This window comes from Micromonospora arborensis, from assembly GCF_003205615.1.
Taxonomy (GTDB): domain Bacteria; phylum Actinomycetota; class Actinomycetes; order Mycobacteriales; family Micromonosporaceae; genus Micromonospora; species Micromonospora arborensis.
Genome location: NZ_PYBV01000025.1, coordinates 1 through 56,751, shown reverse-complemented (window position 1 = coordinate 56,751; position 56,751 = coordinate 1). Strand labels below are relative to the sequence as shown.

Here is a 56,751-nt window from a genome sequence, read left to right as displayed (position 1 = left end):
GGTGCAGCCGGGCCACGGCCAGCACCAGCAGGACGTACGCGATGAACAGGCCGCCATGGATCGGCCCGAAGATCTGCACGCCCACCTCGTTGCCCGGCGGCCCGTACTTGACCACCATGCCGACCAGTAGGGCCAGCCAGGAGCAGGCCTCGGCGATCGCCGCCGCGACGAACAACCCGGTCACCTTCTCGCGCATCCCCACGCCACCACCTCTCGGACCGCAATGCTATCGGGGCGGGTCGAAGGGCCTAGCAGGGCGGGCAACTGGGTAGGAATGGGCCATCGGGTCTTCCCCCGCCCGCCGATCACATGCGAGGTTAGGGGGACCAGCGGTGACAGGGTGGTGACCATGGGCGAGGACGTCGGCGTACGAACCTTCAGCCGGGAGGATCGGGCCCGCTATCGCGACAAGGTCCGCCGCTGCCTGGACGTCTTCGCCGAGATGCTGCGCGAGTCGCGTTTCGACGTCGACCGGCCGATGACCGGCGTGGAGATCGAGCTGAACCTGGTCGACGAGGCGTCGAACCCGGCCATGCGCAACGCCGACGTGCTGGCGGCCATCGCCGACGAGAGTTTCCAGACCGAGCTGGGCCAGTTCAACATCGAGATCAACGTGCCACCGCGCCGGCTGACCGGCACCGGCACCGCCGACTTCGAGGAGGGCGTCCGGGCCAGCCTCAACGCCGCCGAGGTGAAGGCCCGCGCGATCGGCGCGCACATGGTCATGATCGGCATCCTGCCGACGTTGCGCCCCGAGCACCTGACCGCCGAGACGCTCTCGGCCAACCCCCGCTACCGGCTGCTCAACGAGCAGATCTTCGCCGCCCGCGGTGAGGATCTGCCGATCGCCATCAGTGGCGTGGAACGGTTGGCGGTCACCGCCGACACGATCACCCCGGAGGCGGCCTGCACCAGCACGCAGTTCCACCTGCAGGTCAGCCCGGCCCAGTTCGCCGACTACTGGAACGCCGCCCAGGCGGTCGCCGGCATCCAGGTCGCGGTCGGCGCGAACTCGCCGCTCTTCTTCGGGCGTGAGCTGTGGCGCGAGACCCGCATCCCGCTGTTCCAGCAGGCCACCGACACCCGATCGGAAGAGATCAAAGCCCAGGGGGTACGCCCCAGAGTCTGGTTCGGCGAACGCTGGATCACCAGCGTGTTCGACCTGTTCGAGGAGAACGTGCGGTACTTCCCGGCGCTGTTGCCGGTCTGCGACCCGGAGGACCCGACGCAGGCCCTCGCCGCCGGCGAGGTGCCCAACCTGGCCGAGCTGCGCCTGCACAACGGCACCGTCTACCGGTGGAACCGCCCGGTGTACGACGTGTCGCGCGGCCGACCGCACCTGCGGGTGGAGAATCGGGTGCTGCCCGCCGGCCCGACCGTGTTGGACACCATCGCCAACGGCGCCTTCTACTTCGGGCTGGTCCGCGCCCTGGCCGAGTCGGACCGACCACTGTGGTCGCAGATGTCGTTCAGCGCCGCCGAGGAGAACTTCACCAACTGCGCCCGGCACGGCATCGACGCGCAGGTCTTCTGGCCCGGCCTCGGCTACCTGCCGGTCACCGAGTTGGTGCTGCGCCGGCTGCTCCCGCTGGCGCACCACGGCCTGGACCGGTGGGGGCTCGACCCGGGCGAACGCGACCGACTGCTCGGCGTGATCGAGCAGCGCTGCCTGACCGGCCGCAACGGCGCGACCTGGCAGGTGGAGACGCTGCACCGGCTGGAGTCCGCCGACCACCTGGACCGGCCTGCGGCGCTGCGCGAGGTGGTCCGCCACTATGTGGACCTCATGCACAGCAACCGGCCGGTGCACGAGTGGCCCATCCCGTGAGCACCCCGGGGCTCAGCCTCGTGGGGTCGGAACGCCGAAGAGATCGGTGATGCCGCCGGGAAGCTGGGCGAGCAGGTCGTGTCGCTCGTCGTCATCGAGCGCCTCGGCGACGGTACGCAACACCGCCTGGGCGTGTTGACGCACCTGGTCGGCGTTCGCGACCTGCTCGCGGTCCCCGACGTTCTTCAGGAACTCGCCGACGTCCCAGCGGCGGCCCTCCGGATTGCGGGTGACGGACCCGTTCAACCGTTCCGGTAGCTGTGCCGCCAGGTGGTCGGCCTCCTGTCCGGCGAGCCGTTCACCGAGCACCGACAGGACGGCCTGGACGGACCGTACGGCCTCGTTCTCACCGAGACCCGCGCGCTGTCGTACCGTGGCGATCATCTGCTCGTACTCCATGCTCCGCTCCTTCGGTCTCCTCGACATGCCGTCGGGCCTGCCTGCGGACGAACGGGCCGAGTTCCCACGCTCCCTGGCGACAAACGGGGTCGCGCGCGGACCCGGACTTTCCCGCCGTCGGCGGGCGGGGCACCACAAGCCGCCGTGAACCGGGCACGCCACTCGGGCTGCCTGCTGAGCCAGGTCACGCCGTGCGGGAAGTCCGCCCGTTGCCACCGATGTCCTTTGTGGACCCCGCGTGGCATTCATGTTTGTCGTAGGCTGTGGCGGCTCGTAGATCGTCTGATCACGATGAGGGGACGCCCGTGGCCACTTCTGGAACAGACCCAGCCTCGACCCAGGGGTCCGCGCGGGTGCCCCTGTCCCGTCGGCACATGCTGCGGATGGGAGCGGCGGCTGCCGGCGGCGCGGTGCTCGTCGGCACTGCCGAGGCGGCGTCCGCGCAGGCTGCGCCGAGTGGCGCGAGACGCGCGCTGCGGGCTCCGGCGTTGGCACCCGGGGACCGGGTCCGGGTCGTGTCGCCCGGCAGCACCCCTGACCCCACGAACATGGCCCGTGGCATCGAGATCCTGCGGAGCTGGGGCCTGCAGGTCGAGCTGGGCACGCACGTCTTCGCCAAGTACGGCTACCTGGCCGGCACCGACGCGCAGCGGCTGGCCGACCTGAACGCCGCGCTCAACGATCCGGGGATCCGCGCGGTCTTCGCCGCCCGCGGCGGTTACGGCACCCAGCGGATCGTCGATCGCATCGACGTTTCCGGTGTTCGCCGGGATCCCCGGGTGGTGGTCGGCTTCAGCGACATCACCAGCATCCACGGCAAGCTCTGGCGCGAGACGGGCCTGGTCACCTTCTACGGCCCCATGGTCAACTGGTCCGACGATCGCACCGGCCCCGACTCGGCCGAGGCGCTTCGCCGGGCGGTGATGACCACCGCACCGGTGACGATCACCCGGGACCCGGCCGAGACGGCGGCCCCCGTGCTGGTGCCGGGGCGCGCATCGGGCCCCCTGCTCGGCGGCTGCCTCACCCTGCTCTCCACCTCCCTGGGCGCGGGTGACATCCCCAAGTTCGACGACGCCATTCTCTTCTTCGAGGATGTCGACGAGGCTCCGTACAGCTACGACATGATGCTGACCGAGCTGCGCCGGGTGGGCGTGCTGTCGAGGGTTGCCGGGGTGGTCATCGGCCAGATCACCAACAGCGTCGGTGAGCCGGGCGAGTGGGACGCGGCGGCGGTGCTGAAGGACCGCCTGTACGACCTTGGCGTGCCGGTGCTGGGCGGGCTACGGCTGGGGCATGGCAACGGGCAGCTCACCGTTCCGCTCGGCGCGCGGGCCACGATCGATGCCGCCGCGGGGACCCTGACGGTGGAGCCGGGAGTCCGCCCGCGCTAGGGCCTGTCAAAGCCCCTGGCCGGCCTGCGGCGGGCCCAGACGACGACCGGCCGCGTTGGAAATTCGTCTGGGTACAACACCGGTATCCAGACGGATTTCCGCCTTGCCGGACCGCCACCTGGACTCCGCCTCGGCTCGACCGATGGCTTTGACGCAGGCCCTAGCCTCCCGTCGCCGCAGCCCAGGGGGACGGGTCGTCGCGCAGCCGACTGTAGAGGTATCCGTCGCGCCACTGACCAGCCCGAAACTCGCTGGCCCGCACGATCCCCTCGAGCTGGAAGCCGGCCTTCTCCAGCGCCCGTTGCTCGGCCACGTTCTCTGGGTGGGTGCCGGCCTGGATGCGCTGCGCCGGGGTGTGGTGGAACAGGTAGTCGCAGAGCAGCGCCTGCGCGCGCCAGCCAATGCCCCTCCCCCGCCACGGCGGCAACAGGACGATCCCGATCTCCCAGTACGACGCCCGCCCGGCGTAGCGCCCGGACGTGTAGCTGACGAGACCGGCGGCGGCACCTTCCTGTTCCACCTCGACGATGAGCCGCCCGTCGTCCTCGCCGAGATAGCCGTCGACCGCGAACCGCCGAGCCGGCGCCTCAGCGTCGCGGAAGCCGGCCCAGTCCAGCCCGATCAGCTCCGGCTCGACGCAGAGCCGGCGGAACATCGCCAGGTCGGGCTCGGTGACCGGCCGCAGCGCAACGGTGAGATCTGCCGTCCCGGGCATCGATGTGTCACCACCATGCATGGCGACACGTTAGCCGGCAACCAACAGGAGGCGCGGCCGGAGGTCGCGGAGCGCGTCGCCGGCCGGAGGCTGAGGTCCGAGGCTGAGGTTCGAGATCAACGCAGGGTCGGCGACGTGGCGGTAACCCGTCGAGCGGATACCGCCAGGTCGCCGATCTGGAGTCGATCATCGCCGCCGTCCCGGCAGGTGGGAGACGCTGACCGAATGTTGGCGGGTCGGCCCGGTCAGACGGTGAGCAACACCTTCGTACAGTCGTCCTGCTTCTTCTGGAAGATCTTGTAGCCCTTCGGGGCGTCGCGCAGCGGCATCCGGTGGCTGACGACGAAGCTCGGGTCGATCTCGCCGCGTTGGATCCGTTCCAGCAGCGGCCGGGTGTAGCGCTGGACGTGGCACTGGCCGGTCCGCATGATCAGCGACCGGTTCATGAACGCGCCCATCGGGAACTTGTCGACGAAACCGCCGTACGCCCCGACGACCGAGATCACCCCTCCCGAGCGGCAGGCGAGGATCGCCTGGCGCAGCGCGAACGGCCGTTCCGTCTCGACCCGGGTGGCCTGCTTGGCCCGGTCGTACGCGTACATGGCGGCGTTGCCGTGGTGTCCCTCCAGGCCGACCGCGTCGATGCACGCGTCGGGCCCCCGGCCGGCGGTCATCTCGTTGAGCGTGTCCAGCACGTCAGCCTGTTCATAGTTGATCGTCTCGGCACCGAGGTGTTCCTCGGCCAGCCGCAGCCGGTACGGGAACCGGTCGATGACGATCACCCGCTCCGCGCCGAGCAGGCGGGCGCTGGCCGCGGCGAACAGTCCGACCGGTCCGGCGCCCCAGACGGCGATCACCTGCCCGGGTTTGATGTCGCACATCTCGGCGCCCATGTAGCCGGTCGGGAACACGTCGGCGAGCATGACCGCCTGGTCGTCGCGGACCTCGTCGGGCACCTTGACCGGGCCGACGTCGGCGAACGGCACCCGGGCGTACTCGGCCTGACCGCCCGCGTACCCGCCGAGCAGGTGGGAGTAGCCGAAGATGCCGGCCGGCGAGTGGCCCATGATCTTCTCGGCGATGCCGGCGTTGGGGTTGGAGTTCTCGCAGACCGAGTAGAGGCCGCGCTGGCAGGACGAGCAGTGCCCGCAGGAGATCGGGAAGGGCACCACCACCCGGTCACCGGGCTTGAGGTTGCGCACCTGCGGGCCCACCTCCACCACCTCGCCCATGAACTCGTGGCCGAGGATGTCGCCCTTGCGCATCGCGGGGATGTAGCCGTGGTAGAGGTGCAGGTCGGAGCCGCAGATCGCGGTGGTGCAGATCCGGACGATCGCGTCCCGGGCGTTCATGATCTTCGGATCGGGTACGTCGATCACCTTGACGGTGTCGGTGCCCATCCAGGCGGTGGCCTTCATTGTCGGTCCCTTTCGGAGCGGGGGCGGTCAGCGGCGGGACGCCGGCAGCGGCTGGGCGGGACGCTGCATGGCCTGCTGGCGTACGGAGATGCCGTTGGGGCTGCCCTCGGACCGGACCACCTCGCCGGTCTCCAGCACCTGCTTGAACCGGCGCAGGTCGTCACGGACCTGTTGCTCGGGTTCCTCGCCGAAGAGCTTCGCCACCGCCCGGCCGAGCGTGCCGGCGGGCGGGGCGTAACGCAGTTCCACCCGGACCTCGGTGCCCCGGTCACCGGGGGCGGGCACGAACTGGACGCGCCCGACGTTGGGCACCCGGGTCCCCGGCAGCGAACGCCAGGTGATCGACTTGTTCGGCTGGTCATCGATGATCTCGGCGTCCCACTCGACGCGGTGCCCGGCTGGGCCACGGGCGATCCAGTGCGAGCGGCGCAGGTCGTCGGCGCGTACGGACTCCAGGTGCGCCATGAACCGGGGCAGGTTCTCGACGTCCCGCCAGAACCGGTACGCCTCGGCGGGTGACCGGTTCACGGTCACCCCGACGTCCATCCGGATCATCCGCGCCCGGGCCCGTTGGGCTCGCCGGATCCGTACGGCGGCGAGCACGTCGACGGCGGCGATGCCGGCGATCGCGGCGGTGGTCAGTGCCAGCCGGCGGCGTCGTTCACCGCCGCGGTCCGCGAGGGCTCGGCCGAGCAGGGTCAGGTCCATGGCGTCGCCGGCCACCCGGCTCCACGCCCAGCCGGCCGGGCGTCGGCCGCTGAGCAGGCCGACGGCACTGCCCAACTCGCGCAGGCCGACGGCCGGGATCACCCCGCGCGCGGCCGCGGAGTCGTCCACCCCGGTCAGTCGCGCGAGGCGACCGGGCGCGACCAGGGCGCCGACACCCAGGGCCAGGCTCAGCAGGCCCAGCGTGCTCGGCAGCGTCGCCGGCACCGGCCCGTCCAACTCGGGCAGGAGCACACTGTCGACACGGTCCATGTCCGGTCCCTTCGGGTGGGCGTGACGGGCGGCGCCGCCGCCACCGTGACGCTATGCGGTGCGCCCACCCAATGCGCCCGGTTCGCTGCGAAAGGTCCGATGCGCCTACCGCGCCCAATGGATCACGGTGACCAGGCCGACAACGGCCAGAGCCACCGCGATCAGCCCGATCACCGCCCCCACCAGGCAGGGCCCGTAGCTCAAGGTCATCGGGGTACGCGGCGTTCAGACCTGCCCGGCCCGTTGGTGGGTGTCATGGAGAGTCTGCGCGTACCTGGAGAATGTAGGTCGCCGTGAGCGCGACCGCACGGTCGTCGTCCTGTGCGAGGTCGACGAGGGCACGCGCGGCCGTGCGTCCCGGAATGTCCGCCAACGCCTGCGCCAGCCGACGCCGGACGGACGACCCGACGGGCCCGTGGGCGAGGCGTTCGACGAGCGTGGTCGCGATCTGCTCCGCCAACGCGGGATCACTCGCCAGCGCGCTCAACGCGTCGGCGGCGTCGACGTCATTCGCCTCCTCGACGACCATGTCGACGAGCGTCGGGACCGCCTCGGCCACGCCCCGTGGCCCGAGCGTCAGGGCCGCACACCTGCGGACCGCGATGTCGGGGTTCGCGAGGGCGTCCTGCAGCAGCGCTGTCCCGTTCGCGGTCGGGATCTCGGCGATGGCCCGAACGGCACGTTCCCGTACCTCGGCCACCGGTGCGCCGAGGCCGTCCGCCAGCAGCGCCAACCCGTCGTCGCCCGACTGCGCCAGAGCCCAGCGAAGGGCCCCGGCGACGTTCGGATCCGTCTCGTTGAGCGCCGCCTCGACCAGCGCCCCCACCGGCACCGGGGCCTCGTCGACCGAGGACAGGGCCGCGCGCAGGCGCCTCCCCGCGCTCGCCGACCCCAACGCCCGCAGGAGTGCGACGATCTGGAGGACGTCCGCCCAGTCGGCGGGTTCCGCCGCACCGATCCGACGGAGTCGCGTGAGCAACTCCAGCTCACCCGCGATCCGTCGTCGCGTCTGGCTGATCAGGTCAGCGACGAGCCCCGAGGGGGTGAAGGCGGGATCATCGAGCGCGCGCTGGACGTCGCGCAGCGACAGCCCCAGTGACCGCAGGCTCTCGACCTGGAAGATCAGCCGGAGGTCCTCGCTGGAATACTCCCGGTAGCCGGCGCCGGTACGGCCGGTTGGCCGCACCAGGCCGAGCGATTCGTAGTGCCGGAGCATGCGCGCGCTGACCCCGGACTGTCGTGCCACCTCACCGATCAGCACTGCCCATCACCCGTCCGCACTGATTCCGCCGAGAGCCACGACGCGCTTCGCCTCCTCGATCGCGAACTCGAAGCCGGCGTCCGGGTCGACCAGCAGCCGTTGCGTGGCGAGCGCGTGCGCGCGTACGCGCGGGTCGAGATCCGTCGTCGCCGCGCGCAGGATCGGCACGATCACCTCGCCGAGCGCGATCAGCGCCCGGCTGAGGCTCAACTGCGTCGCACGCTCACCCCGCCCGAACTGTGTCGACAACACGTCGGCCAGGGTGGCCTCCGCGCCTTCCGGAACGAGGACGACCGCCGCCCGCCAGGCGCTGCGTGCCACCTCGTCGTCGGGGTCGGTCAGATGCGCCCGGGTGATCGCCGGCCACGCCTCCCGATCCCCGATCTTGGACAACGTGTGCAATGCCTGGCTCCGCGCCTGCGTACGCCCCGACCGGAGCTCGGCGACGAGCTTCGGAACCGTCAGTGACTTTGGGTGGCGCAGGAGTGCCCAGGTCAGCATTTCGCGCACCGAGAATTCTGGCTCGATCGCGCATCGCTCGACGAGCGTGTCGATCAACAGCGGATCAGGGGTCGTGCCGACCGCCAGCGCTGCTCGCAGCCGCACCGACGAGTCGGCGTTCTCCAGCCCCTGGAGAGCCCGCATCGTGTTCGTGCCGTTTCTCGGCATGGTCATCGGAACCACCTCATCGCCCCACTGAAGACCTTGCCACTGTGTCAAGGTCAAGCGAGCGTGAGGTGGTAGATCGACAGGACGCCGAGGAAGACGATCGCGGCGAGGGAGACCGCGGTGTGGTGCAGGCGACCGGGCAGGGTCCACCAACCCCGACGCCAGGCCGCCACCGTCCCGGTGATGGTGGCCGCCGCGGTGACCAGCGCCGTGGTCGACAACGCCAGGACGGTGATCACCAGTGGCGACCTGCCGAGCACGATGCTCTCCAGCAGCCGATTGCCGTCGGAGAACACCACAGCGAGGCCGGTGGTGAACGCCGCGGCGAGGGCGGCGGTGACCCACGCCGCGAGCCGCGCGGTGGTGCTCCATCGGGTGCCGGCCGATGGGCTGCCGCGGCGTAGCCGGCGGACCAGCGCGGCGATCGGGTAGTAGAGCAGCGTGAGGAGCAGGACCGTCAGCGCGCCGACCAGGAGCAGTTGGTGCAGGGTGGGTGACTGCCACCAGGCCAGTCGTTGGTAGGCGATGGTCGGGTTGGTGGTGTCGAAGAGCGCGATGACCTGCCCATCGCCGTCGACGCGGAAGCCCAGTTGGTCCTGGCCGCCGCGTTCCTGGAACAACCGTGGCCCGATCGGCGTCCAGTGCTGGGTGGCCTTGTCCGGGTCCGCCGAGAGCGGCCCTCGGGTGGTGAGGGTGTTGTCGGGGCCGACCTCGACCGACACCGAGGACATCAGCGCCGCCGCCTTGGTGAGATCCTCCGCGGTACGGGTCACCCGGTAGGCACCCTCGTACTGGTCGAGGTCGCCGGCGATTTCCGGGTTCCGGCCGGCGGCGCCCCCCGCGGTGCCACTGCCGGGAAAGAACGTGTCCACGAACTCGTCGACGACCTCCTTGTTGGCCCAGGAGGCGGTGCCGTCCACGCCGTCACCGTTGGTGACGACGAAGATGCCGATGCCCTTGTCGGGCAGCAGTGCCGCGTTGCTGTGGAAGCCCGGAACATCGCCATCCTTGTCGAGGACGTGCTGCCCGTCGCGGGGGTGTTCCTGCCAGCCGAAGGCCATGCCGGGGAACTGCGGATCGTGGCTGAACTGTCGCGTCTGCATCTGGCGGAGCGCGGCCGGACCGAGCAGGTGTGACCGGCTCGCGGAGGCACTCGTACGGAGTTGGTCGCTGAGGAAGCGACCCATGTCGGTGGCGGTGGAGACCACACCGGCGCCGGTCGGCACCATCGGCCCGTGCTGGCCCTGCACTCGTACCTGCCTGTCGTCCTGCGGCCGGTAGCCACGCGCGAGGGTGGCCTGGACGGCGGCGGCGGGTGGTTGACTGGCGGTCGAGCCGGACATACCGAGCGGTTGCAGGATGTGCGTGGCCACGTACTCGTCGAACGGCTCCCCGGAGACGACCTGCACGAGGTAGCCGGCGAGGGTGAACCCGTAGTTGTCGTACGAGGCGAGCGTGCCGGGGCGCCGGACCCGTTCGGGCTGATGCTCGGCCAGGTATTCGGCCAGCGGCGGCGCGTCGGCCGGGTCGCGGACGGCCACCCCCACGATCTCGTCGACGAACCCGGACGTGTGGGTGAGCAGGTGCGCGATGGTCACCGGCTGACCCGGATAGGTGTCGCGAACCCTGAAGGCGGTGAGGTAGTTGTTCACGTCCGTGTTCAGGTCCAGCTTGCCCTGCTCCACCAGTTGCAGCACCGCGGTCGTGGTCCACAGCTTCGCGTTCGAGGCGATGAAGAAGCCGGTCCTGTCCGGCGACACCGGTACGCGGGCGTCCACGTCCGCCAGGCCGTATCCCCGGGCGAACAGTGGGTGCTGGCCGTCGACGACGACGACCGCGGCACCGGGAATCCGGTACTTCGCCAACTGCGCGGGCACCAGGTCGTCGAAGAACGCCTCGTAACCCGTGGCCGGCACTGCCGCCTGGGCAGTGGTCGGCACTGCCGCGACGGCGACCAGGGCCACCATCGACGCCAGCAGTGTGCGCGTCATGCGGATGGCCACGTCGTACTCCCTGCTCGGATTTTCGGCTGTCGGGCCCGCCCGACGTGATCCGACGTTATGGCGGACCAGAGAGGCTTTCGAGCCGGTCCACCCCCGACCGGACGTCGGGTTAGCCCTACCGGCGGCGCGTGCGCGGATGGCTCCGGCCGCTGCTCAGTAGGGTGCAGGCATGGTTGATCGGCGCCAGGTGATGAACTTCCGCGTCCGTGCCCAGCAGCTCGACCGGGACCAGGGCACGCTCGCCGACACCGCCGTCCTGGACATCGGGGTGCAGAACACCGGACCGGACGGTGCCCGGTGGGCGCTGGCGGTACGCGGGGTCGACGTGACCGCGTTGTCCGCCAAGGATCTGATCCTGCTCTGGACCATCCGCGGTGCCCCCCACCTCTATCGTCGAGCCGACGTCGGGAAGGTGGTGGCGGCGGTCGAGCCCTTCTCCGACGCCGACGCGGGCAAGCGCATCTACGACGCCTCCAAGCCGTTGAAGGCGGCGGGGATCGAGAACCTCGCCGCCCTCGACGAGGTGGCCGCTCACCTGCGGGCCATCGTCACCAAGCCGACGGTCAAGGGAGACGTCTCGGGCCGCCTGGCCGAGGTGATGCCCGAGCCGTACCTGCGGTTCTGCCGGCCGTGCGACGCCACCCACGTCTACGAGATGCCGTTCCGGTTGGCCACAACGCGGGCCGGGCTGGAGTTGCAGCTCGACACCTCGCCTCCGGTCCTGCAGCGCATCACCGGGTTCAGGAGGGCGGCCGCCCCGGGCGACCGGTTCGACCTCATCCGCGCGTACCTTCGCCTGTTCGGCCCGGCCACCCCGAAACAGGTGGCCGACTATCTCGACGCACCGGTCAAGGACGTGAAGGCGCTCTGGCCCGACGATGTGCTCGAGGTGACCGTCGACGGGGAAGTGCGCTCGCTGCTGGCCGCCGACGAGGAGGCGTTGGAGTCGGCCGACGGTAGGTCGACCCGCCTCCTCGGCCCGTTCGACCTGTTCCTCCAGGCCAAGGACCGGGCAACTCTGGTGCCGGATGCCGCCCACGCCAAGGATTTGTGGCCGGCGCTGGGTCGCCCCGGCGGCGTCCTGGTCGACGGCGAGTTGGTCGGCACCTGGCGCCCCCGCAAGTCCGGCACCACCTTCACGGTCGCCGTTCAGCCCTGGCGCAAGCTGCCCGGCCCCACGCGCACGGCCATCACCGACCAAGCCGAACGCCTCGCCGCGTACCGCGCCGTCTCGCTCACCGGCGTCGACTTCGCCTGATTGCGTTGCTCCGCCGACGCGGGCACGCGCATCCACGACGCCGCCAGGCCGTTGAAGGCGGCGGGCATCGGCAACTCGGGGGACTCTCCATTTTGAACCGGAGTGCAGATGCTTGCGTCGTACAGCCGGGGCGTCGGAGTCGAACGCCCACCTGCCGGCAGGGCTGCCACCTGTGGCCTTGGGCCGGTGTTACGCGGTGCATTCAACAGAGAGGTTGGATCATGGGTATCAGCCAGGCAATCAAGAGGACGGCGACAGGAGTTGCCGCGGCGGGCATGCTCACGGCGGCGACGCTGGCCGTATCGACCGGGCCGGCCGCTGCGGCGATGGGCAAGGGGCGTGTGCAGCTCTGCTCCCAGGGCAACTACGGTTCCTACCTCGAATTCTGGGGCAACGGAGCGTCCACCGTTCTCGTTCCACCGGGCACCTGCCTCAAGACCAACATCCCTTCTGGCACGCAGCACATTGAGGTGCTTGGCGCCTTCAACAGCTCTGGTATCGCGTTCTACCTCGGAACCTTCACGGCAAGCGCTTCGGACGACCCGGGGTGGAAGGTCTTCACGACGGGAACCACAGCAAACGCAGGTGCCGGTGCGGGTTGGTACGCCACCAGGAACTGATCCATCGCATCTCCTGTGCGGCCAACCCCCTGGCCGTAACAGGTGATTGGACCCTCCACCTCGCCCCAGGTCATCTCCGGGGCAGGACGAAACGCGGTGCACCCCCGACGCCGCCAGTCCAGGTTGGAGAGGGTCCATCGTCCGCCGGCGCTGCCTTCGGCGGCGCCGGCGGACACCATGATCCTGGACACGCGCGGCTCTGCTTCCTGGGAGATCCGCCAGCGCCTGTGCCAGCCGACGGCGGGCCGACGATTCGACCGGCCCGCCGGCGAGGCGGTCGACGATCCTGGTCACGGCAAAACACGATCACAGTACGGTCACCGACGGCATCGACTGGTAGAAATTAGGCAACCCCCTCACCCCCGGGAGATCTCCGTGGCACGTGCCCAACTGTCCCGCCGTTCACTGCTGACCGCCGGTAGTGCCGCCGCCGTCGCAATTGGAGCGACCGCGGCAAGCCCGTCCGCCGCCGCCGTTGCCAAGCCGACCGACGACACGGTCGGTACGCCGGCCGAGGCGCTGCGTCGGCTGCAAGCTGGCAACCTGCGGTTCACCTCCGGCCACGGCCGGCACCCGCACCAGGGTCTGGACGACCTGCACCGGCTCGCCGCCGGCCAGCACCCGTTCGCGGTCACCGTCGGCTGCGCGGATTCCCGGGTTGCCCCGGAGGTGCTCTTCGACCAGGGGCTCGGGGACCTGTTCGACAACCGCGTGGCCGGCAACATCGTCGACGACCTGCTGCTGGGCAGCGTCGAGTTCGCCGTGGAGGAGTTCGGTTGCCTGCTGATCGTCGTCCTCGGCCACGAGCGCTGCGGTGCGATCACCGCCACCATCGACGCCATCCAGAGCGGCGGCACCGCGCCGGGGCACATCGGCACCATCGTGGACAGCCTGCGCCCGGTGGTCGAGCCGCTGCTGAACCAACCCGGCGACCTGGTGGAGAACGCGGTGTGCGCCAACATCGCCGCGCAGGTGCGGGCGCTCAGTACGCGCAGCACGATCATCGCGGAGAAGGTGCACCAGGGCGCGTTGCGCGTCGTCGGCGCCCGCTACGACCTGGACACTGGGCGAGTTTCGCTGGTGGCCTGACGGCCGTCGCGACGACCCACAGCACCTGACAGAGGTCAGGTCAGCACGGCAGACGGGTGCGGCGGTAGTAGGACCAACCGGCCAGCGGCAGCGCGATCGTCCAGGCCAGAAGGAGCGGAAGGCCGATCAGGACACCCGTCGGGGTGAAGATGTCCTGTGGGCTGGACTCCGCGAGGTCGGCTGCGAACTGCCAGGGCAGGGTCGCCGAATAGCCGATCATCAGGGCGGATCCCAACACCGTTGGTGTCAACGGCAACCACGGTGGCACTCGGCGTCCGCGCAGCCACGGCACCCACCGGGGGAAGGTCACTCCCCAATCACCGATGAGCCCAAGCGCCAATACCCCACCGAGCGCGGCGAGGACACACAGGAGGCTCAGATAGAACGCGCCGGCCGGCATGCCCAGGACACCGTCGACCGGATGATCGCCGACACCGGGCCCGCGACCGTGGTACCACTCGTCGAACGGCCCGGCGTTGGCGAACATCGGAATACCGAGGATCCATGGAATGTGCAGCGGGATGAACCCCAGCACGGGGGCAAGCCACGCCACGTGACCGGCTCGGCGTGCCCATGGCGGTGGTGGGGGCGTACGAGGTGTCATCGATGCTGTGGCGGGCCGGGTCTGCGCATGTGGTGGTCGAGTCACGGGTGGCTTCTCCGTATCGGCGGCGAGCGTCGGAATGTCCGAGATCACTCTGACCGAGCGGCACGACCGGCGAATCCCCGAGCGGAGGGAGTCGCCCACCCGTACGCGGGAAGGGCCGTTTCCGCCGTCCTCGCCGGGCTCGTCTTTTCGTCATAACCCGAGTCAGGCCTGCTCGTCCTGCGGGATGCGTACGGTGAAGGTGGTGCCCTCACCCGGCACCGAGCTCACCTCGGCCGTGCCACCGTGCGCCTCGGCGATCGCCGCGACGATGGCAAGGCCGATACCGGAGCCCTCCCGCTGCCGGCTGCGCGAGGTCGCGCTGCGGTAGAAGCGTTCGAAGACCCGTCCGCTGTCCTCCTCGGTCAGGCCCGGGCCGTTGTCGGCCACCTCGATCACCGCGGCGCCGTTCGAGGTAAAGATCCGGACCTCGGCGGCGGTCCCCGGCGGAGTGTGCCGACGTACGTTGGACAACAAGTTGGCCAGCAACTGCCGCAGACGCAACTCGTCGCCGGAGACCACGAGCGAGGCCGGCGCCTGCACGCTCAGCGGGCGGTCGGGCGCGATGGCCCGGGCGTCCGCCGCCGCTTCGGTGGCCAGATGGGTCAAATCCACCTGGTCCCGGTCCAACGGGCGGCCCTCGTCCAGCTTCACCAGCACCAACAGTTCGTTGACCAGTTGGCCCATCCGGGTCGCCTCGGACTCGATGCGCCGCATCGCGACCTCAAGGTCGGCCGGACGGGCACCGGCACCGTGCCGGAACAGCTCGGCATACCCGCGGATGGTCGCCACCGGGGTGTTGAGCTCGTGCGACGCGTCGGCGACGAACCGGCGCAGCCGCTCCTCCGAAATCTGCCGTTCCTTGAAGGCGGTCTGGATCTGCACCAGCATCGCGTTGAGCGCCGCGCTGAGCCGCCCGATCTCGGTGTTCGGCCGGGCCGGGCGCACCCGGCGGTCCAGGTGCCCGGCGCCGATGTCCGCGGCCACCTCGGCGATCCGGTCCAACGGGCGGGTGCCCAGGCCGATCAGCCACCAGGCGATCAGCAGCATGGCGGCCAGGATGACCGCCGAGGCAGCCGCCTGGGTACGGATGAGCTGGCGGTTCGCCACGTCGTAGTGGGTGAGCGGGAGGCCGACCTGCAGGATCGTCTGCCTGTCGGGCAGCCAGCCGGATCGCACCCGCCACTGCTCCGGCTGCCGATCCGTCAGCGTGACGGTCGCGTACACCGCGCCGTCCGGTCTGCTCGTGCTGGGATCCTTCGGCCGCAGCCGGATCGCGGATGCCTGCCCGCCCGGATCTTGCAGGTCCAGCATCGGGGTGCCGTCCGCGGACAGGATCCGCAGGAGCACGAACGGCTGACCGCCCGCGCTGGCCAGCCGGCCGCTGCCGGCGCCGGGCGGGCTCAGCCCGTCGCCGTTGTTCGTCTGCGCCACGAACGCCGTGCTCAGCTGATCGAGTTGGGTGTCGGTGCGGGTGACCAGGAAATACCGCAGCGCGGCCAGGGTGGCCAGCGCGGCCACGCTCATCCCGGCCGCCAGCAGCACCGCGACCAGGACGATGAGCCGGCCCCGCAGGCTCATCCCGCTCACTCGGCCGGCAGGCGCAGCGTGTAGCCGACCCGGGGGACGGTCTGGATCAGCGGCGGATCGAACTGGTCGATCTTGCGGCGCAGATAGCTGATGTACGTCGAAACCACGCCGTGGTTGCCACCGAAGTCGTACTCCCACACCTGGTCGACTATCTGCTGCTTGGACATCACTCGGCCGGCGTTCTGCACCAGATAGCGCAGCAGGTTGAACTCGGTGGGGCTCAGGTCGATCACCACGTTCTGCCGGCGCACCACGTGTGCCTCCTGGTCGATCACCAGGTCGGCGTAGCGCAACCCGCCGGTCTCCCCCGGCGGGGGCGCGGGCGCGGCCAACTGCGACCGGCGCAGGATCGCCCGGGCCCGGGCGACCAGCTCGTCCAGGCTGAACGGCTTGGTCAGGTAGTCGTCGCCGCCGACGCTCAGCCCCTCGATCTTGTCGGCGACCGTCCGCCGCGCGGTCAGGAAGATCACCGGGGCGAGGACGCCGTTCTCCCGTAGCCGCCGGCACAGGTCGATGCCGGAGCCGTCCGGCAGCAGCACGTCCAGGATGATCAGATCGGGCCGTTCCCGCGCCACGGTGGCCTCCGCCTCCGCGCAGTCCCCGGCCGTGGTCGAGGCGAAACCCGCGTAGCGCAGCGCGGAAGCGACCAGGTCCGCCAGGAAGAGTTCGTCATCGACGACCAGGACCCGTGGTGCGGGGTCGGTGGACGCGGAGCCGTCGACCGTCCGATCCGGCGTTATCACAACTCGTCCCCCTGAGCGGTTCATTCGCGCAGCGCTGGCACGACCCCATTCTGCCCGCGTCGTGCGTCGCCGAGACCCTGCGCCGTTGTGAGTTCGTTGGGAAAACCTTGTGAATCCACCAAGGATGACGTGCGCGTACCCGGATCGCCGGCTGATCCGCCGCGCGAGCCGCACCCGAACTCGCACAGAACCTGAAAGGCCATCACACGGCCGCTTCAACTCCGCGTGATCGGCTGAAGCACGCACCGGCAGACGAGGTGGTGGCCGGCCGAGTGGTGGAGAAGGACGAGACTGATGTACGCAACGTTGGCACGAGGTGTGGTCCGTCATCCATGGTGGACGATCAGTGCCTGGCTGGCCGTCGCGGCCATCGTAGGGTTTTTCGGACCGGGTCTGTCCGCCAGCGGTGATCAGGCCGACTTCCTGCCCTCCCACTACGAGTCCGTCCAGGCCGGCAAGGTGCAGGAGACCGCCTTCGCGGAGAGCGGGGGCGGCAGCGCCGCGACGTTCGTGGTGCGCCGCCGCGACGGCGCCGCGCTGACCGGCGCCGACCAGCAGCTCGTCGAGCAGGTCGCCGGACAGCTTCGGGACAAGGCGATCCCGCACGTCAGCGAGGTGCAGGCGAGCAAGGCGACGGTGTCGGAGAACGGCCTCGTCCAGCTCCTCCAGGTCACCGTCGACCGTCCGCAGAGCGATCCCGGCACCGAGGAGGCCGGCCGGGCGTTGCGGGCCGCCGCCGGGCTGTTGTTCGAGAACACCGATCTGACAGCGGGCATGACCGGCGACGTCGGCATCGTGATCGACGCGCAGGACGCCTTCGCCTCGGCCGAGCAGGTCATCGCCCTGGCGACGGTCGTCCTGATCATCGTGCTACAGCTGCTGATCTTCCGGAGCCCGGTTGCCGCACTGCTTCCCATGGTGACCATCGGTGTCCTGGTCTTCGTCTCGGTGAAGCTGATCGGCATCGCCCAGCGGATCTTCGACCTGACCGCGGAGCAGTCGGTCACGGTGTGGGTGACCGTCGTACTGTTCGGCGTCGGCACCGACTACATCCTCTTCTTGCTCTTCCGATACCGGGAACAGTTGCGCACCGGCGAGGACCCGCGTACAGCGCTGATCCACGCGACCGCCCGGGTGGCCAAGGTGATCACCTCAGCCGGCGCGGCGATCGTGATCGCGTTCAGCACCCTGGCGTTCTCCTCGTTCGGCTCGTTCAAGGCGCAGGGTCCGGCACTGGCCATCGCGGTCGCCGCCACGGTGGTCACCGCGCTCACCCTGATCCCGGCGATCGTCTCGCTGCTCGGGCCGAAGGTGTTCTGGCCGTCCACAAGCTGGCAGCGGCAGCCCCGGGCGCGGGCGTCGGCCAAGCTCAGTGACCTGATCGTGAACCGTGCCGGCGTGCTGGCCGCCGCCGCGGTCGTCGTCCTCGCGCTGCTCTCCCTGGGCGCGCTGCGCTTCCAGGCCAGCTACGACTACAACGCCGGTCTCCCGCAGGACACCGAGTCGGCGATCGCCCTGCGGGACCTGCAGCGCGGCTTCCCGGTCGGCGCCCTCAACCCGACCTCCGTGCTGCTGGTCAGCGACACCGGGCAGCCGCTCGACGAGGCAGGCGTCGACAGCTTCCGGTCGCAGTTGTCCGGCGTCGACGGGGTCGGCCAGGCCGGCCCCGCGTCGTACAGCCCGGACCGCACCATCGCCAAGATCAGCATGTTGCTCGACCACGACTCCGGCAGCCCCGAGGCGGTGGACACGGTCGCCGACACGCTGCGGCCGACCGCGCACAACGCGGCTCCGGCCGGCACCCACGCCCTGGTGGGCGGCCCGACCGCGACCTTCGCCGACATCCGCAGCGCGGTCAACCAGGACTACTCGCTGGTCTTCCCGCTCGCCGCCGGGCTCACCGCGCTCGTTCTGCTCGCCCTGCTGCGCAGCATCGTCGCCGCGGTGCTGCTGATGGTCCTGGTCGGGCTCAGCTATCTGGCCACGCTCGGCGCATCGGTGTTCGTGATGCAGGACGGGCTGGGCAAGGACGGCATCATCTTCAACGTCCCCATCTTCATGTACCTGTTCGTGGTCGCCATCGGCACCGACTACAACATCCTGATGGTGGACCGGCTGCGCGAGGAGACGCGCGCGGGCCACGCCCCCGCCGGGGCCGCGCGCCTGGCCATCCGGCACACCGGCCCGACGGCGGTGGCCGCGGCCGTCATCCTGGCCGGCACGTTCTCGTCGCTCACGCTCGCCGGTGTCGCCCTGCTCGCCGAGATGGGCTTCGCGGTCGCCGCCGGCATCCTGATCTCCGCACTGCTGGTGTCGTCGCTTCTGGTGCCGACGCTTACGGTGCTGATGGGCCGTGGGTTCTGGTGGCCCGCCCGGCTCACCCCGGCCGGACGTCCGCAGCCGATGGCGGGCTCTGACCCGGACGGCCCGCCCGAGCCGGCCGCCGACCGGCCGGGAGACGAGTCCACGGTGGGCTCCGGGGACGCCCGGGACCGCCGATGATCCAGCTCTCGCACCTGACGAAACGGTACGGCGACCGGATCGTGGTGGACGACCTCAGCTTCTCCGCGCAGCCCGGCACCGTCCAGCCGATGGTGAGAGAGCGCCCCCGAGCGCTGGAGCCTACGTGCCCGCGTCGCAGTGATTCGGCATCTGCCAGCGGCCGCCGGGAACACCCGATCTCCCGGTGCGGCCGAGTACGGCATGGAAGACTGCGAAGTGCCCCCGGCCGTCGACACCGGCCAGCGAGCCCCCTCTCACATTCGGATGCGGGAGGAGCCGGCCGCCCAGCGTGCGGAAGGGGCGGGATGCAACCAACCTGGCTCTTGGCGCTGTCGTGGGCGTCGCTCGCGGTCGGAGTCGTCAGCTTCGCGATCGTCGTTGCCGACACCTATCTTCGCGGACACCGTCAGCCGGTCCGGGTCATGGAGATCGTCTGGCTGGTCACCGTCCTCTACATCGGCCCGGCAGCCGTCCGCCTCTACTGGAACTGGGGTAGGCCCGAGGCATTCTCTCGACGGCGGCAGGAGGGCCAGCCCCGACGACCCCGGCGGGGCATCGTCGTCACCCACGTCTCCCGCTGCGGCGCCCACTGCGCCCTCGGCTTCGTCGTCGCCGAGGTCGCCCTGTACGTGGTCAGATCAGACCCGGCCCAGGAGTCACTGTGGGTCGACTACGCCGGCGACTATCTGACGGCGGTGACGATAGCTGTTCTCTTTCGGTACTTCGGCGCACCTGGTCGCAGCGTGACGAAGGTCTGGCACGCGCTGTCGACCGTCGTCAGGGTCGAACTGCTGACCATCACCGCCTTCGAGGTCGCGCTGTTCGTGTGGCTGACGCTCGCGCATCGCGTGGTCCTTCCGGAACCACCCTTGCGACCCGACAGCCCGACGTTCTGGTTCGCGGGTCAGCTGGGCCTGATAACTGGCTTCCTCGCGGCGTGGCCCACCGCCTCCTGGCAGCTCGGTCGAGGGCTGAGACTCGAACCGCGCCGACTCCCCTACGACTGAACGGTCGCATTGTGGAGACCGGAATCGGCGTCAGGGCGGGCGGTAGCCTGGTAGGCCTGCCAGCAACCCCAGCCGAGGCGACAGGCAAGGTCCCAGCACGGGCCCCGGCGCCCGTCCGCGCTTCTACGGCGCGGCGAGGTTGTCGTACGTCGTCTGGTGGCGGCGGATCTCGGCGTGGTGGTCGGCGGATCAGGCCGCCAGGGGCGAGGACGGTGGAGAGCAGTGACGTGTCAGCGGCTGAGGCGCGTCAACGGCCGGCGTTGTCCACCCCTTCCACGGCGTGGTCCACTCCACTTCGCCGACATGGCGGTATCCGAGCCGCCTCGAAACCCCAACCTCGCCGACATGGTGTGGATCATGCGGAAAGGGTGCGGCGTTGCCCCGAATCGTGGCGACGCTGAGTCTGGCGACGTGCACAGGACTACTCTCCCGACCGAGACGACCACCTCACCGGGAGTAGGGCATGGGACTCATCCACATCGAACTGTTCGCGACCCTCGACCTCGTCGCGCAGGCGCCCGGCGGCCCCGACGAGGACCCGGCGGGGTTCTCGTTCGGCGGCTGGCAGGCGCCCCTGCTGGACGAGGTCGCCGGGTCGCAGGTTCTCGCCGCGTACGAGGGCACCGACGCCCTCCTGCTCGGCCGCCGCACGTACGACATCTTCGCCGCGCACTGGCCGCACCAGGAGGGTGGTGAGGACAACGAGATCGCCACGCTCTTCAACCGCATCCCGAAGTACGTGGCCTCCCACGGCAACCCCGACCTCTCGTGGGCCGGGTCCACCCAGCTCGGCCCGGACCTGGCCGGCGCGGTGCGCGAGATCCGGGACCGACACGAGCACATCAAGGTCGTCGGCAGCCTCAACCTGGTGCAGACCCTCCTGCGCGAGAAGCTCTTCGACCGCCTCGACCTGTGGCTGCATCCGATCGTGCTCGGCGTCGGCAAGAAGGTGTTCGACGGTGGCGAGGTGCCCACGAACCTCACCCTCCTCGAACCGCCGGTGGCCAGCTCGAAGGGCACCGTCTACCTGCGCTACGGGCTCGCCGACGGCACCCCCGCGACAGGCGACATGACCGCACCCGATCGCGGTGCCGGGCACGACGACTGAAGCTGGCCCGCGAGGCTCATCGGGGCGGTGTGAGCCCGCTTTCATAGGCGGTCACGATCGCGTCCAGGAGGCGGGGAAAGCGGGTTTCAAGGTCTTCGCCACGCAACGCGGTCCACCGGCGGTTGCCGTCCTCGCGTTGGCGGATGACTCCGGCCTCGCGGAGAACCCGGAAGTGGTGGGTGAGCGTGGAGGGCGCGACGTCCACGGGGAAGGTGCCGCAGGCGCGTTCGGGTGCGGCGCGCAATGTCTGCACGATCGTCATCCGGGTTGGGTCGGACAGTGCGTGCAGGATGTCCAGCACGTCGAACTCGTTCGGCTCCGGATGGACGAGCGTCGGGCGGCGGCGCTGTGATCTTGGCATCTCACACCTCTCATTCGACAGTCATCGTACAACAAGGTACGGTTTTCGTCGTACGACGAACTTCGAAGGAGTTGCCATGCACGCGTTGATGATGGTCGGGCCGTCGCAAGGGGTGGACCGCACGGAGGTGCGCGAGGTCGAGGAACCTCGGCCGGGGCCGGGTGAGGTGACGATCGACGTGGCGTACGCCGGGATCAACTTCCTCGACGTGATGGCCCGCCGCGGTGACGCCGGCTATGTCGGTGCCTGGCCGTACGCGCCGGGCCTGGAGGTGTCCGGAGCGGTCCGGGAGATCGGCCCCGATGTCACGGGCCTGGCCGTGGGCCAGCGGGTGGCCGCGTTCACCGCGGGCGGCGGCCTCGGCGACGTGGTGCGGGTGCGGGCCGAGTTCGTGGTGCCGGTGCCCGACAAGGTCCCGTCACCGGTCGCGGCGGCGGCCCCGCTCATGCTCACGACCGCGCTGCTCCTCCTGGAGGACGCCGCCCGGTTCCGTCCGGGCGAAACCGTGCTGATGCATTCGGCCAGCGGAGGCGTCGGAAGCGCCGTCGCCCAGCTGGTGCCGGCGCTCGGCGGAGGGCTGCGCATCGGCACCGTGGGCCGCCCCGACAAGGTCGCCTCGGCGCTCAAGAGCGGGTATGACGTGGCGGTGCCGCGCAGTGAGGACCTGACCGAGGCGGTGCGGGCAGCGACCGGTGGCGCCGGGGTGGACATCGTGCTCGATCCGTTGGGTACCACCATGCTCGAGACTGATCTGGGAGTCACCGCTCCCGGCGGCCGGATCGTCCTGTTCGGCAACGCGGGCGGTGGGGACCAGGCCGCGCTGCCACCGGCAGGACGGCTGATCGGCGGCAATCTCGCCATCAGCGGCTTCAGCATCAGCCGCCTGTGGGCCACAGCGCCGCACCGCGCCGCCGCCGGCCTGCGCAGGGTCCTTGATCTGATCGCCGAAGGTCGACTGGACATCGCGATCACCGAAGTCGGCTCGCTCGCGGACGTGCCCGCGGTCCACCAGTTGCTCGCCGAAGGCCGCGGCGACGGCAAGTACGTCGCTCACCTCCAGGGATGACGGTCACCTCGTCGCCGGCCGTCGATCAGGAATTCCAGCGGTTGGAGAAGGCGTTCCAGGGTGACGCTCAATCCCCCACGCTCTTGCCGAGGGAGAAGCCGGCGGCGGCGTAGCCGTGCCGACTGTAGAAGCGCACCGCATCGACGTTGCGGTGGTGGATGCCGGCAGACAGGTACCGGATCCCGCGGCTGGTCGCCCACCGTTCGGCCGCCCGCAACAACGCTGCTCCCACCCCAAGTCCCCTGGCGTCGGGCAGCACCACTGTGTGCACCTGGGCCGAAGGCCCAGGTGCACACAGGATCTGATGCTCCGGCGGATCGGGGTGCCGTAACACCTCAATCATCCCGACCACCCGGCCGCCATCGCTCTCTGCGACGAGAACGCCGTCGCGACCCGCGTCCTCGGCCAGCATGGCCGCGAAGTGGCGGATCACCGCCTCGCGCTGCGGAACGCGGTAGATGTCGGCATCAAGAGCGATGTGCGCCTCGGCATTGGCCAGCCGCAACTCCACCAAGGAAGGGACATCCGCCAAACTCGCTGGCCGAACCGTCAGCCGTGCCTCCTGCATCGTCCCGATCCTAAGGTCCTGGGGGCACGGACGTTGCCCGCCGGTGGCATCATCGCCTCATGAACGTTCGTCGATTGGCTGCCGTCGACATGTACGGCACCCAGGGAACCCGCCGTCGACGGCTCATCATTCTGGCCGAGTTCCTCGTCGGCGTGGTTGCCATGGTGACGTTGGGCAGCTGGCTGCTGGCGTCATCGGACGGCCTCGGCGGCCGAGCAATCGGCCTGTGGTTCATCGGCGCGGGTCTCAACTACGCTCCGCTGTCCGGCTACGCGATCAAGCTGATGCGCCCCGGCGCCCTCGACGCCGAGTTGGCCGGCGTCGACGTTGGCCGGGAACTGGGCCGCTACACCGTGCTTCAGCTGTGGGTCTTCGTGCCGCTCTCGCTTGTCGTCTTCGACCTTCGCGACGCGCTCAGCCGACGTCGGGCGCGGACGACACCTCGTTGACCACCGCTCCTACTCGGCTCGCCGACTCGGAGCGCGCGAGCCGTACGCCGGGCCGAACACCACCAGTAGCGCCAGGTCCTCGGTCACCTCGACGAACCGGTGTTCCTCGCCGGCCGGCACGAAGATCACCGAACCCGGGCCCACCTCGGCCGCGCCGTCCGGGGTCACGATCCGGGCCCGCCCCGCGGTGACCACGTAGATCTCATCCTCGGTGTGCGGGCTCTGCTCGTCGAGACCACCCGCCGGGATGCAGTACGTGCCCACCGACAGGTCCGGCACTCTCAACTGCTCGACCCAGTCGTTGGCATCCCCGGCGGGTGCCGTCCACCGGCCCGCGCCTTCGATGATCTGCATGGCGGAAGCCTAGATGTTCTGCCCGACGAGGTCGGGGACACGGCAGGCGGGTGCGGTCGCTCTGGGCCGAAGATTTCGGAGGGCGTCGCGCCGCCGATGTTAGGTTCGCTGCCATGACTGCGCAGATCACGGCCGCGCAGTTCCACGCGGCCGACGGTGTCGAGGACTGGCGCTCCCTCTACCACCTGGTCTCGACCCATTTCCCGACCGGCTCGCTGACCAAGGGCATCGCGCTCGTCGATGAGATCGGCCGGCTCACCGACGAGACCCAGGAGCAGTACCTCACCGTCGACCTGCGCGGCACCGGCGTCACGGTGAGCCTGAGTCGGCGCGACATCTCGTTGGCCCGACGCATCTCGGCCGCCGCCAAGGACCTGGGCATCCCCGCCGACCCGACCGCCGTACAACTCATCAACGTCACCCTCGACGCACTCGCCGGCGCGGACGTACTGCCGTTCTGGCAGGCGCTGCTCGGCTATCGGCAGATCGGCGACGACTACCTGTTCGACCCGTCGCGCCGCGGCCCCGGCTTCGGTTTGCAGCCGATGGACGAGTCGCGCCCACAGCGCAACCGCATGCACCTCGACATAGCTGTCCCACACGATCAGGCAGAGGCTCGCATCGCCACCGCCCTGGCCGCCGGCGGCACCCTGGTCTCCGACGCGCACGCGCCCAGGTGGTGGGTCCTGGCCGACGCCGAAGGCAATGAGGCGTGCGTCGCCACCTGGCTGGGCCGCGAATGACAGACCCCGCAGGAGACCACCGCCGTACGACGCGAGTGTCAGCCGGGCGGGGGCGGACACTCCAGGACCGCGATCGAGTTTCCGGCGAACAGCCCCAGGTGCGGGTGCCCGGAGAAGATCTGAACCGCCTCGTCGTGCGAGTCCGCTTCCACGATGGTGTATGCGGTCAGGGCGTCGGTGAAGTCCTCGACACCCCGCGCCGTGACCAGCTTCTTCGCGTTCAGCGGAGCGCCGGGGTCGACGATGGCCTTCTCGTTGGCCTGCGCCCATGCTGCCCACGCCTTGAGAAACTCGGTCTGCCGCTGTTCGGTGAGTTCGGCCTTGCCGACCTCGTCAGCCGCGCCGTTGAAGAGCGCAAGGAACCTGCTCATCCCGGCATCGTAGCGGCGGCCTGCTCAGGCCGCCGCGATCCCCAACAGGCCACCGCCCGGGAGATCCTGGCCCGGCTGGGCACCTGATCTGCTCTGGTCCTGAAGTTCTTCAGCCCTTGGCCCGGCTGCGACGGACCCGCCGACGGGGGGTGTCGTCGCCGCCGGCAAGCCGGGTGAAGGTGAGCATGTTCGCCAGCGCCACGACGACGATCGCGACGCCGACCTGGATCGCGAGCACGACCCAGTCCCAGCGCAGCACCCACACCTCCACGCTGGCCCCGTCGTCGATGTCAAGCGCCCTGGCGACCACTGTGCCCAGCACCGCCGAGCCGACCCCGATGACGAACGTGGCGAAGAAGCCGATCCGTTGCCTCCCCGGCAGGATGAGTCGGCCGAGCAGGCCGACGAGAGCACCGATGAGCACCGCGCCGAGATAACCGGTTACCAGCATTGCCGCCTCTCCCCTCCAGCAGTGCCGAAATACATGCCCGAATCTCACGTTCCCGGAAACCCCGCCCCGGCCATCCGCCGGCTCATCGCCCAATCCGGCAACCCTGAGAGCGCGTGATCACGTTCTGTGCGATGAGCAGTCCCACCGTTCGGGCCAGCGACTGGGGGCGTACGCGCTGATCGGCCCCGCCGCGGGTCTGATCTGGTTGATCAAACCCGGGCGGGGCCGGATGTGCGGTGCTTCTGGCGGCTGCCGCCAGGCTCCCGCTATCTGTGGTTGGGGTCAGCCGAAGCAGTTGGGAACGGGTTGGTCGCTGCCGGTGCAGTTGGTGGGTCGGTTCTTGATGATGAGTGAGTTCTGATCCACCGTGACCAGGTTGTTGGTGGTGAAGATCCCGCCGGGCGGCAGGGTGGAATCGTTCTGGACGACCTTGGATTCCGTGAGGCTGAGCGTGCCGCGGTTGTAGATTCCACCGCCCTGCGAGTTCGGGCCTACGGCCTTGTTCCGTTCGACCTGGCTCCGCAGCAGCACGACAGTGCCGGTGCCAACATAGATGCCGCCGCCGTGCTCGTATCGGACGATGTTCTCGCTGATTTTGCTGTCCTCGATGACGATCTGGCCAATCTGGTTGTAGATGCCGCCGCCGCGTTGGAAGACCGAGTTGCGGTCAACCTTGCTGTGCTTGAGGTGGAATTCGCCGTCGCTGAAGATGCCGCCACCCTCGTTGCTGGCCGTGTTGTCGCTGATATCAGCGTTCGTGACCTTGGTGGTGGAGTTGAGTCCACCTACGACACCGCCACCGCGGAAGTCCGCGAGGTTGTGGTCGAGGCGCACATCGTTGAGCACGGCGACGCGGCTGTTCGACACCCCGCCGCCGTTACCGGTGATCCCAATGCCGCCGGAGTTGCGTACGACGTTGTAGCTCAGTCGGGTGTTTTCCATGGTGAGGTAGCCGTTGTTGTGGATGCCTCCGCCACTGATCACGCCGGCGTTGTTGCTGATCGTGGTCTCGTTGCCTTCGTACTCGCCCTTGCCCTTGTCGTCCCAGTTCTTACCCGTGCCGGCGTTCTCCGCAGACGGCTCCGCCGCACCGCCCTGACCATCCGGCGCCTGCGCCGCCGGCCCGTTGCTGGGCGCCTCGGCGTTCGGCGCCTGGGCGTTGGGCGCCTCGGCGTTCGGCGCACCGTTCTTGGGGGGGCCACTCGTGGCCGAGTCCTTGCCGTGCTCGGTCTTGCCGCTGATCTTGGTGATGCCGTAGTTGGCGATCCCACCACCGGCGCCGGCGGCCCGGTTGTTGACCACGTTGATGTGCTCGAGGGTGGCCTCGCCACCGGTGCTGACCCGGATCCCGCCACCACCGGAAACGGTCGCTGAACCGCCCTTGATGGTGACATCGCGGAGCCTCAGGTTTCCGCCGACCCCGACCTCCAGGATCCGGAACGGTTCGGCGTTCGCCGCCCGGACGATGGTGGCGCCTTCGCCCTTGATGGTGATGGGTTTGGTGATGACCGGAAGGCCGTTGGGGCCGCTGGTCCCGGGCGGTGTGACGATCGGAGCGAACGCGGTGAGGGTGTACGTGCATCGCTCGGCGAGTTTGAGGGTCGCCCCGTTTCCGGCGTTGGCGTGCACGAGCGCGGCGATCAGCTCATCGGGATCACAGGGCACCGCCCGCTCGTCGCCCTTGTGATCCGTGCCGTTGTCACCGCCCGGGGCCTGTCCGCCGGGGTCCTGTCCGCCGTTGTCGTCGCCGGTTACTCGACCGCGTTCGACGATGAACTGCTGCGCGGCCTTTTCGAGGCGGTCGTTGACGCCGGCAAACGCGGACGCTCCGGTGACGCCGACGGCGCCGCTGACGGCGGCCAGTCCGGTCACTCCGGTCAGCCCGACCACAAGCCAGCGTGCCCGCCGGCGCCGTCCCGGCGGCCCTGGTTGAGCTGCTGCTTGGCTGACAGTTCGGTGTTGCGGTAGATGATCGGACATTAGCGGAACCTCACCCTTCTCCGTGCACAACAGGTCCGCACCGCCGTTGCGGTGCCGATAGCGATCAAATGGGGACATAGCTATCAGAACGGAACGTAGCAGAGGTTTCCTCACATCGGACACAGACGCGAGAAACAGACATGTTCGGGGCCAACGGACATCAAGGCCGATGAGCGACCTCACCACCCAAGCCCGCTGACGATCTCCCAAAAGGCCCGCCAACCTCATGACCACGGGGGTGCGGCAGGCGGCGGGAGTCGTCCACGCTGCGCGGCGGGGCTGCCGCGGTGCTGCGCGGCCTCCATCACCACGAGCACGATCTTAAGAAAATTAAGATCAACCTCTTGAAAGTTAAAGATCCTTGAGTTATAAATTAGGTATGACAGATCAGGCGATGGACTGGCAGGAACTCACCAGCCTGACGCGAGGGCAGCCGTTCATCGTCGAGCGGGTACGCCTGGCGAGCAACGGCGTCGCGATCGAGGGCGAGTTCGAGCCACCGCAACTGGCGCAGCTCAACGTCGAGGATCAGGTCTTCGTTACGGCGTTCGTGCGCTGCCACGGTTCGATCAAGGAGATGGAACGCATCTTCGGGGTGAGCTACCCGACGATCAAGTCACGACTCAACCGGATCACGCAGATGCTCGACTTCGTCGAGACCGACCCGGCGCCGTCGCGAGCCGACATCATCGACCGGTTACGCCGCGGTGAGATCACCGCACAGCAGGCGTTGGCCGAGCTGGACGGCCGGACGTGATGCCGCAGTTGGTGACCGTCAAGGTCAACCGCCCGGACCACCGGCCCATCCGCGTCTGGGTTCCGGTGCTCCCCGTGGTGCTCGTGCTCTTCCCGGTCGTGGTCCTGGTCGTGCTGGCGGCGATCGTGGCCTGCGTCGTGTTCCGCATCGGTGTGGTGCGGGCACTCGGCTCCGCTTGGCGCGTCATCTCCGCGCTGCCCGGCGCCCACTTCGACATCGAGCAGGGCCGCACGGCCGTGCTCGTGGCTATCCGATAGGAGAGGTTCGAATGACCGAACAACGCAAGGACATCCTCGACATGCTTGCCGCCGGCAAGATCACCGCCGAGGAGGCGGAGCAGCTCATCGCCGCACTCGAACGGGACCAGGCACCGGCGACGGCGAGTCACGACTCCCGACCGAAGGGCAAGGTGAAGTACCTGCGGGTGGTGGTGGACGCCACCGACAACGGCGAGCCGTCGCGGGTCAACGTGCGGGTGCCACTGCAACTGCTGCGCGCTGGCGTACGGCTGGCGGCGCTGGTCCCGCCGCAGGCCCTGGTCAAGGCCAATGCCTCACTCAGCGACTCGGGTGTGCCGATCGACCTGACGCAGCTCAAGCCCGAGCAGTTGGAGGCGCTCGTGGAGCACCTCGACGAGGTGACCGTGGAGGTGGACTCACCCGATGCCACCGTGCGGGTCTTCTGCGAGTAGGCGCCGTCCAAGAGGACGGCCCCTCGAGAGGGTGCGGGAACACCCTCCCGAGGCTGCGCTCGTCGCATCGGAGCACAGGTGAACTGCCAACCTGAAGTTTAGCCACTCACCAGCACGCCGCCGGAGGGACCACTCGCACGGGTGGTCCCTCCGCGCCGTCCCGCCGCCTGCACCAGACCTCAGCTGGCGCGACACGGTCCGCGTCCACCACGGCGGCGGACGCCGATCGCCCAGAGCCGTACCTGCCGTACTGACGCACCGGCGGACGAGACGGTCCCGCCGCGTTGGGGCACGGTACATCGATGCCTGCCCGAATTCCCCTAAGATCGGCGGCGACAGATGTCGTCTGTGGACACACGGGGGTTTCGATGAGGATTCGACCAGGCATAGCCGAGGTGATGGCTCTGGCGTCGGTGGTGGCCGGCGTGACCGCTCTGCCGTCGGCCGCCTCGGCGACGGGCGTGGCGCAGGCGGCCACGCGGACGGCCGAGGTGGGGCCGCCCTGCGTCCGTGAGGACCTGCGGCTGCCCGCCGGGGCGTGGCAGCGAATCACTGTCAGCCACGCCGACCCCAGCGGTCGGTTCCAGATCGCGTACGGGACGGACACCTCGTGGCGCGACCACGTCATCCGGTGGGACAAGGGTGTGCCGACCAACCTCGGCTCGCCGGCTGGCATGCTGGAGGAGGTCAACGAGCAGGGCGACTTCGTTGGCAACACCTTCTCCAAGGACGGGCTCTACCGCAGCATCGCGTGGCGATACTCTGCCGGCCAGGTGACCACGTTGCCGGGCCTACCAGGCAGCGTGCAGACCAGCGCGAGCGCCATCGCCGCGGACGGCACCGTGGCCGGGTGGGTGCGGTCCGCCGACGGGCAGTCGACGGCGGTGACCTGGGCGGCGGACAACACCGTTCGTGCCCTGCCCGGTTCCGGCGACAGCCGGGCGATCGACGTCGACGCCGACGGCACCGTCATCGGTTACCTGGCCGAGAAGCCGGTGCGTTGGGCGCCCAACGCCCAGCCAGAGTTGCTGCCCGGCTACGCGGCCGGTCCGGACACCGTCTGGGAGTTGACCGGGATCAGCGCGGGAGTGGTGGTGGGCCAGGAACACACCGGGTCCAGCCAGTTCGTCCTCTCGTGGGTGCCCGGAGCGGCCCCGACCCTGCTGACTGAGGGGGCGGTGGCGCACGCGGTCAACGCGCGTGGCTCGGTCGCCTACGAGCAGACGTACGAGAACCAGCAGTGGCTCCGGCAGGACGGCATCGACCGGGCGCTGCCGTTCGGTCCGTCTCCGTACTCGATCGCCGACATCACCGGGCTGACCGACGGCGACATCGCGTACGGCAACCACTACTCGACCCCGGTCCGGTGGATCTGCGGCTGACCCGGTCGGCACTCGTCACAGCGGTGGCCCAGGTCGGACGTCCGGCCTGGGCCACCGTCGCGCACGACCCGATCCCGCGCGGCCTCGATCGACGCTCACGAGGCGCGCCCACAGCGCAACCGCATGCACCTCGACATAGCTGTCCCGCACGATCAGGCAGAGGCGCGCATCGCCGCCGCCCTGGCCGCCGGCGGCACCCTGGTCTCCGACGCGCACGCACCCAGGTGGTGGGTCCTGGCCGACGCCGAGGGCAACGAGGCGTGCGTCGCCACCTGCGTCGGCCGCGAATAGCAGGACGGCGAGCCTTCACCTGGTGAGGCCGACCAGCGTCGCCAGTCGCGCCACGCCGGCCGGCGCCGGCTGCGCGCGGGCGACATCGGCGATCACGGTACGCGCCAACGGCCGGCACCGAACCTCCGCCGGCGCGGCGCTGTCCGCGTCCACAAGCGCGAGATCTCGCCCCCAGCGTGGCCCCCGACCGCTGGGTGGCTCCGTCGCGGTCCTCCAGCCTGACGGCCGAATGATCGAGTCTGAACGTTCTTGAACGTCTAGGTCCGTTTGCTGGCATCTCTAGATCCGGATGGCATAAATATGATTCGATGCGATCGGACGGTGACGTGCCACCTCTGGACACCGCAGGTCGGCGAGCCCGAGGCGTCGCCTGCCACACCTTGACCGGTTGACTGGAGATCTCATGACCAGCCCTCGATCCGCTCCGCCTCGGCAGACTCCGGGAGTAGCCCGCCCGCGCCGTGCCCGCGTCAGGCCCACCGCGCTGAGCATGCTGTCGGTCGCAGCGCTTGCCCTGGCGTACGTGGTAGCCATGCCGGTCGCATCCACGCCAGTGGGCCTGACCATGGAAGTAGCCGCCACCTACGTCAAACTGGGCAACCGGACCACCGGCAAGTTCATCGACGGCATGGGCCGGACCACCAACGGCGCCGCAGTCGGCCAGTACTCCTCGTCGTCCAGCGACAACCAGCAGTGGACGATCGATGCCGTCGGCGACTACGTCCGGATCAGGAATCGGGCCACCGGCCTGTACCTGGACGGGATGGGCCGCACGACGGGCGGATCCATCTGCGGCCAGTGGAGTGACAGCGGCAGCACCAACCAGCAGTGGACCCGGGAGGACTCCGGCGGGTACGCCAAGTTCAGGAACCGGGCCAACGGGCTGTACCTGGATGGCGGGGGCAGCACGTCCGACGGCGCCAACCTCGTCCAGTACGCGAACAGCGGCAGCACCAACCAGCAGTGGATCGTCACTGACGTGTCGACTCCGGGATCGGGCACGATCACGGTGGACGGCAACAACATCCGCGCCGGCAACGTCAACGGCCTGACGTTCAAGGGCTTCGGTGCGCTCAGCGCCAACAGCACCAGCGAGTTGCTGATGGATTACAAGGCCCAGAGCCCGACCGCGTACGCGCAGCTGCTGCGGGTCCTCTTCGGTGGGGAGAGTCCAGTCTTCACCAACGTGAAGATCGAGATGGGCAACGACCGCAACAACTCCACCGGACCGGACCCCTCGACCATGCGTTGGGAGTCCGAGACCCCCAACGTCAAGCGTGCGCAGGGCTTCCAACTCGCGGCCGACGCGAAGAAGGTCAACCCCAACGTCAAGGTGTCCCTGCTGCGCTGGAACTCGCCCGGCTGGGTGAACAGCAACGACAAGGTCTACACCTGGTTCAAGAAGACCATCCTGAGCGCGTACCGGACCTACGGGTTCATGGTCGACTACGTCAACCCGGGCCTCAACGAGCGCGGGGCGGACCTGAACTGGACCAAGACCTATGCCAACCGGGTCAGGACCGACAGTGCCGACTTCGCCAACTCGACAGAGCAATCCCGGTACAACCAGCTCAAGGTCGTCATCTCCGACGAGGTCGGTGTCGGGTCGTTCGGCGGCAGCATGATCAGCGACGCTGGCCTGCGCGACGTGGTGGCGGCGGCCGGCTACCACTACAGCCCCGACGACGACAGCGCCGGCAACTTCAAGCGCCTGGCGATGGACTACGACAAGGAGATCTGGAACAGCGAAGCACAGGCGACCTTCGGCAACTCCGCCTTGCGCCCCAACAACAACATGCGGTCCCCGTCGGTGCTCGGAACCGGCATCGGCGGCACCAACAGCGCCCTGGAGATGGGAAACACCATCATCAAGGGATTCGTCAACTCGCGCCGGACCAACTTCATCTACCAACCGGCCATCGGGTCCTTCTACGAGGGTGGGCAGTACTCCTACAAGGAGGTCGTCAGCGCCCGTGATCCCTGGTCGGGCTGGCTGCACTACGACGCCGCCATCGACGTGCTGCGGCACTTCAGCTGGTTCGCCAAGACCGGCTGGGAGAACTCCAGCAACACGGCCGGTATCTGGCGCGCCGTCCCCGAATCCAGCTATACCGGAGCGACCGGGACGAACCCGGTGGTCGGCCGCAACGGCACGCCCAGCTATCTCACGCTCGCCGCGCCCGACAGGCGCAACTTCTCCACGGTCTTCATGAACGACAGCGAGTACACCCAGTCGTACCGCCTCCAGCCGGTGAACATGGCCTACTCCGGCACTCCGGCCCTACAGCTGTGGGAAACCCGCGCGGCCGACCCCGGCCAGGCGTTCAACGCCAACTACCTGAAGCACCTCGGCAGCGTCCCGGCCGGTGACGGCGGGGTGTACACCGTGACGGTCCGGCCGAACTCGGTCGTCACCGTGACGACGCTGGCCAACCACACCAAGCCCGAGTACCTGGAACCCCTGCCGGTGGAGGGCCAGCGCACCGTGCTGGACACCGACATCTCCGGCGACGTGCAGAGCACCAGCGACAACATCCTCTACGCCGACGGCTTCGACTACACCGGCAAGACGGTCCCGGTGATCGGCAGTGGCGGCACCATCACGGGCACGGAGGACTTCATCACGTCGCGTGGCGGCACCAGGAGCGTCATCCCGCGCTACGCCAGCGACCGCAACGGCGCCTTCGAGGCGTACCAGCCGGACGGATCGACCAATTACGTGCTGCGCCAGCAGCTGGACGGCCCGAGCCAGGGCCTGGGCGGTGCGTGGAACGGGGGCGACGCGGTCACCAGGATCGGTGACAGCCGGTGGCTCAACTACAAGGCCAGTGTCGACGTCTCCTTCGAGAACAGCAGCACCCAGAACGGCGCCAACCACGCCCGGCTGGGCATCCGCGAGCAGCACGGTGACAACGGTGCGCCGTACTCGGTGAGGTTCACCTTCGACGGGGGTTGGCAGTTGCTGGTCAACAACAGCGCGGTAGCCAGCGGCAACGTGGTCAGCGGCGCCGGCGGCGTGCGGATCGGTGGGTTCAACACCGCGCACAACGCGTGGCACAACATCGCGCTGAAGGGCGCCGGAAGCACGGTGACCGCCTACCTCGACGGCGTCACACTGGCCACCTACACCGACCCGAATCCCAAGCTGTCCGGCCGGATCACGCTGGGCAGCGGCTACTACTTCACCCGGTTTGACAACCTCAAGGTGGAGACGGTCGACGGAAGCCCGCCGTACTACTCCGAGGTGCTGGACAACCTGGAGATGTCCGACCTGGCCAACCCGCCCGCCCGGAAGCTGGTGTACGGCGGGTCCTGGGCGCACGAAAACGGTAAGGGCATGTACAACGTTCAGCGGAGCCTGTCTACCAGCCAGGGAAGCGGCTCGACGCTGACCTACACGTTCGCCGGCACCGGACTGGACATCATCGGGCCGAACAACGGCTCGGCCGTCCTGCAGGTCACGGTGGACGGCACGGTGGTCAACTCCGCAGCGAGCACGCTCGCCTCTCCCGAGTTCTCCCAGACGTACGCCCTGCGCAACCTCGGCGCCGGCACGCACACCGTGCAGATCATGGTGCGCAGCGGCAGTCTCGTCGTGGATGCCGTCGGGGCCGTCCGGCCGTGATGCCGGTCGCGCCCGACGACCAATAGGACCTGCATCGTCCCGTCCCCGTCCCCCAACAGAAAGGACGACGCATATGCGACCTGCCATGTTCAGCCGCCCCCTGTCGCGAATGGCCAGGCTCGTGGCCACCAGTGCGGTGATGGCGACCACGGCTGCCGCGGCGGCAATCGCCATCACCGCTACCGCCGGCCCAGCCGCTGCCGCCACCAGCCAGTTCAGAGGCATGAACTGGGCTCAGCTGGGTGACAACTTCAGCACCAGCCCGCTCGTCGTGCAGGGCCTGAGCCAATCCGACAGCTACGCGACAGTGCAGGCCAAGGCCAACGCCCTCTACGACGACATGGCCTCCACCATGGGGATCAACACCGTCCGGCTGCCCATCAACACTCAGACAGTGGCCAACACCACCTGGTGGAACGCCTACCGGGGCGCCATTGACGCCGCTACCGCCCGCGGATTCAAGGTCATCCTCACCTTTTGGACGGACCATAACTCCGGCGCGAGGATCGCGAACCTCGCCGCGTGGAACACGATGTGGTCCAGCGTGACCAGCGCCTACGGCTCGAACACCAACGTGTACTTCGAGCCAATGAACGAGCCGGGCGGTTACAGCTCGGCACAGTGGCGCGACATCGCAGCCACCTGGCTCAGCACCCACTACTCGGCCGTGCCCAGCCGGGTGCTCATCGGCGGCACTGGCGCAAGCCAGGACCTGCGCGACATCTGCAACGACAGCCGCTTCAACGGCACGCTGCTGTCCTTCCACCACTACGCATTCTTCTACGGCTCGATGACCTACGACGCCTGGCGAAGTCACATACAGACGCGTCTGGGCAACTGTGCCTCCCGGGCGGTCGCGACCGAGTTCGGCGGGCCCATGGACAACGGCCTCAACTACGCCGACGCGAACAGCACCGACAACTTCGTGCGCCACATCCGCGCCATGGCTCAGGTCATGCGTGACAACCAGATGGGCGGCACCTACTGGCCCGCCCTCGGCGGCAAGAACTCCGGCTCCGGTCACGACTGGTATTCGATGTTCGCCCTCAGTGGCAGCGGCACCAATCTCAACTTGACCATCCGCAACACTTCTGGCGCCGACCGGATCCGCTATGCCTATGGCGACAATATCGGCGGCGGCTCCACGACGCCCCCGCCCTCGGGAACCCATTACCGGATCAACAACGTCAACAGCGGCAAGGTGATGGACGTGATCGGGCAGTCCACGGCCGACAGCGCCGAGATCAAGCAATGGAGCTACGTGGGCGGCAGCAACCAGAAATGGCGCTTCGAGGACGCCGGTAGCGGCTACTTCCGCATTGTGAACCAGAACAGCGGCAAGTGCCTCGACGTCGCCTCGGCCTCCACCGCAGACGGCGCGAACATCGTCCAGTGGACGTGCGGCAACGGCCAAAACCAGCAGTGGCAATGGCAATCCCAGGGTAGCAACTTCCGGCTCGTGGCCCGGCACAGCGGCAAGTGTCTGGACGTGTACCAGTCAGGAACCGCAGACGGCGTGGACATCCAGCAGTGGACCTGCGGAAGCGCCAACAACCAGCGCTGGACAAGAACCGCGGTCTGACCGGGGCTCACCGAGGCGGGGTGGCAGACCGTGCGGCGCACGGTCTGCCACCCCGATTGTTTACTCCAACGTCACTTGGCTGCGGCGTTTGGCGTGGCGTGGGCATGAAGACCGGTGGCGGGTCGTCCTGGACGAGGCGGTGACGCGTGGCGTTCGCTGTGAGTCGAAACGACGGGCTGACGACGACTCGTCACGGGTCCCGTTGGACGAGGTCCGGTCAACGGGTGAGGCCGACAGGCGTCGCCAGTCGCGCCACGCCGGCCGGCGCCGGCTGCGCGCGGGCAACCTCGGCGATCACGGTACGCGCCAACGGCCGGCACCGAACCTCAGCCGGCGCGACACTGTCCGCCTCCACCAGCGCCCGTGCCGCACCGCGCAGGTCACCCACCTGGAGGTACGCCCGCGCGACGTCAACGAGGTGCGCGCCCCGATACTCGACCGGCAACCGCCGCCACCCCTCCCGCCGCACCGCGAGCACCTGCGGTCGGACCGTCCGAGACAGCTCAATGACCCGACCGGACTCGCCCTGCTCGGCCGCAATGGACATCTCCCACAGCCCGACATTGGTTGGTCCGAACCCACAGCCGTTGAAGCCCGCGCCGGCGGCCGGATCCCCGAGTGTCGCCGCCTCGGGAGCCGCCTCGACAAGGTGATCGCGAGCTACGTCGAAACGACCGCTGACTGTCGACGTCAACGCGGCCGAGAGATGGAGCTGTCCGAGCATCTGTCGCACCCGCTCGTCGGCGGCATCAGCTTGCAACTCGGTCAGCGATCGGTCGGCGGCACGCGCTGCGACCGATGCGGACTCGATCGGCAGGCTTCGCGCACAGGCGAAACGGGAGGCTGCAATCCACGCCGAGTCGCGACAGCGGCCACCCCGGCGGACCCCCGTTCAGAGCACTAGAAAGGGGGGTTGTCGTAGGTGCCCTGCTGCGGCTCGTAGGCCAGCTCCGCGGACTCCGTCCGAGGAAGGTCGTGCTCACCCCAGTAACGCAGGTTGAGCACCGCGGTTTCGGTGTGACGCCAGTGCGGGTCGGCGGCGATGGCGGCTCGGACGCGGGCGGACAGGACCGCGCGGTGCGGGGTGAGTTCGGGTGCGGAGGCCAGGTTCACGGCGGCGATGAGGGCGGCGTCGCGCACGTTCTCGTCGGGATCGTCGAGGCAGGCGGTGACCACGGCGTAGAGTCGCGGGCGGAGCGGGCCGCCGATGTTCTCGCCGCCGGCGGCGTCATCGCCGAACCACTCCCGCCACTGGACACCCATCGCGTATCCGAGCCGGGACAGCCAGACCAGCAGTGCGGCACGCAGCGGTCCGTCACCGTATTCGCGGGTGGGGCCGGGCTCTGCCCGGACCCGCGGGTCGGCCAGCGCCACGGCGACGAACCGGGCCGCCGCGGGTGTCGCATCGTAGATGGTGCCCTGGTGAAACAACTCCTCCCACAGATGGGAGAGAGCCCGCCGCGCGTCGTCACGGTCACCGGTCAGTAACCCCGTCAGGAGTCGCGGCGTCTCCGGCCAGGCTGGCCCGTGGCTGTGTGCCAGTGCCCGCCAGTCGGTCTGTTCGAGAACGCACATCGTCGCTATGGTCGGTGTCGTGGAGACACTGGGCCGACTTGCCGGAGTCACGGTCGACTGCCGGGATCCGCAGCGACTGGCTGACTTCTGGTCCGTGGTGCTCGGAGGACGCGTGACGGAGTCTCTTCCCGGCTGGCGGCGCGTCACTGTCGCCGGGGGCGGCCCGGTGCTGACATTCCAGCCGGTCCCGGAGCCCAAGGCCGGCAAGACGCGACTACACCTCGACATCGCCGTTACCGACGTTGACGAAGCGGTCGATCGGATCGGGATGTTGGGCGGGCGGTGGACAGGTGAACGGCATGACTACCAAGAGGGCGCAGTCCTCGTCATGACCGACCCGGAGGACAACGAGTTCTGCGTCGTGCAGTACTACCGGGTGTGATCTGGTTAGACTTTCGACCGAGCATCCGAGACCTGCTGATGGCGTCGTACGCACCGTCGTCGTTGCACACTGATCACAAGCGGCCGCGAGAGCGTGGAGCCGTCGACACACTCTTCTGCCGCGAGGCGCGCTACGCAGTGTCCCGCCGAGCTGGCCTGAGTGCCGTCCGGACGTGCCGATGACCGGACGTTGCGGTTTTGCGTAGGGCCACCATGGTCGTCACAACGAGGTACGGTCGCAGCGACCAGTTTCAGGGTGCGTACCCAGTCGCTCAGTCCAGGCAACGAAGGACGACTCTATGTCCACTTTGTATGAGTTCGCCGGCGGCGACGAGTCGCTGCATCGTCTGGAGGAACTGTTCTATACCAAGGTGCTGGACGACCCCGTGCTGCGCAGCGTGTTCCCCGCTCGCCAACCGAGCCATGTCGAACACCTCACGTGGTTCACCGCCGAGTCCTTCGGCGGCCCCGACAGGTTCACCACCGGACTGGGATTTCAGTACATCATTGACGTCCATCGCCATCTGAAGATCACCGACGAGCAGCGGGAGCGGTTCGTCGCCCTTTACCTCGAAGCGATCGATGAAGCCGGCCTACCGAACGATGACGCTTTCCGCGCGGCCGTGCGCGAACACCTCGAGTTCGGCGCCCGCGTGGCACAGCAGAACTCGCATGCCGAGAGCGACGACCAACTGCATCCGATCCGTGAGGTTCCCGCTTGGACGTGGCCGCGACAGTCTGAAAACTGACGGGAATCCGCGAACCCTGACGTCCGCAAGGCTCCCTCCGGCCGGCTGCCACGGACGTCCGCACATGCCGCGATCCGCTCCCTACACAGCGTCATGGCCAGGAGTTGGCCGGCGTGCTGTCAAGCGCCGGCGAGTGCCGCTCGATGTTGCCGACTTGGCCTATCCTCGTGTGCGTGGTTGAGCGCATGTGGCACCAGAGCCCCGATGTTTCCCTGGTCATCCGTACCGACTTTGCTCATTCGCGGGAATGGATAGAGATTCAGGAAGCGATCGTTGAACCACAGACAGACGGCGGGTTCACTGCGTTCGTAACGTTCGTCGATGACCATGCGTACGACGGAATTACGCCGGCGCAACTGCTGGAGACGGTGCCCGCAGACGTTCACCATGCCGTTGCCTTCCTCGTCGATGCGAAGGCGCTAACGCACCCTGACCGGCCGATTCTCGCAGTCAACCTCTATGACTACGTGGAAGATCTGGAGGATCCGGGCAAGGGGCCCCAGTACGGTGCCACGTTCCGAGTCGTGCCATCCGAGATGTGGTCGGTTCAGAATAACCTCACGATCTCGAACATGGACTGGGAAGAGTTCGCCGGCAATGTGGATGCCGACGGTGTCTTCCGCGGCTTCGAGTAGCGCGTATCCCGGCGTACGGATTTGCCGCGATCCGGTCGCTACGCAGCATCACGGTGTGCAGCGACGCCCCCGGCTCACGGACATGCCGAGAAGAGGGCATCCGCATCCAACCACTCAGAGCCCGGTTGTGACGGTTTCGGCCGTCCGGCGCCGGACGGTGTGACCCCGATATGCGGACCCGTGTTTCCCGCTCGCGATCGTGATTAGACGAGCCCGCAGACGATGTTGGCTACCTGGTCAGGCATCGACAGGAACGGCGAGTGTGATGCGTCGAGTCCTAGCACGTGCGTTGGGTTGCCGGGGAAGGCCGCATCGGCGTCGGCGATGAACCGTTCCTGCACGGCGGGAGGGATCACTACGTCCCTGTCGGTCTTGATGTAGGTGCGCGGGACTGAGCCCCAGCCGTGTGCGGTGAGCATGGTCGAGCCCAGGGCGATGCCGATTGGGGCATCGGGACTCAGTAGCGAGATCGCCGCGTCGACCAGCATCGGGGCGACGTCGCCGTAGAAGATGTCGCGCAACGCCTGGCGGTAGTCGGGATCGGGCGAGCCGACGTCGAGGCGCAGTGCCCCGACTGCCGCCGGATCGGCCCGCAGCGCTTGAGACAGTTCCGGGGTATGCGCGTGCGCGAGCGCCGGGGTGCCAGACGCCGGCATGAAGGCGGCCAGGTATACCGCGTGGGAGACGAGTTCCGGCGCCTGTTGTGCCGCTCGGGTGAGCACCGTTCCTCCCATGCTGTGCGCGACCACGGTGACCGGACGCCCGCCGCCCAGGTGCTTCATCTGCTCCACCAGGAAGTCGCTGGCCTCGTCGAGGTCGATGCCGGCGACGGGGGACGACGCGTTGACCAGCGCCTGCGAGTCGAAGGGTCGGGCGGTCGCTGCGGCTGGGCGGCGGGCGCGCAGGCCGTGGCCGGGTAGGTCGATGGCGGACCCGACGCGTCCGGCACGGGCCACGTGGGCGAGGACCTCAGTCCAGCACCACGCGGCGTGCCAGAAGCCGTGCACGAACAGGATGGGGGTGGCGGTCATAGGAACTCCTTGTAGCGACGGAAACACCTCCAATCTGACACCTACAGTTGTACCTGTCAAGCTGGAGGTGTCAGACTGGCGGCATGTCGTTGCGCCATGCCCTGCTCGGATTGCTGGACGACGGTCCCGCCAGCGGCTACGACCTGACCGCACGCTTCGAGAAGTCGCTGCACAAATACGTCTGGACCGCCCGGCAAAGCCACGTCTACCCGGAATTGAACCGAATGGCCGACGACGACCTCATCGCCGTCGGCGAGCAGGGCGCCCGTGGTCGCCGGACCTATACGATCACCGATCTGGGCCGGGCGGAACTCCGCGCCTGGCTGCTGGCCCCCGCCTCCGCCCGCGCCGTGCGCGACGAGCAAGTGCTGCGCATGTCGCTGCTGTCCACTCTCACCACCGACGAGGCACGCCAGCTCGTTCGCGGCTACCTCGCCGACGCCGAGACAGGGCACGCCGAACTCATCGACATCGCCGCCGCGGCCGACGCCGAAGCGCACCCACGCGGACGGCTTCGCTTCGGCCGACTGGCCATCGAATACGGCATCCGTAGCTACCAAACACAGCAGGAATGGGCCCGCTGGGCCCTAGAGCAACTGGAAGCATCCGCCACAGGCGACTAAGCGCACCGGCTGTACCCATGTCGGTCTTGCCGCTGATATGGCACACCGACCGTTCGGGCTGTCACGTACCGTGGCCGACTCCCGCCGCGGTTCAGCGTCCGGAACTAGCCGATGAGAGCATGCCGGTCGGCGGGTTTGGCGGATCTTTTCCGAACCCTGGTGGGATCTTGGCCCGTGAGAAGGACCTAACCGACGACAGGCGTAAGGACCGTGGCGTCTGTCGCCTCGGTATTGCTGAGAACCACGATGCGGCGACGTGATTCCAGGATGTTCGCGGCGAACGCGATGAAGCCCGCGTTGTGGCCATCGTGGTGCCACCACTGCCGGCCCTGGACCTGTCCGACGAAGACGCCGTAGCCGTAACCGCTCGTTTCCGGCCCCCTGCCGGTGCGCACCTGTTCGGTCAACATCAGCGTCCGATACGGCTCACTCAGCAGGCGGCCGTCCTGAAGGACATCGAGCCGGACGAGCAGGTCACTCGCCGTCGACCAGACATCGCCCGCGCCCATCCCGACCGCCTCCAGTTCCCAGGTTGGCAGCGGCTCACCCGCAGCGTCGTGGCCCCGCGCCACATCTAGCCGTCCGCCAGGTGCGCCAGCGAACGTCTTGTCCAAGCCGAGGGGATCGAAGATTCGGTCGGCGAGGAATGTGTGGTACGGCGTTCCGGCCGCCCGTTCTACGGCCTGAGCCAACAGCACGTACGCCGGGCTGCTGTAGCTCCAGCCTGCGCCAGGTGGGTGCCGGAGCGGCACACGGTGGAAGGTCTCCCGGAGTTGGTCCGGCTTGACCCACTCAGCCAGGTTGATCATCGGGTAGTCCCGCCAGTGGCCGAGGCCCGACGTGTGAGTGAGCAAATGGTGCAGCGTTATGCCCTGCCACTCGTTCGGGCAGTCATCAATCCAACGGCCGACGGGGTCGTCGAGGCCCAGCGTGCCGTCCTCGACCAGCAGCAAGACGGCGGCGGGGGTGAACTGTTTGCTCACAGACGCAAGCTGATACCGGGTCTGCGTTGTCGCATCCACGATGAGAGCATCATCTTGCCGCACCAGGATCTCTGCGCGCACCATGGCATCGACCCTAGAGACCCTCGTGGGGTCACGGCTAGGCTGAGTCGACCAACATCCGGATCTGCCGCCGAGCGGGCGCCCGTTCCGTGCCGTCGGGGGGTGGGGCGGACGCCCGGCCGATGAGCGTATGTTGGGAGCAGCGAAGGGCGGATCGCCGTGATCCCGACACTGATCATGTTCGGCCTTATATTCGGACGCTGGTGGCGGTTGTCGCTCATCGCCGCCGCTCTGGGGTGGCCAGTCCTGCTCGCCGCCGACGACGTGATGAGTGTCGGGCCGGGGTTGCTCGGCGCGTCTGGGCTCGCCATAGCCAACACCGGCGTCGGCGTGTTGATTCATCAGGGCATCCTGCGAATGATGCGCGTGCTGAGAACCGAGCAGGACCGTTAACGAGGCAGTCCGGTCGGTGATGCGGCTGTCTGGGCCGCCAGAGGTCAGCCGGTCGGTGCGGCACCGGTCCGGTCCGGTCCCGCAGAACGCCTCCACGGGCAACGACCCCGAGAACGCACGCCTCTGCCGCAATCCGCGTGCCACCGCCACTGAACGACGCCCGTCACGAGCGGCTCGGCCTGGCCGCCCGGCTGCTCGGCGCATCCCTCGGCGCCGCACCCCCGTCACCCGGTCCACCGTGACGCCCCGGCGTGACCCTTCGCCGTCGCCGTGCGCCGGAGCAGTCGGCCAGTCACCGAGTAAGGCCGACAAGCGTCGCCAGTCGCGCCACGCCGGCCGGCGCCGGCTGCGCGCGCGCAACATCGGCGATCACGGTACGCGCCAACGGCCGACACCGAACCTCAGCCGGCGCAACACTGTCCGCCTCCACCAGCGCGCGGGCAGCGCCACGCAGGTCCCCCACCTGGAGGTACGCCCGCGCGACGTCCACCAGGTACGCGCCCCGACACTCGACCGGCAACCGCCGCCACCCCTCCCGCCGAATCACTGTCGAGTGCCTGTGCAGCGCCTCGTCTGCGTCACCCCATTGCGCCACCACCACCCGAGCCAGGTCGACGGCGATCGACCCGAAGCTGGTGCGGTGCGTGTCGTCGTACCCCCGAAGGTGTGCGGCAACGCCCGCGGCCCGGTCAATCAACTCGTCGGCCCGCCGGTGCTCCCCACACCCGCCGGCGGCGAGCGCGGCCTGCACCAACAAAGCCCCACCCACCGCCCTCCCCCGGCCCTCTCCCCCGTGATCAAGAGGTTTGCGGGCGGTTTGATCTCCGAAACTGACGCAAACCTCTTGATCACCGGAGCGGGTTGCGGGTGGAAGGACACGGTTGGCGGCGGGGAGCAGGGCGGCCAGGGCCAGGCGGTCGCGGTCCTGGGCGCGCAGCGCCCAGGACCGCGATGGTGGCCGTTGCCGACAGGATCTGGTTGTCTCCGGCGGTGGTCATCGCGCGGTCGGCGGCCAGCCAGGCCAGGTCGGCCTCGCCGAGCTTTACCAGCAGCGACGAGGTGATCCGGTAGGCCTGCACCAGCAACTCCGGTGACTGCGCGGCCTGGGCGGCGTCGAGCAGACCCGGCAACAGCCGCACCAACTGCCCGTAGTGCGCGTGCTGGTAGGTCAACCAGGCGTACCCGACCTCCCGTCGCAGCTCCTCTGGCGGCTGGACCGCGGCATGCGGGGTGTCGTAGCGGGCGAGAGCGGCCCGGATGTCGTCCACCCCTGCTGGCGCGCCGGCCGGGGTGCTCGGCTGCTGGCCGAGCAGCACCTCCGGGTCGATTCGCAGGACGTGGGCCAGCTCCTGGATCACGGAGTACCGGTCCAGGGTGCGCACGCCCCGCTCCACCTTGTCCACCCAGCTCTTCGACCTACGCAGCCGGTCGGCAAGCATCTGCTGCGTCATAGACCGCCGCACCCGCCACCGGGCCACCCGGCGGCCGATCGGGACGTCATCGCTGGTCACGCCGCCACCGCCGGTCCGGGACCGCGCGGGTCGTGTCGTCCACGGGTACGCGCTCCGCCTCGGCCTGAGCGAGGAGGCGCTGCTTGGCAGCCTCCCGCTCGGCCGCCTCACCCTTGTTATCCGGAGCGTTGTCGTCCTGCCCGCTCATCCCCGCCTCCTCTGTCAGAGGCCCAGGAGGCTCGCTATCAACCGCCGCCGTCCCAGGCCGTCAGGACGTGCTCACGTCCCAAACCGGACAGTAGGGCGAATTGGTGACGCGGTGATTACCGCCAGTTATGCGGCCAGGGTGATGCCGATGCGGCTGGCGAGCAGGCGCAGCTCGTCGGGGATGGCTCGGCGCTGGGCGCGCTGGGCCAGGGTCAACACGGCGTCGCGGGCGAGAGGGTTGATGGAGAACGGGATCGGCGCAGCCCGCTCGGCCTGCACGAATGCCGCGAGGGCCTCAACGTCTCGGCGGCCCCCGTCGGCCAAGGCGCGACCGAGGTCGAGCCAGTAGGACTGCTGGCGGATCGATGCTGCGAGCACCTGCGGCCGGACCGTCCGAGACAGCTCGAGGACCCGGCCGGACTCGCCCTGCTCGGCGGCGATGGACATCTCCCACAGTCCGACGTTGGTTGGTCCGAACCCACAGCCGTTGAATCCAGCCCCGTCGGCCGGATCCCCGAGGGTGGCAGCCTCCCGTGCAGCCGCCGCAAGGTGATCGCGGCTGACGTCCAGGCGACCGCTTACGGCCGAGGTCAGCGCGGCAGAGAGGTGGAGTTGGCCGAGCATCTGCCGGACCCGCTCGTCGGCGGCGCCGGTCTGCAACTCGGCCAGCGACCGATCGGCGGCACGGGCCGCGACCGATGCGGACTCGATCGGCAGGCTTTGCGCGTATGCGAAGCGGGACGCCCCGATCCAAGCTGGGTCTTCGGTGTCCTTCGCGACCGACACAGCGAGACGGGCGGCATTGAGAGCCAGGTGGCGGTATCCGAGGTTCCGCAGGCAGGTGGAGGCTTGGTAGGCGACCTGGACGAGCACGTTGCCTCCCACGGCAGCGGCTTCGAGCAGGAGGCTGGGCAGCATGCGAGCCATCGCCGGGAAGTTGCACGAGGTACGGAGCTGCTCGGCGCGGGCAATCTCGGTCGTCAGCCGTTCCGTTGTGTAGGTCGACGGGCGGCGCTGGCCGTCCTCGATCTCGATCAGGGCCGACCAGATCACCGGCACGCACTCGGCGGCGGTCTCGCGGGCCGGATCACCAGACTCGGTGCCCTGGCCGAGCAGGTCGGCCACCGTGACCTGGAGCGCGGCAGCAAGCGCGACCAGAGTGGAGCGACGGTCGATGGTCTTCCGACCCGACTCGACCTGCGACACGTACGACTGGGTGACGCCGGCGAACCCGGCGAGGACGGCTTGCGTCATGCCGCCCCGGCGCATCCGCCAGTACCGGATCCTGGCGCCGATGGTGTCCGGCCTATGCAACCTGCCTCCGTCCGGTCAGGTAGAGGACGGGATAGCGGCCTGGACCGCTACACCCACTCGATTGGACGGTACACCGGCAAAGTGTCCGATCGCGACGGTGAGCCCCTGCCGCAACGTCGCCCTGCCCTACCTAGCACCGCGTGCCGATGCGCAAAATCCATCTACCGTCGCACGCGCGGCATTGACCGCTCTGCCACGTGGTGAGCCAGCCTTGTCACTCTTGGCGCACTGCCGCATGGATGCTTGCGCAGGGTCTTGACTCCCGAGACAATCCGTGTCGTGAGCCGGACTATAGGCACGTTGTTACGTGGACCGCAGACCGCAGACCGCAGAGTGCGTGATCATGAACCAACGGGTGCGGGCGCGCAAGCTGTCCCGGTCCTGGCGCCGGCAGGCGTGAGCTCCGACCTTGACGCTCTTCACGCGGAGGCCTTGGCACTCCTTATCGATTTCACCCACAACACTTTGCAACGTAAGAGGAGCCGATGCGTCGTGATTTGATGTTCACATTCCAAGGTGCTCTGACCGTTCTAGGAAAACACGACCGAAGTGGACTTGACCGCCTCGACACACTGCTGGGAGGCGCAATCATGGCGAGTGGTCTCGCCGTGGGCGGCGCTGCCTTGGCGCTGGTCGATCCAAAGAATGAGGCAATCAAGCTTCTCGGGCGACTACTTGACCGGATCGACCAGAAGATCGTTGGCACGACTGGGCATACTCGACACGAGTTGATCATCGCCGCACACACAATACTTGCCGTCTCCTCATTCTTTGACGCGCTACGATATGAGCTCGGCGAAGATTATCCTCCCCTAGAACTGACAGCCGGAGAGATGGAAGATCTCACCATCCCGAAACCAAAAGGGCTTGGGCTACAGCATCTTTCGCTGGTTGAGCAATTGATTGACGGGCAGGTCGAATCACCATCCGCCGTCCTGGGCTTCAAAGAGAATTCCGAGCGCAACGTCAGACCGTATCTAGCCCATCTCAGCAGGCGCACCATACGCTTTCTTGAGGGCCTGGCTGCATGGCAATCAGCTCGACAAAGATTAGGAGATCTCGACCGCCGATTAGCAGGCCAAGCGCTAGGCCGATACCAAGACGGCTACCTTCGCCTGGCCGCCGAGGTACCTGAGTTTTATATGTGGGCAACGGTGGGTGAACATGCCGCCACTCGTTTCGAGGTGCGTGGCCTCCGTGATGATCTGCGTGCCATCGCCATGAACCACTCGCAGGCCCTCAGCGCGGTCAGTGGCCTCTTACGGATAATAAATACCAATGACCCCCCGCCGGCCACTGGCCAGATATTTAAACTCGCTCGCAGCACAAAGAAGGTGTTGGAACGCCCGCTGTTCACCTCCGACCACAGCCTGTCGTACGCACCGCTGAGATTTCCCCGTGTGGTGGACGGATTTGTAACGCCACGCTTCCGCCTCGCCGTGTACACAGAGGGCGCACAGCCCGCGGTCGAGGGGTGGTGGGCACGTCACCCAGTCCGCACTGACCTAGATGCATTTTTGTCAGCACAACTGGCCAGCCCGACAAGCACGGAACGACCAATGCTAGTCCTCGGCCACCCAGGATCAGGAAAATCTCTCCTGACGGAAGTCTTGGCCGCGCGACTTCCGCCAAACGCATATACAACGCTTCGAGTGCCGCTGCGAGATGTATCGTCTGACGCCCCCATTCACCTGCAGATCGAGGAAGCGGTCGGCCGAATTATCCACGAGCGAGTGGAGTGGTCCTCCCTGTCTCGCGGCGCGCCGGGCACCACACCGGTAGTATTGCTTGATGGATTTGATGAACTGATCCAGGCGACCGGAGCCTCTCGGTCGGACTATCTGCTTCAACTTGCCGATTTTCAGCGACGTCAAATCGAATGGGATCAGCCCGTTGCTATCCTGGTGACGACTCGAACATTAGTGTCAGACCGTGCAGAAATCCCACCCGGCAGCCTCTTAGTCAAACTTGAGGATTTCGATGAAGATCAAATCGATATTTGGTTGAATGCGTGGAACGCAGCTAATGCTTCGACGCCAGAATATCGCAGCTTAGACAGATCGACACTCGCACGACATGCTGATCTAGCACGGCAGCCACTACTGCTCACGATGCTCGCCCTGTACGTCGCGGACCCTGACGCATTAGACCTCTCGGATAAATGCCTGTCGCAAGCTCAACTCTATCAGCGACTACTTGACGTTTTCGTTCGCCGGGAAGTTCGCAAGTTGAGCTCCGGGAAATTCTCAAGCCACAATGAGGATCTCGCTTCACGCCGTCGAAACCTCGCCATCACCGCCTTCGCCATGTTCAACCGCGGTCAATTGCACGTGACAGGGCAGCAACTTGAAGCTGACTTCGTGGCTCTATTAGATTCAGACGCTGAGGCGTTTCGCCCAACGGCCTATCATCGCGCCGAATCATTAGTCGGCCAGTTCTTTTTCGTTCACACCTCAACCGCTGACGAACATGAAAGAACGCGCAGGCGTCGAACTTACGAATTCCTGCACGCCACGTTTGGCGAATACCTGATCGCGGAGCACCTCCTCATCCTCATGTCCGAAGTATCATCTGATCATGCAAGATCCCTTCAGGCCCTGCTGTCCAAGGACGCTTTAGCCAAGCGGGGACCAATCCTCGAGTTCGCTCGTGACCTTTTTTCCACGACCACTCAGACTGGCCGAGAGAATGCCTTAGGCCAACTGGCCTCACTAATACGAGAGTCGCGCAAGCCGAGCCAACTGGGAATCCGTCACGAGAGCTACATACCTGCTCGGAGAGACTTACTTGGTCAACTCGCGGCACTGATGGCAAACCTGATCGTACTACGCGTTGCTTTAGACCCCGCCCCCGTCCCATTGCTTAGTCTAACCCCATCGGGCGAAGAGGCCTTGCCTTGGTGGCGGTCGACGGTCCGCCTCTGGCATGCCGGCCTAGATGTGGAGGGATGGCAGTCAACAGTCCGATTCATATCTATCACACCCGAGCACCAACTCATTCGACGAGGCGCATTTTCTCCGGTCGCGTCGAATTACCGCCAGCCGGGCGGCATTAATGTCGACCCTTATATCGCGGAAGCAGAGCTGGTGGTCGAGCCAGAACTCGAATCATGGCTGCGGACCGGCAAGCTAGCCACGGATACAGGGCGGCGGCGTCCATAAATTCGTCGCACTTGACGTCAGCCGGCGCGAACGTTGCTGTCTTGCGTGTCGAACCGCCGCCGATTTGCAAGACGTCGGGAGGGCCTTCGCCATCACGAGGCGACTGCTTTCACGGGATAAACATGCCGAGGACTATGGGGGTCTACGACTCATAACGCCACTATCGCCGCCGTCTCCGCCGGCAACTGGATCCGGTCCCGCATAACGGTGACCCCCTCCCCCGTAGCCAGCAACACCCGCCGAGCCACCCCAGGCAGGCTCACCCCCTGCCCCCGCCCAGCCAGGTTCGCGACAACCAGCGTCTCCCCCCGCCGCATCACCAAAAACTGGTCCCCATGCTGCACAGAAACAGCGTGCAACCGAGGATCAGACAGGTCCGGCAGAGACCGCCGCAGCCCAATCAACCGCTGGTAGAACGCCAACATCTCCCGATGCTCAGGCTTGTCCAGCTCCGCCCAGTCCAACCGCGACCGCACGAACGTCTCCGGGTCCTGCGGATCAGGCACGTCGCCCTCAGCCCACCCGTGCGAAGCAAACTCCCGCCGCCGCCCCAGCGCCACCGCCGTAGCCAGCTCCGGCTCCGGGTGCGAGGTGAAGAACTGCCAAGGCGTAGAAGCCGCCCACTCCTCCCCCATGAACAACATGGGCGTGAACGGCGCGGTCAACAGCAACGTGGCACCAACCCGCAGCAGCGAAGGCGACAAAGAAGCCGAGATCCGATCCCCAGTAGCCCGGTTCCCAATCTGATCATGGTTCTGCAAGTACGCCACGAACCGGTGCCCCGGCACCCGAGGATCAACAGGCCGCCCATGGTGCCGGTTCCGGAAGCTCGACCAGGTCCCCGCGTGGAAGAACCCCCCAGTCAGCACGTCAGACAGCGTCTCCAGTGACCCGAAGTCCCCGTAGTACCCCTGCCGCTCGCCGGTAAGGAGCGTATGCAGCGCGTGGTGCGCATCGTCGTTCCACTGCGCGTGCAGCCCGAACCCACCAGCCTCGCGCGGCGTGATCAACCGTGGATCGTTGAGGTCAGATTCGGCGATGAGCGACAACGGCCGCCCCAGGTGCGTCGACAACGACTCGACGGAAACAGCCAGCTCTTCCAAAAGCGGAACAGCGCGGGTGTCGGGCAGCGCGTGCACCGCATCCAAACGCAGCCCGTCGACGTGGTAGTCGCGCAGCCACATGAGCACGCTGTCGGTGATGTAGCGGCGTACCTCGTCGGATTGCGGCCCGTCCAAGTTGACCGAGCGGCCCCAGGTGTTGCTCTGCTCGGCAAGGTAGGGGCCGAACCGCGGCGCGTAGGCCCCGGAGGGCCCGAAATGGTTGTAGACGACGTCGAGGATCACCCCCAGGCCGCGAGCGTGGGCGGCGTCGACGAACCGTTTCAGGCCGTCGGGGCCGCCGTAGGGCTGGTGCGGTGCGTACCAGCAGACGCCGTCGTACCCCCAGTTGTGGTCGCCGTTGAAGGCGTTGACCGGGAGCAGTTCGATCAGGTCGACGCCCAGCGACACCAGGTGGTCGAGGCGGTCGATGGCCGCGTCGAAGGTGCCTTCCGGGGTGAAGGTGCCGATGTGCAGCTCGTAGAGGATGCTGCCGGGCAGTTGCCGGCCGGTCCACGAACTGTCGGACCACGCGAAGGCGGCGTGGTCGTAGCGGCGGCTCGGCCCGTGCACTCCCGCAGGCTGCCACGGTGACCGGGGGTCGGGCAGTGGGGTTTCGTCGTCGTTCAGCAGAAAGGAGTAGTCGAGGCCGGCGTCGGGTACGTCGACCCGCCACCAGCCGTCGGCGGCGGCGCGCATCTCGTGGTCGGCGTCGCCGGTCAGGCGCAGCCGGACGCGGGTGGCGTCCGGTGCCCACACGGAGAATTCGGTCATGAAGCAGCCTCCACGGAAGCGGTGGGAGGAGCCAGCAGTGCCACGGGGTAGTCGGCCAGGAGGTCGTCCAGAGGCGTCTCCCCGCCACTGTAGACCCGGCCAGTGAACAGGTCCTTCACCTCGTTAACGGGAAGCGACAGGTTTGTGTCACACCACCCACCAGCGCGGGTCAGACCGAGCGGCAGGCGGGTCGCCACGGTGATCGCGCCGCCCCGGTCGAACGCCACCACGTGTCGGCCCACCGGCCCGTGTGCGGGCACCGGCCGGTAGCCGGTGAACAGTTCCGGGTGTGACCGCCGCAACCGCAGGGTCCGCGACACGACGAGCAGCTTCGCCGCGCCGTCTGTGTCGATCGGGGGACGCCAGCCGCCGTCGAGCCGTGCCAGCATCTCTCGGCGTACGTCGAAGTCGACCGGGCGGCGGTTGTCCGGGTCGACGAGGCTGTTGTCCCACAGCTCAGTGCCCTGGTAGGTGTCCGGCACACCGGGCATGGTGAGCTGCACGAGCTTCTGCCCGAGCGAGTTGGACCAGCCGGCCGGGGCGATCGCCGCGGCGAATTCGGTCAGTTCGTCGTGCAGGCTCGGGTCGTCGTACATGAGGTCGATCACGGCGTGCATCGCCTGCTCGAAGGCCTGGTCGGGGTCGGACCAACTGGTCGAGGCCGCGGCCTCCCGCGCGGCCTTCTCGGCGTACGCGTGCAGCCGCTCCCGCTCGATCGGCCACGCGCCGACGGCGGTCTGCCACAGCAGGTGGGCGAACGACTTGTCGGGCAGTGGGGCGTACTCCATCCAGGTTTTGACCTGCTCGGCCCACTGGCCGGGCAGTTCGCTGAGCACGGCGAGGCGGGCGCGGACGTCCTCGCCGCGTTTCGTGTCGTGGGTGGAGACGGTGGTCATGCTGGCCGGCCAGCGGACGTGCCGGGCGGCGGCGAAGCGGTGGAACTCCGCCGGCGGCACCCCGAAGTGGGCGGGGCTGCCGCCGACCTCGTTGAGCGCCAGGAACCGGGTCCAGCGGTAGAACGCGGTGTCCTCCACCCCCTTGGCCATCACCGCGCCGGTCAACTGGGGAAACCGTTGGGCCAGCTCGTCGTGGGGGTCGCGCAGCCGGCGGGTGACCGCGTCCAGGGCGCCGACCAGGTCGGGGCGGCGGCGGCCGGCCTCGGAGCGGGCGGCGGCGAGGTGCCGGGCGCCGTGCGGCGGGTAGCCCCGGTAGACCGCGAACGCGGCGGCCAGCTCGGCGAGCGCGGCCCGTGCCGCCTCGGCCGGCACCTCGGGGGCGAGCGCGGCGAGGCGGGTCAGCTCGGCGGCGAGCAGCTTCGTGGCGGCCGCGAGCTTGGTGTCGTGGGTCAGGTTCTCCCAGGAGGTGTGGTGGCCGGCCAGTTGGGTGTCCAGCACCGTGAAGTCGCCCTCGGCGTCGGTGTCGACGAAGAGCCCGTTGACCGCGGCCAGGGCGTCGTAGCCGGTGGTGCCGTCGACCGGCCAGTCCGGCAGCTCCTCGCCGTACTCCAGGATCTTCTCCACCACGAGCCAGGCCTGCGGCGCGGCGGCCCGCAACCGGGTGAGGTAGCCGGCGGGGTCGCGCAGCCCGTCCGGGTGGTCGACGCGGATGCCGTCGACCTCACCGGCGGCGGCCCAGCGCAGGATCAGCTCGTGGGTGGCGGCGAACACCGCCGGGTCCTCTACCCGCAGACCGGCCAGGCCGGAAACCGCGAAGAACCGGCGGTACGTCAGCTCGGCGTCACCCCGACGCCAGGAGACCAACTCGTAGTGCTGCCGGTCGTGCACCTCCCGCGCGGTGCCGTCGCCGGTGCCGTCGGCGACCGGGAAACGGTGCTCGTGGTAGCGCAGCTCGGAGTCGACCAGCTTGAGGTCGTCCAGGGCGGCCGGGTCGTCGGCCAGCACCGGCAGCAGCAGCCGGCCCCGGTCCCAGTCGATGTCGAACCAGTCGGCGTACGCCGAGTCGCGCCCCCGGCGCAGCACGTCCCACCACGCCGGGTTGGCCGCCGCGACGGCGACGCCGGCGTGGTTGGGCACGATGTCGACGACCAGGCCGAGCTGCTTGTCGCGCAGCGCGTACAGCAGCCGCTGCCGGGCCGCCTCGCCGCCCAGCTCGGGGTTGACCGCCCGGTGGTCGACCACGTCGTAGCCATGCGCCGAGCCGGGCGTCGCGGTGAGCAGCGGGGCGGTGTAGAGGTGGCTGACGCCCAGGTCGGCGAGGTAGTCGACGATCTCGGCGGTGGCGTCCAGGTCGAAGCCGGGCCGGACCTGGATCCGGTAGGTGGCCTTGGGAGGGGTGGCCGCCATGTCAGTTCATCCTCTCCAGCACGACAAGGGAACGGTCCGGCACCCGGATGGTGCCGCCCGCGCTGATCACCGTGGCGTCGTCCGGTTCGGGTTCGGCCGTGCTGATCACCCGTTCCCATTTCTGGCCGTACTCGCTGCCGGGCATGGTGAAGTCCAGCGGTGCGTCGTGGGCGTTGAAGCAGAGCAGGAACGAGGTGTCGTGGTGGCGCTGGCCGTACTGGCCGCGCTCGCGGATGCCCTCGCCGTTGACGAAGAGCGCCACCGAGCGGCCGAAGTCGTTGCCCCAATCTTCGCCGGTCATCTCCCGCCCGTCCGGGGTGTGCCAGGCCAGGTCGGGTAGCGGCTCGTCGATGCCGCGGCCACCGACGGGCAGGCCGGTGAAGAACCGGCGGCGGCGGAACACCTGGTGGCGTTTGCGGAACGCGGTCAACGTCTGGACGAACTCCAGCAGCTGTTCGTCGACGTTGTCCCAGTCGACCCAGGCCAACTCGCTGTCCTGGCAGTAGACGTTGTTGTTGCCGTGCTGGGTGCGGCCCAACTCGTCGCCGTGGCCGATCATCGGCACCCCCTGCGACAGCATCAACGTGGCCAGGAAGTTACGCCGCTGCTTGGCCCGCAGGGCGAGCACCGCCTCGTCGTCGGTGTCCCCCTCGACCCCACAGTTCCAAGATCGGTTGTGGCTCTCGCCGTCCCGGTTGTCCTCGCCGTTGGCCTCGTTGTGCTTGTCGTTGTACGACACCAGGTCGTTGAGCGTGAACCCGTCGTGCACGGTGACGAAGTTGATGCTGTGGAACGGGCGGCGGCCGTCGTCCTGGTAGAGGTCGGCGGAACCGGAGATCCGGGACGCGAACTCGGCGAGGGTGGCCGGCTCACCGCGCCAGAAGTCGCGCACGGTGTCGCGGTACTTGCCGTTCCACTCCGTCCACAGCGGCGGGAAGTTGCCCACCTGGTAGCCGCCGGGGCCGACGTCCCACGGTTCGGCGATCAGCTTGACCTGGCTGACCACCGGGTCCTGCTGCACCACCTCGAAGAAGGTGGACAGGCGGTCGACCTCGTAGAACTCGCGGGCCAGGGTGGCGGCCAGGTCGAAGCGGAAACCGTCGACGTGCATCTCGGTCACCCAGTAGCGCAGCGAATCCATGATCAGTTGCAGGGAGTGCGGGTTGCGTACGTTGAGGCTGTTGCCGGTGCCCGTGTAGTCGACGAAGTAGCGGCGGTCCTCCTCACTGAGCCGGTAGTAGCTGGGCGCGTCCACGCCCTTGAAGCTCAGCGCCGGGCCGAGGTGGTTGCCCTCGGCGGTGTGGTTGTAGACCACGTCGAGAATGACCTCGATGCCGGCCGCGTGCAGGGCCTTGACCATGCCCCGGAACTCCTGCACCTGCTGGCCGAGCCGGCCCAGCGCGGAGTAGCCGTGGTGCGGGGCGAAGAAGCCGATGGTGTTGTAACCCCAGTAGTTCTTCAGCCCCAGATCCACCAGACGGTTGTCGTGGATGAACTGGTGCACCGGCATCAACTCGATCGCGGTCACCCCGAGTTGGGTCAGATATTCGATCATCGGCGGGGAGGCGATGCCCGCGTACGTGCCGCGCAACTCCTCGGGGATGTCCGGGTGGCGCATGGTCAGCCCGCGTACGTGCGCCTCGTAGATGACCGAGTGGTGGTAAGGGGTGCGCGGCGGCTTGTCGTTGCCCCAGTCGAAGTACGGGTTGACGACCACCGACTTCGGCATGAACGGTGCCGAGTCGGTCTCCGACATCCGCTCCGGCTCCGCCAGGTCGTAGTCGTAGACCGCCGGGTCCCACGTGACGTCACCGTCGATGGCCTTCGCGTACGGGTCGATCAGCAGCTTGTGCGGGTTGCAGCGCAGCCCGTTCGCCTGGTCGTACGGGCCGTACACCCGGTAGCCGTACCGCTGCCCCGGCTCGATGCCCGGCAGGTACGCGTGCCACACGTAGGCGTCCACCTCGCGCAACTCGACGCGACGCTCCGCGCCGGTGTCCCACTCGTCGAACAGGCAGAGCTCGATGCGTTCGGCCACCTCGGAGAAGATGGCGAAGTTGGTGCCCATCCCGTCGTAGGTGGCCCCCAGGGGGTACCGCTCGCCCGGCCAGACCTGCATGTCGCTCCTTCAAACCATGGTCATGTGCGCGCCCGCGCCACGAACGCGCCGGCAGAGGCCGCCGGCGCGCACGCGGGTATTGCCCCCCGCTCCGGCGCGCCAATCCATCCTTTCAGGCGGTGACCGGAAACCACCTGTCTGATGCGCGCTACACCCTTCGGGTGTCCTCCGTCACGATGGCCCTTTTCGAGGTGCGTTCTTGGGCTCGATGCACTTTCCTTGACCGGGGACAAGCGTCCGCGCGTGTCCCGCCAGGCCCTCGGCCACCCCTTACACCTCTCACTCCGCCGCCACTGACGCCGGCGCGCACCACCATGCATGGACGGAGATTGATGTGACGACCCTGCGGGTCGACGAGCAGCTCGCTGCCACCAAGGACCGGGCCCACCGGCCCACGCTGACCTCCCGCCCCCAGCTCCCTGCGCAGCCCGGTCCCGGTCTGGGCGTGCAGCCCGGCACGCCCGCGCCGACGCAGTCCGGCCCCGGGGTGCCCCCGCAGACCCGCCGCATCCTCATGCTGTCCTGGGAGTACCCGCCGGTGCTCGTCGGCGGCCTCGGCCGACACGTGCACGCCCTCTCCGTCGCCCTCGCCGCCGCCGGCCACGAGGTCACCGTCGTCACCCGCCACACCGAAGGCGCACCCCTGGAGGAGTACGCCGACGGCGTCCGCATCCTGCGCGCCCCCGAAGACCCGGTCACCTTCCCCCTCGCCACCGACTCCCTGCTGGCCTGGACCATGGCCTTCAACCACACCCTCACCCGCACCGCCCTGCGCGCCACCCAGGCCGGCACCTACGACGTCATCCACGCCCACGACTGGCTCGTCGCGCACACCGCGATGACGTTGCGCGACCACCTGGACATCCCGCTGGTCAGCACGATCCACGCCACCGAGGCCGGTCGGCACCAGGGCTGGCTGCCCGAGGAGATGAACCGCACCATCCACGGCGTCGAGCAGTGGCTCAGCAACGAGTCCGGCCGCGTCATCGTCTGCTCCGGTTACATGCGCGACGAGGTGAACGCGCTGTTCGGCGTACCGGCCGGACGGGTCGACGTGGTCGCCAACGGCGTGGAGCCGCACCGCTGGCGCGCGCCGGCAAGCGCCGTGGCCGCCGCCCGCGCCCGGTTCGCCGGGGACGGCCCGCTGGTCACCTTCGCCGGCCGACTCGTGTACGAGAAGGGCGTCCAGCACCTGATCGCCGCGCTCCCCCGGCTGCGCGAGCGGCACCCCGGCCTGCGTGCCGTGATCGCCGGCGACGGCCCGTACCGTGCCGAACTGGAAGCCGAGGTGCACCGCCGCGGACTGGGCGGCATGGTCACCATGCCCGGCTTCCTGGGCGGCGACGACCTGCCGGCCCTGATGGCCGCGTCCGACTGCTTCGCGGTGCCGAGCATCTACGAGCCGTTCGGCATGGTGGCCCTGGAAGGTGCCGCCGCCGGCGCACCCCTCGCCGTCGCCGCCACCGGCGGCCTCGCGGAGATCGTCGAGCCGGGCGCGACCGGAATGACCTTCCGCCCGCACGACCCCGACGGGCTGACCGACGCCGTGGACGCGCTGCTGTCGGATCCCGACGGTGCCCGCGACATGGCCCGCCGTGCCCGCCGGATGGTCAACGACCAGTACGGCTGGGCGGCGATCGCCCAACGCACCGCCGCCAGCTACGCCGCCGCCATCGCCACCGACGCCACGTTCACCGCCCAGCGCGCCGAGCAGCGCATGGCCCAGGGCCGTACCCTCCCGGCGCTCCCCGAGGGCAACCTGCTCGCCGCCGCCGGGCTGCGCTGATCGACCGGGATCCCGCGCAGGACCGACCCGCCGCCAGGCTGCGCTGATCGACCAGGATCCCGCGTAGGACCGGCCCGCCGCCGGCTGCGCTGATCGACCGTGAGTCCGCGTAGGAACGGCCCGCCGCTTGATCGACTCCATGTCGCCGATGTTGCGGTTTCCCCGCGCGGCGGTTTCAAGCGGCGG

The 56,751-nt window shown here is 68.5% G+C and carries 53 protein-coding genes (1 of these 53 only partly in view); 25 read left to right on the top strand and 28 right to left on the bottom strand.

The genetic code is table 11. The features are described 5' to 3' along the window. Positions 1 to 196: the 5' portion of a DUF3817 domain-containing protein gene (locus C7C45_RS20035; protein WP_110565217.1), read on the bottom strand. It extends 143 nt beyond the left edge of the window; 196 of the gene's 339 nt are visible here — the first part of the coding sequence; it begins with the start codon at positions 194 to 196; the stop codon falls past the left edge of the window. 153 nt (positions 197 to 349) lie between these two features. On the opposite strand from C7C45_RS20035, the gene C7C45_RS20030 reads away from it, so the two are divergent. Beyond that, entirely contained in the window at positions 350 to 1,828 is a 1,479-nt protein-coding gene (locus C7C45_RS20030; RefSeq protein WP_110565266.1) for a glutamate-cysteine ligase family protein, read from the top strand. A gap of 12 nt (positions 1,829 to 1,840) precedes the next feature. Here the strand turns inward: C7C45_RS20030 and C7C45_RS34155 are convergent, their stop codons facing one another. Continuing rightward, on the bottom strand, positions 1,841 to 2,227 hold the full coding sequence (locus C7C45_RS34155) for a DUF2267 domain-containing protein (protein WP_167454759.1): 387 nt from the start codon (positions 2,225 to 2,227) through the stop codon (positions 1,841 to 1,843). Between the two features lie 353 nt (positions 2,228 to 2,580). Here C7C45_RS34155 and C7C45_RS20020 point away from each other — a divergent pair, with 353 nt between their 5' ends. Continuing rightward, positions 2,581 to 3,621 (top strand): S66 peptidase family protein, encoded by a 1,041-nt coding sequence (locus tag C7C45_RS20020; RefSeq protein ID WP_244200464.1) that lies wholly within the window; start codon positions 2,581 to 2,583, stop codon positions 3,619 to 3,621. A gap of 160 nt (positions 3,622 to 3,781) precedes the next feature. Here C7C45_RS20020 and C7C45_RS20015 read toward each other — a convergent pair whose 3' ends face one another. The 6 genes from C7C45_RS20015 to C7C45_RS19990 all read right to left on the bottom strand — a co-directional run bounded on the left by C7C45_RS20015 (position 3,782) and on the right by C7C45_RS19990 (position 10,665). Next, a complete protein-coding gene (locus C7C45_RS20015) occupies positions 3,782 to 4,357 on the bottom strand; it encodes a GNAT family N-acetyltransferase (protein WP_110565215.1) in 576 nt (191 codons plus the stop codon). 224 nt (positions 4,358 to 4,581) lie between these two features. Next, on the bottom strand, positions 4,582 to 5,754 hold the full coding sequence (locus C7C45_RS20010) for a zinc-dependent alcohol dehydrogenase (protein WP_110565214.1): 1,173 nt from the start codon (positions 5,752 to 5,754) through the stop codon (positions 4,582 to 4,584). A gap of 27 nt (positions 5,755 to 5,781) precedes the next feature. Next, positions 5,782 to 6,732, bottom strand: a complete 951-nt coding sequence (locus tag C7C45_RS20005) for an SRPBCC family protein (protein ID WP_110565213.1) — start codon at positions 6,730 to 6,732, stop codon at positions 5,782 to 5,784. Between the two features lie 253 nt (positions 6,733 to 6,985). Continuing rightward, complete coding sequence (locus tag C7C45_RS20000) at positions 6,986 to 7,993, bottom strand: HEAT repeat domain-containing protein (RefSeq protein ID WP_110565212.1); 1,008 nt, start codon at positions 7,991 to 7,993, stop codon at positions 6,986 to 6,988. A gap of 6 nt (positions 7,994 to 7,999) precedes the next feature. Beyond that, on the bottom strand, positions 8,000 to 8,662 hold the full coding sequence (locus C7C45_RS19995) for a HEAT repeat domain-containing protein (RefSeq protein WP_208641230.1): 663 nt from the start codon (positions 8,660 to 8,662) through the stop codon (positions 8,000 to 8,002). A 53-nt stretch (positions 8,663 to 8,715) separates the two neighbouring features. Further along, positions 8,716 to 10,665: a serine hydrolase domain-containing protein gene (locus C7C45_RS19990; protein WP_244200463.1), complete on the bottom strand. Its 1,950-nt coding sequence runs from the start codon at positions 10,663 to 10,665 to the stop codon at positions 8,716 to 8,718. A gap of 169 nt (positions 10,666 to 10,834) precedes the next feature. Here C7C45_RS19990 and C7C45_RS19985 point away from each other — a divergent pair, with 169 nt between their 5' ends. The 3 genes from C7C45_RS19985 (at position 10,835) to C7C45_RS19975 (ending at position 13,632) form a co-directional block, all read left to right on the top strand. After that, positions 10,835 to 11,923: a winged helix DNA-binding domain-containing protein gene (locus tag C7C45_RS19985; protein WP_110565210.1), complete on the top strand. Its 1,089-nt coding sequence runs from the start codon at positions 10,835 to 10,837 to the stop codon at positions 11,921 to 11,923. A gap of 221 nt (positions 11,924 to 12,144) precedes the next feature. Continuing rightward, positions 12,145 to 12,543, top strand: coding sequence for a hypothetical protein (locus C7C45_RS34150; protein WP_167454757.1), 399 nt, complete (start codon positions 12,145 to 12,147; stop codon positions 12,541 to 12,543). 375 nt (positions 12,544 to 12,918) lie between these two features. Then, positions 12,919 to 13,632 carry a carbonic anhydrase gene (locus C7C45_RS19975; RefSeq protein WP_110565209.1) on the top strand — a complete coding sequence of 238 codons (714 nt, stop codon included), beginning with the start codon at positions 12,919 to 12,921 and terminating at the stop codon, positions 13,630 to 13,632. Between the two features lie 40 nt (positions 13,633 to 13,672). Here the strand turns inward: C7C45_RS19975 and C7C45_RS19970 are convergent, their stop codons facing one another. The 3 genes from C7C45_RS19970 to C7C45_RS19960 all read right to left on the bottom strand — a co-directional run bounded on the left by C7C45_RS19970 (position 13,673) and on the right by C7C45_RS19960 (position 16,635). Continuing rightward, on the bottom strand, positions 13,673 to 14,167 hold the full coding sequence (locus tag C7C45_RS19970) for a hypothetical protein (protein ID WP_146247357.1): 495 nt from the start codon (positions 14,165 to 14,167) through the stop codon (positions 13,673 to 13,675). A gap of 276 nt (positions 14,168 to 14,443) precedes the next feature. Then, positions 14,444 to 15,859 (bottom strand): sensor histidine kinase, encoded by a 1,416-nt coding sequence (locus C7C45_RS19965; protein WP_110565207.1) that lies wholly within the window; start codon positions 15,857 to 15,859, stop codon positions 14,444 to 14,446. A 5-nt stretch (positions 15,860 to 15,864) separates the two neighbouring features. Next, entirely contained in the window at positions 15,865 to 16,635 is a 771-nt protein-coding gene (locus C7C45_RS19960; RefSeq protein WP_110565206.1) for a response regulator transcription factor, read from the bottom strand. A 270-nt stretch (positions 16,636 to 16,905) separates the two neighbouring features. Here C7C45_RS19960 and C7C45_RS19955 point away from each other — a divergent pair, with 270 nt between their 5' ends. The 3 genes from C7C45_RS19955 to C7C45_RS19945 all read left to right on the top strand — a co-directional run bounded on the left by C7C45_RS19955 (position 16,906) and on the right by C7C45_RS19945 (position 21,228). Further along, positions 16,906 to 19,113 (top strand): MMPL family transporter, encoded by a 2,208-nt coding sequence (locus C7C45_RS19955; protein WP_110565205.1) that lies wholly within the window; start codon positions 16,906 to 16,908, stop codon positions 19,111 to 19,113. 305 nt (positions 19,114 to 19,418) lie between these two features. Continuing rightward, the gene (locus tag C7C45_RS19950; protein WP_167454756.1) at positions 19,419 to 20,120 is read left to right on the top strand and encodes a DUF4396 domain-containing protein; all 702 of its coding nucleotides are present in this window, start codon (positions 19,419 to 19,421) and stop codon (positions 20,118 to 20,120) included. A 463-nt stretch (positions 20,121 to 20,583) separates the two neighbouring features. Then, a complete protein-coding gene (locus C7C45_RS19945) occupies positions 20,584 to 21,228 on the top strand; it encodes a dihydrofolate reductase family protein (protein ID WP_110565203.1) in 645 nt (214 codons plus the stop codon). 16 nt (positions 21,229 to 21,244) lie between these two features. Here the strand turns inward: C7C45_RS19945 and C7C45_RS19940 are convergent, their stop codons facing one another. Further along, positions 21,245 to 21,589 carry an ArsR/SmtB family transcription factor gene (locus C7C45_RS19940; protein WP_110565202.1) on the bottom strand — a complete coding sequence of 115 codons (345 nt, stop codon included), beginning with the start codon at positions 21,587 to 21,589 and terminating at the stop codon, positions 21,245 to 21,247. 76 nt (positions 21,590 to 21,665) lie between these two features. On the opposite strand from C7C45_RS19940, the gene C7C45_RS19935 reads away from it, so the two are divergent. Next, a complete protein-coding gene (locus tag C7C45_RS19935; protein WP_208641228.1) occupies positions 21,666 to 22,655 on the top strand; it encodes a quinone oxidoreductase family protein in 990 nt (329 codons plus the stop codon). Positions 22,656 to 22,722: 67 nt separating this feature from the next. Here C7C45_RS19935 and C7C45_RS19930 read toward each other — a convergent pair whose 3' ends face one another. Beyond that, entirely contained in the window at positions 22,723 to 23,223 is a 501-nt protein-coding gene (locus C7C45_RS19930) for a GNAT family N-acetyltransferase (protein ID WP_110565201.1), read from the bottom strand. A 59-nt stretch (positions 23,224 to 23,282) separates the two neighbouring features. Here C7C45_RS19930 and C7C45_RS19925 point away from each other — a divergent pair, with 59 nt between their 5' ends. Beyond that, complete coding sequence (locus C7C45_RS19925) at positions 23,283 to 23,672, top strand: hypothetical protein (protein ID WP_146247356.1); 390 nt, start codon at positions 23,283 to 23,285, stop codon at positions 23,670 to 23,672. Between the two features lie 9 nt (positions 23,673 to 23,681). Here C7C45_RS19925 and C7C45_RS19920 read toward each other — a convergent pair whose 3' ends face one another. Beyond that, positions 23,682 to 24,026, bottom strand: coding sequence for a cupin domain-containing protein (locus tag C7C45_RS19920; RefSeq protein WP_110565199.1), 345 nt, complete (start codon positions 24,024 to 24,026; stop codon positions 23,682 to 23,684). A 113-nt stretch (positions 24,027 to 24,139) separates the two neighbouring features. Between C7C45_RS19920 and C7C45_RS19915 the strand changes: the two genes are divergently transcribed. Further along, positions 24,140 to 24,769, top strand: a complete 630-nt coding sequence (locus C7C45_RS19915) for a VOC family protein (RefSeq protein ID WP_110565198.1) — start codon at positions 24,140 to 24,142, stop codon at positions 24,767 to 24,769. Positions 24,770 to 24,807: 38 nt separating this feature from the next. On the opposite strand, the gene C7C45_RS19910 is transcribed toward C7C45_RS19915, so the two are convergent. From C7C45_RS19910 to C7C45_RS19895, 3 genes are all read right to left on the bottom strand, one after another. Next, complete coding sequence (locus tag C7C45_RS19910) at positions 24,808 to 25,140, bottom strand: YciI family protein (protein WP_110565197.1); 333 nt, start codon at positions 25,138 to 25,140, stop codon at positions 24,808 to 24,810. Between the two features lie 109 nt (positions 25,141 to 25,249). Then, entirely contained in the window at positions 25,250 to 25,591 is a 342-nt protein-coding gene (locus C7C45_RS19905; protein ID WP_208641227.1) for a GlsB/YeaQ/YmgE family stress response membrane protein, read from the bottom strand. Positions 25,592 to 25,873: 282 nt separating this feature from the next. After that, complete coding sequence (locus tag C7C45_RS19895; RefSeq protein ID WP_167454755.1) at positions 25,874 to 27,463, bottom strand: right-handed parallel beta-helix repeat-containing protein; 1,590 nt, start codon at positions 27,461 to 27,463, stop codon at positions 25,874 to 25,876. A gap of 487 nt (positions 27,464 to 27,950) precedes the next feature. Here C7C45_RS19895 and C7C45_RS19890 point away from each other — a divergent pair, with 487 nt between their 5' ends. From C7C45_RS19890 to C7C45_RS19855, 7 genes are all read left to right on the top strand, one after another. Further along, positions 27,951 to 28,328 (top strand): DUF2089 domain-containing protein, encoded by a 378-nt coding sequence (locus tag C7C45_RS19890; protein WP_208641226.1) that lies wholly within the window; start codon positions 27,951 to 27,953, stop codon positions 28,326 to 28,328. Then, the gene (locus C7C45_RS19885; RefSeq protein ID WP_110565194.1) at positions 28,328 to 28,585 is read left to right on the top strand and encodes a hypothetical protein; all 258 of its coding nucleotides are present in this window, start codon (positions 28,328 to 28,330) and stop codon (positions 28,583 to 28,585) included. The genes C7C45_RS19890 and C7C45_RS19885 overlap by 1 nt, the downstream gene beginning before the upstream one ends. An 11-nt stretch (positions 28,586 to 28,596) precedes the next feature. Beyond that, entirely contained in the window at positions 28,597 to 29,019 is a 423-nt protein-coding gene (locus C7C45_RS19880; RefSeq protein ID WP_110565193.1) for an SHOCT-like domain-containing protein, read from the top strand. Between the two features lie 368 nt (positions 29,020 to 29,387). After that, positions 29,388 to 30,401 (top strand): hypothetical protein, encoded by a 1,014-nt coding sequence (locus C7C45_RS19875; RefSeq protein WP_146247354.1) that lies wholly within the window; start codon positions 29,388 to 29,390, stop codon positions 30,399 to 30,401. 87 nt (positions 30,402 to 30,488) lie between these two features. Continuing rightward, a complete protein-coding gene (locus C7C45_RS19870) occupies positions 30,489 to 30,692 on the top strand; it encodes a VOC family protein (RefSeq protein ID WP_425271150.1) in 204 nt (67 codons plus the stop codon). Between the two features lie 490 nt (positions 30,693 to 31,182). Further along, positions 31,183 to 34,317 (top strand): RICIN domain-containing protein, encoded by a 3,135-nt coding sequence (locus tag C7C45_RS19860; protein ID WP_244200461.1) that lies wholly within the window; start codon positions 31,183 to 31,185, stop codon positions 34,315 to 34,317. Positions 34,318 to 34,402: 85 nt separating this feature from the next. Further along, the gene (locus tag C7C45_RS19855; protein WP_110565190.1) at positions 34,403 to 35,899 is read left to right on the top strand and encodes an RICIN domain-containing protein; all 1,497 of its coding nucleotides are present in this window, start codon (positions 34,403 to 34,405) and stop codon (positions 35,897 to 35,899) included. Positions 35,900 to 36,116: 217 nt separating this feature from the next. Here the strand turns inward: C7C45_RS19855 and C7C45_RS34495 are convergent, their stop codons facing one another. After that, a complete protein-coding gene (locus tag C7C45_RS34495) occupies positions 36,117 to 36,623 on the bottom strand; it encodes a hypothetical protein (protein WP_244200460.1) in 507 nt (168 codons plus the stop codon). A gap of 176 nt (positions 36,624 to 36,799) precedes the next feature. Next, positions 36,800 to 37,474 (bottom strand): hypothetical protein, encoded by a 675-nt coding sequence (locus C7C45_RS19845; RefSeq protein ID WP_110565189.1) that lies wholly within the window; start codon positions 37,472 to 37,474, stop codon positions 36,800 to 36,802. Between the two features lie 19 nt (positions 37,475 to 37,493). Here C7C45_RS19845 and C7C45_RS19840 point away from each other — a divergent pair, with 19 nt between their 5' ends. The 3 genes from C7C45_RS19840 to C7C45_RS19830 all read left to right on the top strand — a co-directional run bounded on the left by C7C45_RS19840 (position 37,494) and on the right by C7C45_RS19830 (position 39,239). Then, on the top strand, positions 37,494 to 37,856 hold the full coding sequence (locus C7C45_RS19840) for a VOC family protein (RefSeq protein WP_244200459.1): 363 nt from the start codon (positions 37,494 to 37,496) through the stop codon (positions 37,854 to 37,856). A 298-nt stretch (positions 37,857 to 38,154) separates the two neighbouring features. Then, positions 38,155 to 38,604: a group II truncated hemoglobin gene (locus C7C45_RS19835; RefSeq protein ID WP_110565187.1), complete on the top strand. Its 450-nt coding sequence runs from the start codon at positions 38,155 to 38,157 to the stop codon at positions 38,602 to 38,604. A 173-nt stretch (positions 38,605 to 38,777) separates the two neighbouring features. Beyond that, on the top strand, positions 38,778 to 39,239 hold the full coding sequence (locus C7C45_RS19830; protein WP_110565186.1) for a DUF6924 domain-containing protein: 462 nt from the start codon (positions 38,778 to 38,780) through the stop codon (positions 39,237 to 39,239). 203 nt (positions 39,240 to 39,442) lie between these two features. Here the strand turns inward: C7C45_RS19830 and C7C45_RS19825 are convergent, their stop codons facing one another. Continuing rightward, positions 39,443 to 40,270, bottom strand: coding sequence for an alpha/beta fold hydrolase (locus tag C7C45_RS19825; RefSeq protein WP_110565185.1), 828 nt, complete (start codon positions 40,268 to 40,270; stop codon positions 39,443 to 39,445). Between the two features lie 83 nt (positions 40,271 to 40,353). Here C7C45_RS19825 and C7C45_RS19820 point away from each other — a divergent pair, with 83 nt between their 5' ends. Further along, the gene (locus C7C45_RS19820) at positions 40,354 to 40,893 is read left to right on the top strand and encodes a PadR family transcriptional regulator (RefSeq protein WP_110565184.1); all 540 of its coding nucleotides are present in this window, start codon (positions 40,354 to 40,356) and stop codon (positions 40,891 to 40,893) included. Between the two features lie 185 nt (positions 40,894 to 41,078). Here C7C45_RS19820 and C7C45_RS19815 read toward each other — a convergent pair whose 3' ends face one another. Continuing rightward, complete coding sequence (locus C7C45_RS19815) at positions 41,079 to 41,960, bottom strand: serine hydrolase domain-containing protein (protein ID WP_110565183.1); 882 nt, start codon at positions 41,958 to 41,960, stop codon at positions 41,079 to 41,081. Positions 41,961 to 42,116: 156 nt separating this feature from the next. Between C7C45_RS19815 and C7C45_RS19810 the strand changes: the two genes are divergently transcribed. Then, positions 42,117 to 42,350 carry a hypothetical protein gene (locus C7C45_RS19810; protein ID WP_110565182.1) on the top strand — a complete coding sequence of 78 codons (234 nt, stop codon included), beginning with the start codon at positions 42,117 to 42,119 and terminating at the stop codon, positions 42,348 to 42,350. A gap of 292 nt (positions 42,351 to 42,642) precedes the next feature. Here C7C45_RS19810 and C7C45_RS35120 read toward each other — a convergent pair whose 3' ends face one another. From C7C45_RS35120 to C7C45_RS19800, 4 genes are all read right to left on the bottom strand, one after another. Further along, a complete protein-coding gene (locus tag C7C45_RS35120; RefSeq protein ID WP_244200458.1) occupies positions 42,643 to 43,119 on the bottom strand; it encodes a hypothetical protein in 477 nt (158 codons plus the stop codon). 79 nt (positions 43,120 to 43,198) lie between these two features. Then, positions 43,199 to 43,861 carry a helix-turn-helix domain-containing protein gene (locus C7C45_RS35115; protein WP_244200457.1) on the bottom strand — a complete coding sequence of 221 codons (663 nt, stop codon included), beginning with the start codon at positions 43,859 to 43,861 and terminating at the stop codon, positions 43,199 to 43,201. Beyond that, entirely contained in the window at positions 43,848 to 44,009 is a 162-nt protein-coding gene (locus tag C7C45_RS34145) for a hypothetical protein (RefSeq protein ID WP_167454754.1), read from the bottom strand. Before C7C45_RS34145 ends, C7C45_RS35115 begins: the two co-directional genes overlap by 14 nt. A 125-nt stretch (positions 44,010 to 44,134) precedes the next feature. Further along, complete coding sequence (locus C7C45_RS19800; protein ID WP_110565181.1) at positions 44,135 to 45,322, bottom strand: helix-turn-helix domain-containing protein; 1,188 nt, start codon at positions 45,320 to 45,322, stop codon at positions 44,135 to 44,137. Positions 45,323 to 45,807: 485 nt separating this feature from the next. Here C7C45_RS19800 and C7C45_RS33665 point away from each other — a divergent pair, with 485 nt between their 5' ends. Continuing rightward, the gene (locus C7C45_RS33665) at positions 45,808 to 48,483 is read left to right on the top strand and encodes an NACHT domain-containing protein (RefSeq protein ID WP_146247353.1); all 2,676 of its coding nucleotides are present in this window, start codon (positions 45,808 to 45,810) and stop codon (positions 48,481 to 48,483) included. Between the two features lie 149 nt (positions 48,484 to 48,632). On the opposite strand, the gene treZ is transcribed toward C7C45_RS33665, so the two are convergent. From treZ to glgX, 3 genes are read right to left on the bottom strand one after another with little or no spacing between them, the layout of a single operon-like run. Then, positions 48,633 to 50,357: a malto-oligosyltrehalose trehalohydrolase gene (gene treZ / locus C7C45_RS19795; RefSeq protein WP_110565180.1), complete on the bottom strand. Its 1,725-nt coding sequence runs from the start codon at positions 50,355 to 50,357 to the stop codon at positions 48,633 to 48,635. Further along, entirely contained in the window at positions 50,354 to 52,660 is a 2,307-nt protein-coding gene (treY, locus tag C7C45_RS19790) for a malto-oligosyltrehalose synthase (RefSeq protein ID WP_110565179.1), read from the bottom strand. The genes treZ and treY overlap by 4 nt, the downstream gene beginning before the upstream one ends. Before the next feature lies 1 nt (position 52,661). Further along, a complete protein-coding gene (gene glgX, locus C7C45_RS19785) occupies positions 52,662 to 54,779 on the bottom strand; it encodes a glycogen debranching protein GlgX (protein ID WP_110565178.1) in 2,118 nt (705 codons plus the stop codon). 334 nt (positions 54,780 to 55,113) lie between these two features. On the opposite strand from glgX, the gene C7C45_RS19780 reads away from it, so the two are divergent. Further along, positions 55,114 to 56,565: a glycosyltransferase family 4 protein gene (locus C7C45_RS19780; protein ID WP_110565177.1), complete on the top strand. Its 1,452-nt coding sequence runs from the start codon at positions 55,114 to 55,116 to the stop codon at positions 56,563 to 56,565. Positions 56,566 to 56,751: the final 186 nt, after the last annotated feature.

Bases quoted from the DNA above. Each gene is read 5' to 3' on its own strand.
- C7C45_RS20030 (WP_110565266.1), top strand. From the start codon at position 350: ATGGGCGAGGACGTCGGCGTACGAACCTTCAGCCGGGAGGATCGGGCC.
- C7C45_RS34155 (WP_167454759.1), bottom strand. From the start codon at position 2,227: ATGGAGTACGAGCAGATGATCGCCACGGTACGACAGCGCGCGGGTCTC.
- C7C45_RS20015 (WP_110565215.1), bottom strand. From the start codon at position 4,357: ATGCATGGTGGTGACACATCGATGCCCGGGACGGCAGATCTCACCGTT.
- C7C45_RS20010 (WP_110565214.1), bottom strand. From the start codon at position 5,754: ATGAAGGCCACCGCCTGGATGGGCACCGACACCGTCAAGGTGATCGAC.
- C7C45_RS20005 (WP_110565213.1), bottom strand. From the start codon at position 6,732: ATGGACCGTGTCGACAGTGTGCTCCTGCCCGAGTTGGACGGGCCGGTG.
- C7C45_RS19995 (WP_208641230.1), bottom strand. From the start codon at position 8,662: ATGCCGAGAAACGGCACGAACACGATGCGGGCTCTCCAGGGGCTGGAG.
- C7C45_RS19985 (WP_110565210.1), top strand. From the start codon at position 10,835: ATGGTTGATCGGCGCCAGGTGATGAACTTCCGCGTCCGTGCCCAGCAG.
- C7C45_RS34150 (WP_167454757.1), top strand. From the start codon at position 12,145: ATGGGTATCAGCCAGGCAATCAAGAGGACGGCGACAGGAGTTGCCGCG.
- C7C45_RS19965 (WP_110565207.1), bottom strand. From the start codon at position 15,859: ATGAGCCTGCGGGGCCGGCTCATCGTCCTGGTCGCGGTGCTGCTGGCG.
- C7C45_RS19960 (WP_110565206.1), bottom strand. From the start codon at position 16,635: ATGAACCGCTCAGGGGGACGAGTTGTGATAACGCCGGATCGGACGGTC.
- C7C45_RS19955 (WP_110565205.1), top strand. From the start codon at position 16,906: ATGTACGCAACGTTGGCACGAGGTGTGGTCCGTCATCCATGGTGGACG.
- C7C45_RS19950 (WP_167454756.1), top strand. From the start codon at position 19,419: ATGCAACCAACCTGGCTCTTGGCGCTGTCGTGGGCGTCGCTCGCGGTC.
- C7C45_RS19945 (WP_110565203.1), top strand. From the start codon at position 20,584: ATGGGACTCATCCACATCGAACTGTTCGCGACCCTCGACCTCGTCGCG.
- C7C45_RS19940 (WP_110565202.1), bottom strand. From the start codon at position 21,589: ATGCCAAGATCACAGCGCCGCCGCCCGACGCTCGTCCATCCGGAGCCG.
- C7C45_RS19935 (WP_208641228.1), top strand. From the start codon at position 21,666: ATGCACGCGTTGATGATGGTCGGGCCGTCGCAAGGGGTGGACCGCACG.
- C7C45_RS19930 (WP_110565201.1), bottom strand. From the start codon at position 23,223: ATGCAGGAGGCACGGCTGACGGTTCGGCCAGCGAGTTTGGCGGATGTC.
- C7C45_RS19925 (WP_146247356.1), top strand. From the start codon at position 23,283: ATGAACGTTCGTCGATTGGCTGCCGTCGACATGTACGGCACCCAGGGA.
- C7C45_RS19920 (WP_110565199.1), bottom strand. From the start codon at position 24,026: ATGCAGATCATCGAAGGCGCGGGCCGGTGGACGGCACCCGCCGGGGAT.
- C7C45_RS19915 (WP_110565198.1), top strand. From the start codon at position 24,140: ATGACTGCGCAGATCACGGCCGCGCAGTTCCACGCGGCCGACGGTGTC.
- C7C45_RS19910 (WP_110565197.1), bottom strand. From the start codon at position 25,140: ATGAGCAGGTTCCTTGCGCTCTTCAACGGCGCGGCTGACGAGGTCGGC.
- C7C45_RS19905 (WP_208641227.1), bottom strand. From the start codon at position 25,591: ATGCTGGTAACCGGTTATCTCGGCGCGGTGCTCATCGGTGCTCTCGTC.
- C7C45_RS19890 (WP_208641226.1), top strand. From the start codon at position 27,951: ATGACAGATCAGGCGATGGACTGGCAGGAACTCACCAGCCTGACGCGA.
- C7C45_RS19885 (WP_110565194.1), top strand. From the start codon at position 28,328: ATGCCGCAGTTGGTGACCGTCAAGGTCAACCGCCCGGACCACCGGCCC.
- C7C45_RS19880 (WP_110565193.1), top strand. From the start codon at position 28,597: ATGACCGAACAACGCAAGGACATCCTCGACATGCTTGCCGCCGGCAAG.
- C7C45_RS19875 (WP_146247354.1), top strand. From the start codon at position 29,388: ATGAGGATTCGACCAGGCATAGCCGAGGTGATGGCTCTGGCGTCGGTG.
- C7C45_RS19860 (WP_244200461.1), top strand. From the start codon at position 31,183: ATGCTGTCGGTCGCAGCGCTTGCCCTGGCGTACGTGGTAGCCATGCCG.
- C7C45_RS19855 (WP_110565190.1), top strand. From the start codon at position 34,403: ATGTTCAGCCGCCCCCTGTCGCGAATGGCCAGGCTCGTGGCCACCAGT.
- C7C45_RS34495 (WP_244200460.1), bottom strand. From the start codon at position 36,623: ATGCTCGGACAGCTCCATCTCTCGGCCGCGTTGACGTCGACAGTCAGC.
- C7C45_RS19845 (WP_110565189.1), bottom strand. From the start codon at position 37,474: ATGTGCGTTCTCGAACAGACCGACTGGCGGGCACTGGCACACAGCCAC.
- C7C45_RS19835 (WP_110565187.1), top strand. From the start codon at position 38,155: ATGTCCACTTTGTATGAGTTCGCCGGCGGCGACGAGTCGCTGCATCGT.
- C7C45_RS19825 (WP_110565185.1), bottom strand. From the start codon at position 40,270: ATGACCGCCACCCCCATCCTGTTCGTGCACGGCTTCTGGCACGCCGCG.
- C7C45_RS19820 (WP_110565184.1), top strand. From the start codon at position 40,354: ATGTCGTTGCGCCATGCCCTGCTCGGATTGCTGGACGACGGTCCCGCC.
- C7C45_RS19815 (WP_110565183.1), bottom strand. From the start codon at position 41,960: ATGGTGCGCGCAGAGATCCTGGTGCGGCAAGATGATGCTCTCATCGTG.
- C7C45_RS34145 (WP_167454754.1), bottom strand. From the start codon at position 44,009: ATGAGCGGGCAGGACGACAACGCTCCGGATAACAAGGGTGAGGCGGCC.
- C7C45_RS33665 (WP_146247353.1), top strand. From the start codon at position 45,808: ATGCGTCGTGATTTGATGTTCACATTCCAAGGTGCTCTGACCGTTCTA.
- treZ (WP_110565180.1), bottom strand. From the start codon at position 50,357: ATGACCGAATTCTCCGTGTGGGCACCGGACGCCACCCGCGTCCGGCTG.
- treY (WP_110565179.1), bottom strand. From the start codon at position 52,660: ATGGCGGCCACCCCTCCCAAGGCCACCTACCGGATCCAGGTCCGGCCC.
- glgX (WP_110565178.1), bottom strand. From the start codon at position 54,779: ATGCAGGTCTGGCCGGGCGAGCGGTACCCCCTGGGGGCCACCTACGAC.